General features: G+C 70.6%; 45 protein-coding genes (1 of these 45 running past the window's edge). 19 read left to right on the forward strand and 26 right to left on the reverse strand.

From position 1 onward, the window contains the following. Positions 1-321: 321 nt before the first annotated feature. The gene (locus tag ACWDA7_RS21135) at positions 322-1,950 is read left to right on the forward strand and encodes an esterase-like activity of phytase family protein (RefSeq protein WP_450605777.1); all 1,629 of its coding nucleotides are present in this window, start codon (positions 322-324) and stop codon (positions 1,948-1,950) included. Between the two features lie 161 nt (positions 1,951-2,111). On the opposite strand, the gene ku is transcribed toward ACWDA7_RS21135, so the two are convergent. Next, positions 2,112-3,230: a non-homologous end joining protein Ku gene (gene ku / locus ACWDA7_RS21140; RefSeq protein ID WP_450605778.1), complete on the reverse strand. Its 1,119-nt coding sequence runs from the start codon at positions 3,228-3,230 to the stop codon at positions 2,112-2,114. 53 nt (positions 3,231-3,283) lie between these two features. Between ku and ligD the strand changes: the two genes are divergently transcribed. Further along, on the forward strand, positions 3,284-4,165 hold the full coding sequence (ligD, locus tag ACWDA7_RS21145) for a non-homologous end-joining DNA ligase (protein WP_450605779.1): 882 nt from the start codon (positions 3,284-3,286) through the stop codon (positions 4,163-4,165). Between the two features lie 4 nt (positions 4,166-4,169). Here the strand turns inward: ligD and ACWDA7_RS21150 are convergent, their stop codons facing one another. Next, positions 4,170-4,973: a nuclease-related domain-containing protein gene (locus tag ACWDA7_RS21150; RefSeq protein WP_450605780.1), complete on the reverse strand. Its 804-nt coding sequence runs from the start codon at positions 4,971-4,973 to the stop codon at positions 4,170-4,172. A 97-nt stretch (positions 4,974-5,070) separates the two neighbouring features. On the opposite strand from ACWDA7_RS21150, the gene ACWDA7_RS21155 reads away from it, so the two are divergent. From ACWDA7_RS21155 to ACWDA7_RS21180, 6 genes are read left to right on the forward strand one after another with little or no spacing between them, the layout of a single operon-like run. Then, positions 5,071-5,577: a protein-tyrosine phosphatase family protein gene (locus ACWDA7_RS21155; protein ID WP_450605781.1), complete on the forward strand. Its 507-nt coding sequence runs from the start codon at positions 5,071-5,073 to the stop codon at positions 5,575-5,577. Between the two features lie 60 nt (positions 5,578-5,637). Beyond that, positions 5,638-6,351 (forward strand): hypothetical protein, encoded by a 714-nt coding sequence (locus ACWDA7_RS21160; RefSeq protein WP_450605782.1) that lies wholly within the window; start codon positions 5,638-5,640, stop codon positions 6,349-6,351. Next, the gene (locus ACWDA7_RS21165; RefSeq protein ID WP_450605783.1) at positions 6,348-7,634 is read left to right on the forward strand and encodes an ATP-binding protein; all 1,287 of its coding nucleotides are present in this window, start codon (positions 6,348-6,350) and stop codon (positions 7,632-7,634) included. Before ACWDA7_RS21160 ends, ACWDA7_RS21165 begins: the two co-directional genes overlap by 4 nt. 50 nt (positions 7,635-7,684) lie before the next feature. Further along, positions 7,685-9,061, forward strand: a complete 1,377-nt coding sequence (locus tag ACWDA7_RS21170) for an FtsW/RodA/SpoVE family cell cycle protein (RefSeq protein ID WP_450605784.1) — start codon at positions 7,685-7,687, stop codon at positions 9,059-9,061. Continuing rightward, entirely contained in the window at positions 9,058-10,572 is a 1,515-nt protein-coding gene (locus ACWDA7_RS21175; RefSeq protein WP_450605785.1) for a penicillin-binding transpeptidase domain-containing protein, read from the forward strand. The genes ACWDA7_RS21170 and ACWDA7_RS21175 overlap by 4 nt, the downstream gene beginning before the upstream one ends. A 60-nt stretch (positions 10,573-10,632) precedes the next feature. Beyond that, complete coding sequence (locus ACWDA7_RS21180; protein ID WP_450605786.1) at positions 10,633-11,151, forward strand: DUF3291 domain-containing protein; 519 nt, start codon at positions 10,633-10,635, stop codon at positions 11,149-11,151. On the opposite strand, the gene ACWDA7_RS21185 is transcribed toward ACWDA7_RS21180, so the two are convergent. Next, on the reverse strand, positions 11,148-11,747 hold the full coding sequence (locus tag ACWDA7_RS21185) for a Uma2 family endonuclease (RefSeq protein WP_450605787.1): 600 nt from the start codon (positions 11,745-11,747) through the stop codon (positions 11,148-11,150). The two genes, ACWDA7_RS21180 and ACWDA7_RS21185, sit on opposite strands and share 4 nt — an antisense overlap. Before the next feature lie 106 nt (positions 11,748-11,853). Beyond that, positions 11,854-12,960, reverse strand: a complete 1,107-nt coding sequence (locus ACWDA7_RS21190; protein WP_450605788.1) for a ferritin-like domain-containing protein — start codon at positions 12,958-12,960, stop codon at positions 11,854-11,856. Between the two features lie 135 nt (positions 12,961-13,095). Between ACWDA7_RS21190 and ACWDA7_RS21195 the strand changes: the two genes are divergently transcribed. From ACWDA7_RS21195 to ACWDA7_RS21210, 4 genes are all read left to right on the forward strand, one after another. After that, complete coding sequence (locus ACWDA7_RS21195; RefSeq protein WP_450605789.1) at positions 13,096-14,025, forward strand: AurF N-oxygenase family protein; 930 nt, start codon at positions 13,096-13,098, stop codon at positions 14,023-14,025. Positions 14,026-14,084: 59 nt separating this feature from the next. Next, complete coding sequence (locus ACWDA7_RS21200; RefSeq protein WP_450605790.1) at positions 14,085-14,810, forward strand: TetR/AcrR family transcriptional regulator; 726 nt, start codon at positions 14,085-14,087, stop codon at positions 14,808-14,810. A 61-nt stretch (positions 14,811-14,871) separates the two neighbouring features. Further along, positions 14,872-15,186, forward strand: coding sequence for a hypothetical protein (locus ACWDA7_RS21205; protein ID WP_450605791.1), 315 nt, complete (start codon positions 14,872-14,874; stop codon positions 15,184-15,186). A gap of 102 nt (positions 15,187-15,288) precedes the next feature. After that, positions 15,289-16,017 carry a coiled-coil domain-containing protein gene (locus ACWDA7_RS21210; protein ID WP_450605792.1) on the forward strand — a complete coding sequence of 243 codons (729 nt, stop codon included), beginning with the start codon at positions 15,289-15,291 and terminating at the stop codon, positions 16,015-16,017. Between the two features lie 116 nt (positions 16,018-16,133). On the opposite strand, the gene ACWDA7_RS21215 is transcribed toward ACWDA7_RS21210, so the two are convergent. From ACWDA7_RS21215 to ACWDA7_RS21245, 7 genes are all read right to left on the reverse strand, one after another. Beyond that, entirely contained in the window at positions 16,134-16,523 is a 390-nt protein-coding gene (locus ACWDA7_RS21215; RefSeq protein WP_450605793.1) for a MerR family transcriptional regulator, read from the reverse strand. Positions 16,524-16,816: 293 nt separating this feature from the next. Then, positions 16,817-17,155 carry a hypothetical protein gene (locus ACWDA7_RS21220; RefSeq protein ID WP_450605794.1) on the reverse strand — a complete coding sequence of 113 codons (339 nt, stop codon included), beginning with the start codon at positions 17,153-17,155 and terminating at the stop codon, positions 16,817-16,819. Positions 17,156-17,362: 207 nt separating this feature from the next. Further along, positions 17,363-18,598: a styrene monooxygenase/indole monooxygenase family protein gene (locus ACWDA7_RS21225; protein WP_450605795.1), complete on the reverse strand. Its 1,236-nt coding sequence runs from the start codon at positions 18,596-18,598 to the stop codon at positions 17,363-17,365. A gap of 22 nt (positions 18,599-18,620) precedes the next feature. Then, entirely contained in the window at positions 18,621-19,259 is a 639-nt protein-coding gene (locus ACWDA7_RS21230; RefSeq protein ID WP_450605796.1) for a GTP-binding protein, read from the reverse strand. Next, positions 19,240-19,644 (reverse strand): DUF742 domain-containing protein, encoded by a 405-nt coding sequence (locus tag ACWDA7_RS21235; RefSeq protein ID WP_359400993.1) that lies wholly within the window; start codon positions 19,642-19,644, stop codon positions 19,240-19,242. The genes ACWDA7_RS21230 and ACWDA7_RS21235 overlap by 20 nt, the downstream gene beginning before the upstream one ends. Then, positions 19,641-20,144, reverse strand: a complete 504-nt coding sequence (locus tag ACWDA7_RS21240; RefSeq protein WP_450605797.1) for a roadblock/LC7 domain-containing protein — start codon at positions 20,142-20,144, stop codon at positions 19,641-19,643. The genes ACWDA7_RS21235 and ACWDA7_RS21240 overlap by 4 nt, the downstream gene beginning before the upstream one ends. Beyond that, on the reverse strand, positions 20,141-23,026 hold the full coding sequence (locus ACWDA7_RS21245; protein WP_450605798.1) for a nitrate- and nitrite sensing domain-containing protein: 2,886 nt from the start codon (positions 23,024-23,026) through the stop codon (positions 20,141-20,143). The genes ACWDA7_RS21240 and ACWDA7_RS21245 overlap by 4 nt, the downstream gene beginning before the upstream one ends. A gap of 359 nt (positions 23,027-23,385) precedes the next feature. Between ACWDA7_RS21245 and ACWDA7_RS21250 the strand changes: the two genes are divergently transcribed. After that, positions 23,386-24,174 carry a protein phosphatase 2C domain-containing protein gene (locus tag ACWDA7_RS21250; RefSeq protein WP_450605799.1) on the forward strand — a complete coding sequence of 263 codons (789 nt, stop codon included), beginning with the start codon at positions 23,386-23,388 and terminating at the stop codon, positions 24,172-24,174. A gap of 45 nt (positions 24,175-24,219) precedes the next feature. Here the strand turns inward: ACWDA7_RS21250 and ACWDA7_RS21255 are convergent, their stop codons facing one another. Continuing rightward, a complete protein-coding gene (locus ACWDA7_RS21255; protein WP_432932386.1) occupies positions 24,220-24,726 on the reverse strand; it encodes a MarR family transcriptional regulator in 507 nt (168 codons plus the stop codon). A gap of 252 nt (positions 24,727-24,978) precedes the next feature. On the opposite strand from ACWDA7_RS21255, the gene ACWDA7_RS21260 reads away from it, so the two are divergent. Then, the gene (locus ACWDA7_RS21260) at positions 24,979-25,797 is read left to right on the forward strand and encodes a lysozyme (protein ID WP_450605800.1); all 819 of its coding nucleotides are present in this window, start codon (positions 24,979-24,981) and stop codon (positions 25,795-25,797) included. Between the two features lie 170 nt (positions 25,798-25,967). On the opposite strand, the gene lon is transcribed toward ACWDA7_RS21260, so the two are convergent. Beyond that, on the reverse strand, positions 25,968-28,394 hold the full coding sequence (gene lon / locus ACWDA7_RS21265) for an endopeptidase La (RefSeq protein ID WP_450605801.1): 2,427 nt from the start codon (positions 28,392-28,394) through the stop codon (positions 25,968-25,970). Positions 28,395-28,664: 270 nt separating this feature from the next. On the opposite strand from lon, the gene ACWDA7_RS21270 reads away from it, so the two are divergent. Beyond that, on the forward strand, positions 28,665-29,459 hold the full coding sequence (locus ACWDA7_RS21270; protein WP_450605802.1) for a GNAT family N-acetyltransferase: 795 nt from the start codon (positions 28,665-28,667) through the stop codon (positions 29,457-29,459). Positions 29,460-29,493: 34 nt separating this feature from the next. On the opposite strand, the gene ACWDA7_RS21275 is transcribed toward ACWDA7_RS21270, so the two are convergent. Next, a complete protein-coding gene (locus ACWDA7_RS21275; protein WP_450605803.1) occupies positions 29,494-30,267 on the reverse strand; it encodes a rhomboid-like protein in 774 nt (257 codons plus the stop codon). A 272-nt stretch (positions 30,268-30,539) separates the two neighbouring features. Between ACWDA7_RS21275 and ACWDA7_RS21280 the strand changes: the two genes are divergently transcribed. The 4 genes from ACWDA7_RS21280 to ACWDA7_RS21295 all read left to right on the forward strand — a co-directional run bounded on the left by ACWDA7_RS21280 (position 30,540) and on the right by ACWDA7_RS21295 (position 37,270). Continuing rightward, positions 30,540-31,226: a spermine/spermidine synthase domain-containing protein gene (locus tag ACWDA7_RS21280; protein WP_450605804.1), complete on the forward strand. Its 687-nt coding sequence runs from the start codon at positions 30,540-30,542 to the stop codon at positions 31,224-31,226. Between the two features lie 112 nt (positions 31,227-31,338). Next, positions 31,339-32,076: a response regulator transcription factor gene (locus ACWDA7_RS21285; RefSeq protein ID WP_450605805.1), complete on the forward strand. Its 738-nt coding sequence runs from the start codon at positions 31,339-31,341 to the stop codon at positions 32,074-32,076. Next, positions 32,073-33,179 carry a HAMP domain-containing sensor histidine kinase gene (locus ACWDA7_RS21290; protein ID WP_450605806.1) on the forward strand — a complete coding sequence of 369 codons (1,107 nt, stop codon included), beginning with the start codon at positions 32,073-32,075 and terminating at the stop codon, positions 33,177-33,179. Before ACWDA7_RS21285 ends, ACWDA7_RS21290 begins: the two co-directional genes overlap by 4 nt. A gap of 281 nt (positions 33,180-33,460) precedes the next feature. After that, the gene (locus ACWDA7_RS21295) at positions 33,461-37,270 is read left to right on the forward strand and encodes a multifunctional oxoglutarate decarboxylase/oxoglutarate dehydrogenase thiamine pyrophosphate-binding subunit/dihydrolipoyllysine-residue succinyltransferase subunit (protein ID WP_450605807.1); all 3,810 of its coding nucleotides are present in this window, start codon (positions 33,461-33,463) and stop codon (positions 37,268-37,270) included. A 107-nt stretch (positions 37,271-37,377) separates the two neighbouring features. Here the strand turns inward: ACWDA7_RS21295 and fxsT (ACWDA7_RS21300) are convergent, their stop codons facing one another. The 12 genes from fxsT (ACWDA7_RS21300) to ACWDA7_RS21355 all read right to left on the reverse strand — a co-directional run. Then, positions 37,378-40,305, reverse strand: a complete 2,928-nt coding sequence (fxsT, locus tag ACWDA7_RS21300; RefSeq protein ID WP_450605820.1) for an FxSxx-COOH system tetratricopeptide repeat protein — start codon at positions 40,303-40,305, stop codon at positions 37,378-37,380. Between the two features lie 578 nt (positions 40,306-40,883). Continuing rightward, positions 40,884-42,200 (reverse strand): CHAT domain-containing protein, encoded by a 1,317-nt coding sequence (locus ACWDA7_RS21305; RefSeq protein ID WP_450605808.1) that lies wholly within the window; start codon positions 42,198-42,200, stop codon positions 40,884-40,886. Continuing rightward, a complete protein-coding gene (locus ACWDA7_RS21310; RefSeq protein ID WP_450605809.1) occupies positions 42,190-44,076 on the reverse strand; it encodes a magnesium chelatase in 1,887 nt (628 codons plus the stop codon). The genes ACWDA7_RS21305 and ACWDA7_RS21310 overlap by 11 nt, the downstream gene beginning before the upstream one ends. A 38-nt stretch (positions 44,077-44,114) precedes the next feature. Continuing rightward, complete coding sequence (locus ACWDA7_RS21315; protein ID WP_450605810.1) at positions 44,115-45,059, reverse strand: AAA family ATPase; 945 nt, start codon at positions 45,057-45,059, stop codon at positions 44,115-44,117. Further along, on the reverse strand, positions 45,056-45,451 hold the full coding sequence (locus ACWDA7_RS21320; protein WP_450605811.1) for a CU044_2847 family protein: 396 nt from the start codon (positions 45,449-45,451) through the stop codon (positions 45,056-45,058). The genes ACWDA7_RS21315 and ACWDA7_RS21320 overlap by 4 nt, the downstream gene beginning before the upstream one ends. Positions 45,452-45,571: 120 nt before the next feature. Continuing rightward, positions 45,572-48,583: an FxSxx-COOH system tetratricopeptide repeat protein gene (fxsT, locus tag ACWDA7_RS21325; protein ID WP_450605812.1), complete on the reverse strand. Its 3,012-nt coding sequence runs from the start codon at positions 48,581-48,583 to the stop codon at positions 45,572-45,574. Positions 48,584-48,723: 140 nt separating this feature from the next. After that, positions 48,724-50,256: an aKG-HExxH-type peptide beta-hydroxylase gene (locus ACWDA7_RS21330; protein ID WP_450605821.1), complete on the reverse strand. Its 1,533-nt coding sequence runs from the start codon at positions 50,254-50,256 to the stop codon at positions 48,724-48,726. After that, positions 50,256-51,464 (reverse strand): FxsB family cyclophane-forming radical SAM/SPASM peptide maturase, encoded by a 1,209-nt coding sequence (locus tag ACWDA7_RS21335; RefSeq protein ID WP_450605822.1) that lies wholly within the window; start codon positions 51,462-51,464, stop codon positions 50,256-50,258. Before ACWDA7_RS21335 ends, ACWDA7_RS21330 begins: the two co-directional genes overlap by 1 nt. A gap of 236 nt (positions 51,465-51,700) precedes the next feature. After that, positions 51,701-51,910, reverse strand: a complete 210-nt coding sequence (fxsA, locus tag ACWDA7_RS21340; RefSeq protein ID WP_450605813.1) for an FxSxx-COOH cyclophane-containing RiPP peptide — start codon at positions 51,908-51,910, stop codon at positions 51,701-51,703. A 26-nt stretch (positions 51,911-51,936) separates the two neighbouring features. Continuing rightward, positions 51,937-55,311 (reverse strand): SAV_2336 N-terminal domain-related protein, encoded by a 3,375-nt coding sequence (locus tag ACWDA7_RS21345; RefSeq protein WP_450605814.1) that lies wholly within the window; start codon positions 55,309-55,311, stop codon positions 51,937-51,939. Positions 55,312-55,316: 5 nt separating this feature from the next. Next, positions 55,317-56,348: an AAA family ATPase gene (locus ACWDA7_RS21350; RefSeq protein ID WP_450605815.1), complete on the reverse strand. Its 1,032-nt coding sequence runs from the start codon at positions 56,346-56,348 to the stop codon at positions 55,317-55,319. Positions 56,349-56,456: 108 nt separating this feature from the next. Next, positions 56,457-57,671, reverse strand: the 3' portion of a protein-coding gene (locus ACWDA7_RS21355; RefSeq protein WP_450605816.1) for a VMAP-C domain-containing protein. The gene runs 1,050 nt beyond the window's last position; only the last 1,215 of its 2,265 coding nucleotides appear in the window; its start codon lies off the right edge, out of view; its stop codon occupies positions 56,457-56,459.

A 57,671-nucleotide genomic window follows, 5' to 3' on the forward strand; every position in this document is an offset into this window, starting at 1 on the left:
ACGCGGGAGACCAGTGCATCCACCACCGTTCGGGATGCGCCAGTTGACCAGGATTGGGTACAAGACTCACTCCTGCTCACTGACTAGGAACGGTATGAAGCCGGGACGTCGGATACGGGACGTGCACTCCTGCGCCGCGCATCCGGGCTCTCGTCGCCCCTGATGCTCTTTCAGGTGTGGTGTTGGTTATGCCAGTTGGTCAACTTCCCGTCACTCGATCACTGTCTCCCCGCAAGTCTTCCTTGTTGCGCCGGACATGTGCCCTTACGAAGCTCGCCATTCGTGCATCCCGCAAGGAGAGGCACGGACTAGGAGGAACAGATGTCTCGTCTGAGGATGGCGACCGCCGCAGCGACCGCTCTGGTGCTGTCGCTGGCCGGCAGCAGCCTGGCGAGCGCCGCACAGGCGGCTCACGGCGGCCAGGGGCCGGTGCTCAAGGCACGCTCCGACCGTTACACGGCCCACGCGGGCCGGACGTTGACCGTGCACGGACGCGGCTTTCTGGCCAACGACAGCGGCAAGCCGGCGACCCTCGTCTCGCACACCAGGACCGCTCACGGCACCCTGACGGTCGATCAGGGCGGTTCGTTCAGCTACACCCCGGACCCCGGATTCACGGGCACCGACAGCTTCGACTACACGGTCAGCGACGCAGTCCGGCTGTACCGGACCCACCTGCCGGCGCTCGCCACCGTCGGCGGGGTGAAGATCTCGGGCGGCGCCTACGGCTCGTCGCTCTACCAGGTGCCCGGCTCGAAGAACGAGTTCTACGGGATCACCGACCGCGGCCCGAACGTGGACACCCCCGACGGCCGCAAGGCGCTCCCGCTCCCGGACTTCGTCCCGACGCTCGCCAAGATCCGTCTCGTCGGCACCAAGGCCGAGGTCCTCAAGACGATCCCGCTGCGTGCCGCCGACGGCACCCCGTACAACGGGCACGTGAACACCCAGGCGAACACCGGTGAGTCGCTGATCGACCTGGCTGGCAACGCGCTGCCCGCCTCGCCGTACGGCTACGACCCCGAGGGCCTGGTCGTCATGCGGGACGGCACCTTCTGGGTGTCCGACGAGTACGGGCCGTTCATCACGCACTTCTCCCGCGACGGCCGGGCGATCGAGCGCCTCTCCCCGTTCGACGGCTCGCTTCCCGCCGAACTGGCGGCCCGGGTGCCGAACAAGGGCATGGAGGGACTGACCATCACGCCCGACGGCAGCACGCTCGTCGGCATGATGCAGTCCGCGCTCCAGCAGCCCGACCTGCCGGCCGGCGTCAAGACCAAGAACGTCACCGCGCTGCGCATCGTGACGTACAACCTGCGCACCCACGCGACGCACGAGTACGTCTACCTTCTCGACGACCCGAAGGTGAACAGCGGCGCGGTCAGTGAGATCACCGCGCTCAGCAACACCACCTTCGCCGTGGACGAGCGGGACGGCAACATGGAGCCCGGCGCGTTCAAGAAGCTCTTCAAGATCGACATCAGCGGTGCGACCGACGTCGGTCCCTCCGCCAGGGTGCCGGGCGCCACGTACGACGCGGCCAAGGGCGGACTGCTCGTCGGCCCGAAACACCAGACCATCGACGCGTACGTCGGCGACGGCAACACCGCCACGGCCCAGGCCGCGCTGAAGGCGGCCGGTGTCACCCCGGTCACCAAGAGCTCGTACCTGGACCTGGGCGCACTGGTCACCCAGCTCGACCCGACCGGCGGCTTCTTCGGTCACGACAAGGTCGAGGGCGTCGCTACCACCGACGGCGGCCGCACGCTCGTCATCAGCAACGACAGCGACTTCGGCGTCGACGGCGTCTCCAACACCGCCGCGCCGTACACCCTGCACTCCAAGATCCTCCCCGACGGACAGCAGGACGACGGCGAGTACCTGGCCGTCGACACCACCAAGCTGCCCGCCGGGACCAGCACGGCCACGGTCACCTTCACCGTTCGGTGACGGCACCCCGTAACAGCGGCTGAGGGCTACAGCCCCGGTCGCGCCCCGGCACCGCCACCGGAGCCGCACGACCGTCCGCGCCCGTCGCACACGGGCGCCGGGACCGTGCGGCTCCGGGCCGCGGGCGGTCACCGCTGGCGCGCGCAGATGCAGGCAGCGCATCAGGCGGTGCGCTTGCGTGCCGCTGTCTTCTTCGCCGGCGCCTTCTTCGCCGTCGTCTTCTTCTGCGCGGTCTTCTTCGCCGTCGACTTGGCGGACGTCGTCTCCTTCGACGCCGTGGTCTTCGACGCTGCCGTCGTCTTCGCCGGAGCCGTCTTCTTCCCCGTGGACGCCGACTTCGCCGTGGTCCTCCCGGTCGTGCTCTTCTTCTGCTCCGTCTTCCCCGCCGCGGCCTTCTTCGTCGTCGTCGTCGACTTCTTGCCGCCGACCTCCTTCGGCGCCGTACGCGCCGCCTTCCGGGTCGGCAGGCGTCTGACTTCGGCCTCCTCGGCTTCCCCCGCCTCCTCGCCCCGTGACCGCCGCGCCGCGTGCACGCTCTTCTCCAGGGCCGCCATCAGGTCCAGGACCTTGCCGCCCTCCGGTTCGGGCGCGGACGGGAGCTCCTTGCCCTCCGCCTTCGCGGTGATCAGCTCCTCGAGTGCCGCGCGGTACTGGTCGTGCAGTTCGTCCACGTCGACCTCACCCAGCGCGTCCATCAACGCGTCCGCCAGGTCCAGCTCCTTGTCCCGGACGGTGACGCCGCTGTCCGGAGCCACCTCTTCCGGCGCCCGGATCTCGTCCGGCCACAGCAGCCCGTGCATGCCGAGCACGTCGTCGACCGCGCGCACCATACCCAGGCGTTCCCGTCCCCGCAGCGCGTACTTGGCGACGGCCACCTTCCCGCTGCGCCGCAGCGCCTCCCGCAGCAGCGCGTACGGCTTGGTGGCCGGAGCGCCGTTCGCGGAGAGGTAGTACGCCGTGCCCAGTTGGAGCGGATCGATCCGGTCCTCCGGCACGAAGGCCATGATCTCGATCGTCTTGGCGGTCAGGAGGGGGAGCTTCGCCAGGTCCTCGTCCGTGATCGGGATGACCGTGCCGTCCGCGTCCTCGTACCCCTTGGCGATCTCCGACGACGGGACCTCGCGGTCCTCCAGCTCGCAGAACTTGCGGTAGCGGATCCGGCCGTCGTCCGCCAGATGGATCTGGCGGAAGGAGATCGAACGGTTCTCGGTGGCGTTCATCAGCTTGACGGGGATGCTGACCAGGCCGAACGAGATGGTGCCGTTCCAGATGGATCGCACGTGCCGCACCCCTTCTCCGTGGATATCAGCCGATTTCATGGGATTCTCATCGTATGACGCCGATCACAGAGGTGGAGGGGCGACGGCTGGCCGTGAGCAATCTGGAGAAGGTGGTCCATCCGGCGACCGGCTTCACCAAGGGCGAACTGCTGCACTACTACGCGACCACCGCGGACGTGCTGCTGCCCCACCTCCACGATCGTGCGGTCTCCTTCCTGCGCTATCCGGACGGGCCGGACGGCCAGGTGTTCTTCACCAAGAACGTGCCGCCGGGTACGCCCGACTGGGTCACCAGGGCCGAGGTGCCGCGCTCGGAGGGCCCGGCCCGCATGGTGGTGATCCAGGACCTGCCCAGCCTGATGTGGGCGGCCAACCTCGTCGCCGAACTCCACACCCCGCAGTGGCGTGTCCAGGCGCCCGACGAGGCGGACCGGCTGGTCTTCGACCTCGACCCGGGGGCACCCGCCACCGTCGTCGAGTGCTGCGAGGTCGCCCTGTGGCTGCGCGAGCGGCTCGCGGCGGACGGGATCGAGGCGTACGCGAAGACCTCGGGTTCGAAGGGGCTGCACCTGCTGGCGGCGGTGGAGCCGACGCCGTCGCGGCAGACGACGGAGTACGCCAAGCGGCTCGCCGTGGAGGCGGAGAAGGCGATGTCCCGGCTGGTCGTCCATCGGATGACCCGCAGCCTGCGGCCCGGGAAGGTCTTCGTGGACTGGAGCCAGAACGCGGCGCGCAAGACGACGGCGGCGCCCTACACGCTGCGCGCCCGTGCGGAACCCACCGTGTCGGCCCCGGTGACATGGGAGGAGGTGGCGGACTGCGGGTCCCCCCGCAGCCTCGTCTACCGCGCGCGGGACCTCGCCCCGCGCCTCCAGGCGTACGGCGACCTCCTGGCCCCGCTCCTCGACCCCACCCGTGCCGCGCCGGTGCCCTGATCCGTCACACCCTCGACCAGATGCGCCGGTCCCGGGCCATCGCGTGCAGGGCCTCGACGTCCGCGGGCTTCAGCATGCCGCCCAGACGGGCGAGGCCGGTGAGGTCGGTGACGTTCAGGACGCGGACCTCGCGCAGCAGGTCGGCGACCTCCAGACGGGCGGGCTCCACGAGGACCAGGACCGGATGGACCTCGGCGGTCAGCGCGTAGGACGCACGATACGCGTCGGCACGCACCCTCCGCAGCAGCGGCAGCGGCTCGTGGCGGCCGACCGTCACCAGCGGATCGGCGACGTGGACGCGCTGTCTGCGGGCGTGCAGCGCGCGCACCGCGAAGATGCCGCCGGGCCCGATCGCCAGGTGGTGGATGCGGTCCCCGCCCGGCAGCGGCACCGAGTGCAGGGTGTGCCAGCCCGCGCCCTCCAGCGCGTCGAGGGTCTCGCCGACCGTCTGCTCCGCGGCGAGGGCCCGGCGCCTCGGGTCGGGGCGCAGCCGGTGCGCGGGCCCCGGGTCGCGGTCCAGGGCGACCAGCAGGGCCTCGCCCGGACGGTTGGGTGCGAGGTCGTCGTCCGGGTGGAGGGTGAGCCGTGCCAGCTCCGCGGGGGTGGGGACAGGGGGCGGTCCCACCGTCACAGGTCCGGTCAGGAACGGGCCCAGCGCGTCGAGCACGTCCTGCCGCAGATCCTCGCTGAGCAGGTTGACACGGCCCGCGTCCCGGTCGTACCAGGCGACGTTCCGCCCGTCGGCGCCGCACACGTACAGGCGTTCCTGTCCGTGGCGCCAGGTCGGTACGACGCGCAGTCCACTCATGCACCATCACCCCTCGACCATGGGAACAGGCGGGGTGCTCCAGGGGCAAGAACCCGGCTACCTTTGTGAGCAGTTGGGGAGTCGGTGGGAGGCACTGTTGCGGACCCGCAGGAAGCAACCCGATGTTCCCGCTCCGGACAGCCCGTGGAGCGAGATCGTGCCCGGCCTGTGGATGGGCGGCCACGAGTACGCGGGACGGTCCGGGCGGCTGGAATTCGCGGTCGTACGCGATGAATTCGATCTGGTGCTGACCTTGCTGCGGCTGCCCGGGCACGGGCCGGACGAGGGGGTCGAGCACCATGTGTGGCCGATTCCCGACGGGCCGCTCGACGGGACCCAGATCGCGGGAGTGATACGGCTCGCACAGACGGCCGACGATGCTTTGGAGGACGGCCGGCGGGTCCTCGTCCGCTGTTACCACGGGTACAACCGCTCGGGCCTGGTCGTCGCGCAGGCGCTGGTCCGCGCTGGTCACAGCGCCGACGAGGCGATCGGGATGATCCGCGCCCGCCGAGGGCCCTGGGCGCTGCACAACGAACTGTTCGTGGAGTACCTGCGGGCCGGTCTGGACACGGCCCGTCTCCTGGAGGAACTCGCGGAGTGAAGTCGCCACCCGGCCATAGAGTGAGCAATCGGCCATCAGGCGACCAAAAGGACGTACTCCGTGTTCTCCAGCCGTCGTGTGCGCACAGCCCTGTGTCTCGCCGCCGGTGCTCTGCTCCTGGCGGGGTGCGGCGACTCCGGTGCCCTGCGCGGGGCGGGCCCCACCGCCACCGCCGTGGGCCCGGAGCGGCTGTGGCCCCGGCTGCCGCCCGCCTCCGCGCCGGCCCTCGACTACGGCGTCGCACAGACCCAGACCGTCAAAGGCGTCACCGTTCCGGGTGACGACGTCCATCGGGTCGACCCGCTGGCCGTCGTCCGCGCCGAGGTGGCCGCGCACCCGGAGGCGTACGCGGGACCGCACGCGGTGTACGCCACGACGCGCGAGCGGCTCCAGGAGTGCGGCACCAAGGACGGACAGGGACGGTGTCCGCTGCTCCGGGCCTACTACCGCGATCTCACCGGGGACGGAAGGGACGACATGGTGCTCGGCATCCGCTTCCCGGGCGAGCAGCTGGCGGTGCGTGTGGACACCGTGGAGAACCACCGGCTGGTGCAGGTCATGGGCACCTCGGACAGTGTGATCAGCGTGGAGCTGGCGGGCCGAGACGTGATCATCCGTTCGCCGTCGACCTTGCCGGGATACGCGTTCCGCACGGTGTGGTCCTGGGACCCGGCGCAGCGCGCCATGCTGGCGACCAGGGACGAGATCCTGCGGGTGGGCACCGCACCACCGCGGGGGCCCATTGCGGCCGGCCCGCCGAAGAGCGCCCGATGATCTCCGTGAGACGGCCCGTGGGGCGGCTGACCCGCTGGACGGCCACCCTCACCTGGAGGGCGGCGGCCTTCATCGCCGTGATGTGCTGTGGGCTCGCCGCGCTGCTCGGTGTCCTGGTCCACGCCCAGGTCACCGACCGGACCGTCGGCGAGGCCCGGGGCCGGGCGCTGGCCCGGCTCACCGATGCGGCACGGGCGTACGAGGCGGGCGACCGGCTGCCGCAGAGTGCGGGCCTCGATCTGCCGGGGCTGCCCGAGCAGCTGCGGAAGCTGGCGGCGGGCGGGCGGCGCGGCACGATGGTCGGCACCGCCGGCTCCCGGCCCACGATGTGGGCGGCGGGCCCGGCCGACGGCGGCCGGGTGATCGCGGTGCGGCGCGACTACGCGCAGGGAGCCCGCATCATCGCCGCGCTCGACCGGGCGATCCTGTGGTCCTCGGGCCTGGCGATCGGCGCCACGCTGCTCGTCGGGATGTTCGCTGTGACCCGGGTGACCCGGCGGCTGCAGACGACGGCGCAGGTGGCCCGGCGGATCAGCGCCGGCGATCTGGACGCGCGCGTGGACGACCCCCGTGCGAAGGACCCGACGCGCCCCAAGGACGAGGTGGCCGCGGTCGCTGGGGCCCTCGACACGATGGCGGCCACGCTGCAGGGCAAGCTGCTGAGCGAGCAGCGCTTCACCGCGGACGTGGCGCACGAGCTGCGCACCCCGCTGACCGGGCTGCACGCGGCCGCGGAGCTGCTGCCGCCCGGGCGGCCGACCGAGCTGGTGCGCGACCGGGTGGCCGCGCTGCGCTCGCTCACCGAGGACCTGCTGGAGATCTCCCGCCTGGAGGCGGGGAGCGAGCGTCTGGAACTGGACACCGAGCGGCTCGCACCGCTGGCCGAACGGGTGGTGCGGGCCTCCGGCACGAGGACCGAGGTACGGGTGGTGCGCGACACCCGTGTGGAGACCGACCGGCGCCGGCTGGAACGCGTCCTCGGCAATCTGGTGGTGAACGCGCACCGGCACGGGCGGGCACCGGTGGTGCTGACCGTCGACGGCCCGCGGGTCACCGTACGGGACCACGGAAGCGGATACCCCGACTATCTCCTGGCGCACGGGCCGCAGCGCTTCCGCACCGAGCGCGGCGGGAAGGGGCACGGTCTCGGGCTGACGATCGCGCTGGGACAGGCGGAGGTGCTGGGCGCCACGCTGGAGTTCTCCGACGCGCCGGACGGCGGGGCGGTGGCCACGCTGACGCTACCGGGGCCGGAAGCACAAGGATGTACTGGAACGAGCTGATTGGGCCGATATAACAGGACATCGCGGTCGCCGCTTGCTACGTTCCGCACATGATCGAGCCCGGAACGCCAGGACTGCCAGGCACAGGGACGGTGGCGGACACCCTCGCTCCCGCCCTGCGCCCGCCCCGGCGCCGCGGCACCGAGTTCGGCCTGATCCTGCTCGCGGTCCTGATCTCCATGTACGGCTACTGCGCCGTCGGTCTCGCGAAGAACGGCACCGTCCCGCCCGGCGCCACCCACTACGGCGCCGGTCTCGGCGTGCTCGCGCTGCTCGCCCACTGCGCGGTTCGGCTGCGCGCCCCGTACGCCGACCCGCTGCTGCTGCCCATCGCCGTCCTGCTCAACGGCGTGGGTCTGGTGCTGATCTACCGCCTCGACCTGGAGACCCCGGGCGACCGGGCCGCCCCCACCCAGCTGTACTGGTCGACGCTCGGCGTGGCCCTCTTCATCGCCGTGGTGATGCTGCTGCCGCACCACCGGGTGCTCCAGCGCTACAGCTATGTCTGCGTGGTCGCCGCCCTGGTCCTGCTCACCCTGCCGATCTTCTTCCCGGCGGTAAACGGCGCCCGGCTCTGGCTCAGGATCGCGGGCTTCTCCATCCAGCCGGGCGAGTTCGCGAAGGTCCTGCTCGCGATCTTCTTCGCCGGATACCTGGCCGCCAACCGCCATGCGCTGGCCTTCGCGGGCCGCCGGGTGTGGGGGTTGCAGTTGCCCACCGGACGGGTCCTCGGCCCGGTGGTGGCCATCTGGCTGCTGAGTGTCGGAGTGCTGGTCCTGGAGCGGGACCTCGGCACCTCGCTGCTGTTCTTCGGGCTGTTCGTGGTGCTGCTGTACGTGGCCACGGGCCGCACCGGTTGGATCGCCGTCGGTGTGCTGCTCGCCGTCCTCGGCGCGCTAGCCGTCGGCCGGCTGGAACCCCACGTCCACGCCAGGGTCACGGACTGGCTGCATCCCTTCGGCTCCATCGAGGCCGGGATCGGTCCCAACCAACTCGCGCAGTCCCTCTTCGCGTTCGCCGCCGGGGGCGCGCTCGGCACCGGCCTCGGGCGCGGCCACTCGATCCTCATCGGCTTCGCCGCCAAGTCGGACTTCATTCTGGCCACGGCGGGCGAGGAGCTGGGCCTCGCGGGCCTGTCCGCGCTGTTCCTGCTCTACGCCCTGCTGGTGGAGCGCGGCTACCGGGCGGGCCTGGCGTTGCGGGATCCGTTCGGACGTCTGCTCGCCATCGGCCTCGCCTCGATCGTCGCGCTCCAGGTGTTCGTGATCGCGGGCGGGGTGACCGGCCTGATCCCGCTGACCGGTATGGCGATGCCGTTCCTCGCCCAGGGCGGCTCGTCGGTCGTCACCAACTGGATCATCGTGGCGCTGCTCATCCGGATCAGCCACTCGGCACGCGGTCAGTACGACGGGACGGGGACGCGATGAGCCTCCCCCAGGACGTCGACCTGGCCCGCCCAGGGAGCAGCCCCACCATCCGCCGGGCCGCGGCACTGTGCGTGCTGCTCCTGGTCGCCCTGCTGGTGAACGCCACCCGGGTGCAGATCTTCGAGGCCTCCCGCTACACGGACAACCCCGCCAACCGCCGGCAGTCGATCGCCCGGTACGGCGAGCCGCGCGGCGACATCGTGGTCGACGGGCGCCCGGTGACCGGCTCGCGGGACAGCGGCGGGATGTTCCGTTACGAGCGCACCTACACGGACGGGCCACTGTACGCGCCCGTCACCGGCTTCGCCTCGCAGGTGTACGGGACGACGCTGCTGGAGAACACCCAGGACGCGGTGCTCTCGGGCACCGATCCGCTGCTGGCCCCGATTCCCCTGTGGAACGACGTCACCCGGACCCGCAGCCCGGGCGGCAACGTCGTCACCACCCTCAACGGGACGGCACAGCGTGCGGCGTACCAGAGTCTGGCCGGGCGCACCGGTGCGGTGGCCGCGATCGAGCCGTCCACCGGGCGGATCCTGGCGCTGGTCTCGGTGCCGTCGTACGACCCGGGAGAGCTGTCCGGGTCGGGGACGTCCGCGGTCCGGGCCTGGGAGCGGCTGAACGGGGACGCGGCCACACCGATGCTCAACCGGGCGATCCGGCAGACGTATCCGCCCGGTTCGACGTTCAAGGTGGTCACGGCGGCGGCGGCGCTGGACGCCGGGGTGGTACGGGACCTGGACGCGCCGACCGACTCCCCGGACCCCTATGTGCTGCCCGGTACGACGACGACGCTCACGAACGAGGCCGAGGGCTGCGTGGACGCGTCCTTGCGCTATGCCCTCGAGTGGTCGTGCAACACGGTGTTCGCGAAGCTGGGTGTGGAGGCCGGGCTGCGGAACATGGCGGACACGGCGGAGCGGTTCGGTTTCAACGACCAGAAGCTGAGGATCCCGTTCGCGGTGGCACCGAGCGCCTTCGACCGGAAGCTGGACGGACCGCAGCTGGCGCTGTCCTCGATCGGGCAGTTCGACACACGGGCGACGCCCCTGCAGATGGCGATGGTCGCGGCGGCGGTGGCGGGCGGGGGCTCGGTGAACGCCCCGTACGTGGTCGAGAGGACGACGACGAGGGCGGGACAGCAGGTCTCGAGCACGAAACCGCGCGCCCTGCACCAGGCGATGAGCCCGGCCACGGCGGCGCAGTTGCGGGAAATGATGACGGACGCCGTGGAGGAGGGCACGGGCCGCAACGCGGCGATCCCCGGCGCCACCGTGGGCGGCAAGACGGGCACGGCGCAGCACGGCGTCGGCAACGCGGGGCGGCCGTACGCCTGGTTCATCTCCTGGGCGCAGGCGTACGACACGATGGAGCCGGCGGTGGCGGTCGCCGTAGTGGTGGAGGACTCGGCGGGCGCGCGGGGAGAGATCAGCGGAGGCTCGGACGCCGCGCCGATCGCCCGGGCCGTGATGTTGGCGGTGCTGAACTCCGAGCAGAACAAGGGGCATTGACCGGTCCGCCTGCCGAGACGCGGGCTGGTGCGCCGCCGCGTACCGACCTACGTTCGGTCCATGACGGACACCGAGCGCCCCGAAGCCGGGTACGAACTCGCCCAGGTCAACATCGCACGCCTGAAGGCTCCGCTGGACTCACCGCAATTGAAGGACTTCGTGGACGCGCTGGACCCCGTGAACGCGGTGGCCGACGCATCGGACGGTTTCGCCTGGCGGCTGCAGAGCCCTTCCGGGAACGCGACGGGCGTGCCGGTCCTCGGCGACGACCAGCTGATCGTCAACATGTCGACATGGCGGGACGCGAACGCGCTGACGGCGTTCATGTACCAGGGACAGCACCGCGAACTGCTCGCGCGGCGCCGCGAGTTCTTCGAGCGCGTACAGGAGGCGGTCACGGTCCTGTGGTGGGTCCCTGCTGGCCACCGTCCCACGGTCGCGGAGGCGGAAGAGCGCCTGCTCCACCTGCGGGCCCACGGCCCCACGCCGTACGCGTTCAACCTGCGGACGTCGTTCCGACCGGGATCGTCGCAGCCGGTGCCCGGCGAGGTACCGGCCGAACTGGGCTGCTCGGTCTAACGACGGCGGCCGAGGGCGGTGAGGTCGATGTCGACCGGGAACGGCACGGTCAGCTCGAGCTTGTCGTGAAAGATTCCGGTCAGGCCGTAGGCCTGGGTGGCGGGGTCGATTTCGTAGGCGTAAACCAGCGGAAGCCCCTGGTTCTCCTCGACGCGCCAGTAGTGCGGGATGCCCGCCTGCGCGTACTTCCTGGGCTTCACCTCCCGGTCCCGGTCCTCCGAGTCCTCCGAGACGACCTCCACAGCGACGACGACGTCCTCCGGCCGGAACCAGGTCTGCTTCGGACCTGTATCGGCATCCGCACGGACCACCAGGACATCGGGTTCCGGCCGGTTGCGCTTGTTGTGCTTGACGGTCATCTCCCGGATGACGTCCAGTCGGTCCGGCACCTGATCCAGCAAGACGTTCTCCAGCAAGCGCATGGCCGGTGAGTGGGTACGCGTCTGCGGACTCACGAAGACGAGACCCCCGTCGAGCAGTTCCGTGTGCGGAGGAAGGTTGGAAAGCTCGTCGAGGTCGTCCGCCGTCCAGCCACCTTTCGGCGGACGCGGCCACCGATAGTCGTCGTCCAGCCCGTACCGACGTGCGGCGGTCATGATTGCTCCCACGCAGCCGAGCCTGCCTGGCACGATCAGCGTACCCAGAGGAATATGCCGATTCGCCCGTCGACCGAGTGATCGCTCCACGTGGCGTTGACCCGGCTCAGCCCTCCGCCCCCGCCTCGATGGCCTCCCCCACCTCCGCGACCCGCTCCCGCTCCTCCGCCGCGAAGCGTTCCGCGTCCAGTTGCTCGGCGATCTCCTCGTCCTGGGCCATCAGCAGGTCCAGATTGGAGTCGCCCATCTCGAAGACGCCCATGTCGACGTAGGCCTGCTGGAGGCGCTTGCCCCACAGGCCGATGTCCTTGACGCAGGGGACGATACGACTGAAGAGCAACTGGCGGAACAGGCGCAGGAATTCGGAGTTCTCGCTGTATTCGTCCGCCTCCGCCTTCGGGATTCCGAAGTTCTCCAGCACCTCCACCCCGCGCAGGCGGTCACGCATCAGATAGCAGCCCTCGATGACGAACTCCTCGCGTTCGCGCAGTTCCGCGTCCGTGAGCTGCTTGTAGTAGTCGCGCAACGCCATGCGGCCGAACGCCACGTGCCGGGCCTCGTCCTGCATGATGTACGCGAGGATCTGCTTGGGCAGCGGCTTGTCGGTGGTGTCGCGGATCATGCCGAAGGCCGCCAGCGCCAGGCCCTCGATGAGCACCTGCATGCCCAGGTACGGCATGTCCCAGCGGCTGTCCCGGAGCGTGTCGCCGAGCAGCGACTGGAGGTTGTCGTTGATCGGGTAGACCATCCCGACCTTCTCGTGCAGGAAGCGGGCGTAGATCTCCGCGTGGCGCGCCTCGTCCATCGTCTGGGTCGCCGAGTAGAACTTGGCGTCCAGGTCGGGCACGGACTCCACGATCCGCGCCGCGCACACCATGGCGCCCTGCTCGCCGTGCAGGAACTGGCTGAACTGCCAGGAGGCGTAGTGCTTGCGCAACTCGCCCTTGTCCTTGGCCGTCATCTTCGCCCAGTAGGGCGTCCCGTACAGGTTCAGTGCCTCGTCCGGCGCGCCGAGTGGATCGTACGGATCGACCTCGAGGTCCCAGTCGATCCGCTTCTGCCCGTCCCACTGCTTGTCCTTGCCCTTCTGGTACAGGGCGAGCAAGCGGTCACGTCCGTCGTCGTACTCCCAGCTGAACCGCGCGGCACCGCCGGCGGGCACCTGCCAGAGGGAGTCTCCAGGATCCATGGCGTACAGCTCATGCGTCGGCATACAGCCCACGCTCACACGCGGTAGACGCGGCGTCAACAAGTGGCGCACAAGGGATTGACGCGCTTGCTGACAAGCAGTCTCATAAGAGGTGACCGCCGGTAACGACGGCCCGTGCGACGAGTGGTGGGGACAGCGATGACGACCGTGACCGAAGCCGAAGTGCTGCGCGACGCGCTCGGCCTGCTCAAGGACCGGGAGCAGGTGGCCGAGCGGCTGCTCGACTCCTCCGCCAAGCACTCCTTCGACCCGGACCGCGAACTGGACTGGGACGCGCCCTTCGAGGACGGGAAGTGGTTCTGGCCGCCGGAGCTGGTGTCCCTGTACGGCACGCCGCTGTGGAAGAAGATGAGCGAGGAGCAGCGGATCCTGCTCTCCCAGCACGAGGCGGCCGCGCTCGCCTCGCTCGGCATCTGGTTCGAGATCATTCTGATGCAGCTGCTGGTACGGCACATCTACGACAAGCCGGCGACGAGCGCGCACGTCCGCTACGCACTCACCGAGATCGAGGACGAGTGCCGGCACTCCAAGATGTTCGCCCGGCTGATCGCGCACGGCGGGACGCCCTGGTACCCGGTGAGCCGGGCGCACCGCAATCTCGGCCGCGTCTTCAAGACGATCTCGACGACGCCCGGTTCCTTCACGGCCACGCTGCTCGGCGAGGAGGTCCTCGACTGGATGCAGCGGCTGACGTTCCCCGACGAGCGCGTGCAGCCGCTGATCCGCGGGGTCACCCGTATCCACGTGGTCGAGGAGGCCCGGCACGTCCGGTACGCGCGCGAGGAACTGCGCCGCCAGATGCTGACGGCTCCGCGGTGGTCGAAGGAGTTCACCCGGATCACCTCCGGTGAGTTCGCGAGGGTCTTCTCGGTCGCCTTCGTCAACCCCGAGGTCTACACGAACGTCGGCCTCGACAAGCGGGAGGCCGTGGCCCAGGTGAGGGCGAGCGGCCACCGCCGCGAGGTCATGCAGACGGGCGCGAAGAAGCTGACGACGTTCCTCGACGACATCGGGGTGCTCCAGGGCACCGGACGGCGGATGTGGAAGTCGTCGGGGCTGCTGGCCTGATAGCCCTTCGGCGCTCTTGCGCCACCGTCTCGCACGGCAACACGGTTACGCTGCGGAATATGACCTCCGAGGCCCCCCTCCGCGCGTACCGTCGGCTCAGCGTCGAGGAGCGGCGCAGCCAGCTGCTCGACGCCGCGCTGTCCCTGTTCGCGCACCGCGCACCGGAGGATGTCTCGCTGGACGACGTGGCGGAGGCCGCCGGGGTCTCGCGGCCCCTCGTCTACCGGTACTTCCCCGGCGGCAAGCAGCAGCTGTACGAGGCCGCCCTGCGCTCGGCCGCCGAGGAGCTCGAGCAGTGCTTCGCCGAGCCCCCGGAGGGACCGCTCACGCGGCGCCTGAACCGTGCCCTCGACCGCTACCTGGCCTTCGTCGACCAGCACGACGCCGGGTTCAGCGCGCTGCTCCAGGGCGGCAGCGTGGTCGAGACGTCCCGCACCACGGCCATCGTGGACGGGGTACGCAGGGACGCCGCGGAGCACATCCTCAGCCACCTCGGCGTCGAGGAACCCGGGACCCGGCTGCGGATGACCGTACGGACGTGGATCACCGCCGTGGAGGCCGCCTCCCTCATCTGGCTCGACGAGGACAAGCAGCCGCCGGTCGAGGAACTGCGGGACTGGCTCGTGGAGCAGTTCGTGGCGTGTCTGGTGGCCGGCGCGGGACGCGACCCGCAGACCGCCTCCGTGGTGCGCGCCGCGCTGGCGCTGGAGAGCACCGAGGGCCTGGTCGGCAGACTGGTCCGGAGCGTTCTGTCGGTGGTCGGCGACGCGTCTCATCTGCTGTGACAGGGGGCCGCGCGAAGGACCGTGCCGAGGGCGCCGTCCCGGCACGGAGGACACTGGTGCCGTGAAGAGCCAAGACACCCCGTTCGTGGGCGGCCCCCTGGACGGGCGCGTCCTTCCGATCCTGCTCGGCCCGACCGGCCACCCGCCGAAGACCTACCGCGTCCCGGTACCGGACGCGGCCGGCGGCCCGCCGACCGTCCTCGTCTACCGGCGTGTCCCGGCGGGCCCGCCGCGGAAGCTCGGTCTCCATCCGGGCTGGAAGTACGAGTACGACCCCGAGGGGGACCGCGGCCGCCGGCTCCGGTGGCCGTGGTCCAAGCCGCGCCGCACGCCAGACGCCACGCCGGGCGGCGGCGCGGGCACCGCCGACGGGTGACCTTCCTGCGCCGAACCGACCACCGGGCAGGCGCCCCGGTGGCACGCGTCTCATCCTGCCGGTGCGGGGTGGAGGGGCCACCCGCGACTCGGAGGTGATGACATGCCGGTAAGGCTGCTCCACCTGGTCTGTACGGTGGCGCTGGCCGCCTCGCCCCTGCTCGTCACCACCCCTGCGCAGGCCCTCATCCCGGACCCCGGCACCAACCCGGCGGGGCAGCCGGGGGCCCGGTCCATCTCGCGCCTCCTGATGGATCTTCAGCTCCGCTACCTGCAGTCCGAGCAGGCCAACAAGACCTACAACGCCACTACGGAGCGACTGAAGAAGCAGCAGGCCGAGGTCGCCCGGCTGGACGTGTCCCTCGCCAGGACCCGGCTCGCCCTGCAGAGCAGCCGGGCCGCGGTCGGCCGGCTCGCCCGCCAGCAGTACCAGAGCAGCACGGAGCTCTCCTTGTACGTACGCCTGTTGCTCGCCCGCGATCCTCAGTACGCGATCGACGTGGGCCGTGTGATCGTCCGGCTGGCGCGCGAGCGGGCCGAGAGCGTGCAGCGGCTGGCCAGGCTCGAACGGCAGGCCGACGAGCTGGCCCGTCAGGCGCGCAAGGCCCTCGACGAACAGCTCACCCTCTCCGACCGGCAGAAGACGGCGCGGGACGCCGTCGAGCGGCAGCTGAAGGACACCGAGGAACTGCTCGCCTCGCTCAGCCCCGAAGAACTGGCGGCACTGGCCGCGTTCGAGGAGGCCGGGACCGTCGCCGAACAGCCGAGTGCGACGGCCTCGGGCACCCCGGGCGACGACCGACCGCCCTCCGTGGCGGGCGACGGGCCCTGAAGTACGCCGCCGATCAGACCGGTGGGCCGTTTCAGCAGGGCGAGGAGGGACCGACGGCGCACGCCCCGTCCCCCGACGCCGGGCACAGCCGGACTCCGGGGAACCACCGTGCGCGTTCAGCGCCTCGGTCCCGTGCCGGCCGGAGTGAGCAGGCTCTCGCGATGGGCCCGGGCCGTGACCATCAGGCCGTCCAAGGCGTCCCGGGTCCGCACGAGTTCGTCGATGTACTCGGAGAGCCGGTCGCGCTCCTGCGCCATCCGCTCGAGAGCGGCATCGGAGTTGCGCTCGCTGGGCGTGTCGACGCACGGCAGCAGCTCGGAAATCGTACGGCTGGACAGGCCCGCCGTGTACAGGCGCTGGATGAATCGCACCCGCTCCACCTCGGCCTCCGTGTAGTGCCGCTGCCCACTGGCGCTCCGGCTGCTGGTCAGCAGCCCCCGCTCCTCGTAGTACCGCAGCGACCTGACGCTGACGTCGGTACGCGCCGCGAGCTCACCGATCCGCACGACCGCCTCCTGTGGTGAACCACGCCACACCGCTTGCCTCTGACATCCATGTCAGGTTTTAGCGTGGCGCCGTGCCCGACGTCCGGGCACGCGATGTACGGACGGAGAAGCCCGACGTGACGACGTCGTTCAGCAGCTACCGACTCGGCGACCTGACCCTGCCCAACCGGATGGTGATGGCACCCATGACCACCAGGGCCTGTCCGGCGGTTCAGGGGCCAACCGGGTGGCGGCGGACGGGGGATGAGCCGTCAGCCGGCCCCACCGCCGCGGGCGCAGGCTCTCTGCGCTCGTCACCAGGTGGTGGCGTAGTCGTACAGTTCCAGCGCGATCAGCAGGCAGACCATCAGCACACCGGTCAGACGCAGCGCGATGATGGCGCAACCGAGGACCCGTAGTGGCTTGCGGCCGCTCATCCACAGGAGCCGGCTGGCCACCAGTGACACGGCGACCAGGAAGCTTGCCGCAAGCGGCAGCTTGGGACCGTCCAGCAGGGCGGCCCAGGCCGCGTTGTCGTAGATCGTGGCCAGCACAATCCAGCAGCACATGGCTGCGAGAACGAAGCCGGCTTCCCACAACAGGGCCGTCCTGACGCCGGGCCGGTTCGGCATGGCACTGCTCGCTTGTCTCATGTCCGGCTGTCCTAGTGGTGCTGCTTGACCTTGACGATCCATCCGGACGCCTTGCGGTTGAGCGACCACCCCGCCCACAGGTCCCATCGAGGGCTCACATCCGGTGAATCGCCGACGGCCCCGGCAATACAACCGGGGCCGTCTGTGGGCCGTCCGAGGGCGACCAGCAGCGACAAAGCGACGGTCGCAGTGCTGGTCAGAAGCCCGTCAGGCTCCTGCGACCGAGGCCAGGTACGCCTCCGTCTTCGCCGGGTCGTAGAAGAAGTTCTCGAAGTCGGCCGGGTCGTTGAAGCCGTTGGCGAAGCGGTCCGCGACCGGCTGCATCGCACCTGCCGCGCCGATCAGGTTCAGGACGTGCTCCGGCGGCACGCCGAGCATCGCGTTCGTCCACTTGGTGACGTACTGGGCCACGTCCCAGTAGCGGTCGAAGGTCTGCTCCATCCAGGCCTCGTCGAACTCCTTCTCCCCGTGCTCCAGGATGGAAGCGAGGTAGGAGGCGGCGCACTTGGACGCCGAGTTGGAACCCTGGCCGGTGATCGGGTCGTTCGCCACGACCACGTCGGCCACACCCAGGACCAGCCCGCCGCCGGGCAGTCGACCGATCGGGTTGCGGACCGTGGGCGCGTAGCGTCCCGAGAGCGTGCCGTTCGCGTCGGTCAGCTCCACCTTGGTGGCCCGGGCGTACTCCCACGGCGTGAACCGCTCCATGAGCTCCAGGGTCAGGGAGAGGTGCTCCGCCGGGTCCTTGACACCGTTGAAGACGTCGAGCGGGCCGCCCGGGATGCCTTCCCAGAAGAGGATGTCCGCGCGGCCGGTGTTCGTGAAGGTCGGCATGACGAAGAGCTCGCCGACGCCCGGCACGAGGTTGCAGCGGACCGCGTCGTACTCCGGGTGCTCCGGGCGGGGGCCGAGCCCGTGGACGTAGGCGACCGCCAGGGCGCGCTGCGGCTCGCTGTAGGGCGAGCGCGAGGCGTCACGGCCGAACATCGACACCAGCTCGCCCTTGCCCGCCGAGACGAGCACGAGGTCGTAGGTACGGGAGAAGTAGTCGAGGTCGGAGACCGCCGCGCCGTGGATGACCAGCTGGCCGCCGCGCTGCGCGAACGTCTCCATCCAGCCGGCCATCTTCACGCGCTGGTCGACCGACTGCGCGTATCCGTCGAGCTTGCCCACCCAGTCGATCACGCGCTGCGACTCCGGACCGGCCACGGACACACCGAGTCCCTCGATCTTCGGGGCCTGGGACTCCCAGAAGTTCAGCTTCAGATCACGCTCGTGCTGCAGCGCCGTGTGGAACATGCACTGCGTCGACATGACCCGGCCGGTGCGGATCTCGTCCGCGGTCCGGTTGGACATCAGGGTGACCTCGTACCCGTGCGACTGGAGGCCGAGGGCGAGCTGGAGTCCGGACTGGCCGGCTCCGACGACGAGTATCTTCCGCATGCGGGTGGTGCTCCTATCGGGACTACTCGGGGGTGACGTCGAGCGCGTGGCCGACGAGGGCCAGGAGGATCTCGATCACCGAGATCCGGCGCCGCGCGTCCATGATCATGACAGGTATGTGTGCGGGGATCGTGAGGGCCTCGCGCACATCGTCGGGCTCGAACCGGTCGCTGCCGTCGAAGTGGTTGACCGCGACCATGTACGGCAGGCCGCTGCTCTCGAAGTAGTCGAGTGCCGGGAAGCAGTCCGCGAGCCGCCGGGTGTCGGCGAGCACCACCGCGCCGATCGCGCCGCGCACCAGGTCGTCCCACATGAACCAGAACCGCTGCTGGCCCGGCGTGCCGAACAGGTAGAGCACCAGGTCGTCGTCGAGCGTGATGCGGCCGAAGTCCATGGCCACCGTGGTGGTCAGCTTCTGGGGCGTCCCGGTGAGATCGTCGGTCTCCTCGCTGGCCTCGGTCATCAGCGCCTCCGTCTGGAGGGGCGTGATCTCCGATACGGCGGTCACGAGGGTGGTCTTGCCGACGCCGAAGCCGCCCGCGACCACGATCTTCGTGGCGATCGGTGCCCGCGTACGGTCCGTCTGCCAGGACTTCAGCTGCTCCTCGCCGTCGAGGAGGGGGGAGACGCCCGGGGAGGCGTCAGAGACGACGGAGTCCACTCAGCACCCTTTCCAGCAGAGCGCGGTCCGGCTGTCCAGGGCCGTGACCGGTTCCGTACACACGGATCTTTCCCTGGTCCGCGAGGTCGCTCAGGAGCACACGGACCACTCCGAGCGGCATCCTCAGCAGCGCGGCAATCTCGGCCACCGTGCGCATACGGCGGCAGAGTTCGACGATGGCCCGCATCTCGGGCATCACCCGGGTGGACAGTGAACCATTGGTCAGTTCACGCCGTTCCTCCGGGGCGTCCAGCGCGGCCACGAAGGTCTCGACCAGCAGGACGTGACCGAAGCGGGTCCGTCCGCCGGTGAGCGAGTAGGGGCGCACCCGGGCGGGCTTGCGGTCGCCGCCCCGCACGGGAAGTTTCTTCGGTGTGCTGCTCATCGGACGCTCCCCGCCGACTGGGCCTCGAGGGACTTGCGTAGCTCGCTGCGGAGTTCGGGTGTCAGCACATGTCCTGCGCGGCCGACGAAGAGCGCCATGTGGTAGGCCACCACGCTCATGTCGCAGTCCGCCGAGCCGTGCACGCCGAGCAGCGAGCCGTCGCTGATGGACATCACGAAGAGGCTGCCCTCGTCCATCGCGACCATGGTGTGTTTGACCTTGCCGGAGTCCATCAGCTTGGCGGCACCGATGGTGAGGCTGCCGATGCCGGAGACGATGGTGGCGAGGTCCGCGGAGGACCCCTTGGGGCCGCTGGTCTTGCCCTCCCGCCCGGCGCGGGCCTCCAGGTTGCGGCCGGGGTCGGAGGACAGGAGCAGCAGGCCGTCGGAGGAGACCACCGCGACCGACAGCAGTCCCGGCACCTCCTCGACGAGGTTCGTCAGCAGCCAGTGCAGGTTGCGGGCCTCACTGCTCAGACCGAAGGTACTGGGCGCGGTCAACTGCTTGCCTCCTCGACTGTACCCCCCGATGCTTCTACGTCCTGTGCCGTGCCGGGTGTAGCGGTGTGCTGTGGTGCCGTGGACCGGTGTGCGGGGGCCTGGGTCTCCGCCGTCTTCTCGGCGTTCTCCGCCTCGACGTGGCGGTAGCCCTCCGCGGCGCCGCGGTGGAAGCCGCCGAGCCTGCGGCGCAGCGCCTCGGCGTCCACACCACCGGAGCGCTGCCGGGGGGCCGGGGCGGGCGCGGAGATCTTCGGGGTGCGCTTGGGAAGGCCCTTGGCCGTGAGGCGGGGGACCTCGGACTCGTCCGGCTCTTCCCAGGACTCCTGCGGCGCGGGGGCGGGCCTCGACTCGCCCCCGTCGGCGATGCGTTCGTGGGTGTCGGGCCCTATGGCGTACGGGTCGGCGGGCGCCTGGATGGGGATGTCGGCGACGGGAGTGGGGGCCGGTGCGTCCGTCCGCGGCGAGGGAAGCAGCAGCTCCATCGTGGTCTCGGGGCCGGACTCGGGCACGAAGGCCACCGGCTCCCGTGCCGGCCCGCCGTTCCACGCCGTCCGTTCCCCGAGCAGGGCGTCCTCGTCCCGTACGGGCTCCTGCGGCCCCTCGGTCTCCGTGCGCTCCCTTACGGCCTGCGCCGCCGCCGCGATCAGCGGGTCCTCGTCGCCCTCGGGCTCCAGGACGGTCATCCGCGAACGGCTGCTGAGGACGTTGGAGTTGACCTCCGCGTCCGCGCCCGGCAGGGACATGGTGTGCGGGCCGCCCGCCGCGGGTCCCGAGGCGGGCACGGCGGCGGCCGGGGCGGCGGCGAGCAGCGGCTTGGGCAGGACGACGACCGCCGCGACACCGCCCTGCTTCTGCTCGCGGAGCTGGACGCGGACGCCGTGCCGGTGGGCGAGGCGGGCCACCACATAGAGTCCGAGACCGAGACCCTCGCCGCTCTCCTGGTCGTAGGGGTCGTCCGGGTCGAATTCGGCGAGGCGGGCGTTGAGCCGGCTCATCCGCTCGCCGCTCATGCCGATGCCCTCGTCCTGCACGGAGAGCATCACCTCGCCGCTCTCCAGCAGCCAGCCGGAGATTTCGACGGCGACGTCCGGCGGCGAGAACGAGGTGGCGTTCTCCAGGAGCTCGGCCACCAGGTGCGAGAGGTCGTCGGCGGCGAAACCCGCGAGGTTCGCGTGCGGCGGCAGCGCGGCGATCCGGACGCGCTCGTACCGCTCGATCTCGCTGACCGCCGCGCGGACCACGTCCACGAGCGGCACGGGTCCGGCGTGCTGCTGGACGTGCTCGGTGCCGGCCAGGACCAGGAGGTTCTCGCTGTGCCGGCGCATGACCGTCGCGAAGTGGTCGAGCTTGAAGAGCGTGGAGAGCCGATCCGGGTCCTGCTCGCGCTCCTCCATGCTCTCGATGACGCCGAGCTGCCGCTCGACCAGGCCGAGGGTGCGCAGGGCGAGGTTGACGAAGGTGGAGTGGATGCTGTGCCGGACCTGCTCCAGGTGCGCTGAGGCCTCGCTGAGTTCGTTGCGCAGCCGGGAGCGTTCGTCGGCCATGGTCTGGCGCTGGCCGACCAGGTGCTTGCGGTCGGCCTCCAGCGTGTTCACGCGCTCCTGCAGGGCGACGGCGTGCGCGTGCAGGGCGTTGACGGAGCGGACGACCTGGGCGAACTCGTCGTTGCGCCCCGTGAACTTGATCGGTTCCTCGGCGGCCGGGTCGGCGGCGACGCGGGCCGAGCCGATGCGGAGGACGGCGAGCGGGCGGGTGAGGCTGCGCGCCATGCCCGTGGCGATGCCGACGGCGACGAGCATGAGCGCGCCGAGGACGGCGATGCGGATCTCCAGCGCGGTGACATCGTCGTCGCGCAGATGGGCGAGGTCCTTGCTGCGGCCCTCGTAGAGCGAGGACTCGACGCCCCGCATGAGGTCGACGCGGGCGGAGAGCGCCGCCTCGACCTTCTTGGAGCTGAGACCGAGGTCGCTGTCGGAGAGGGTGGGCTGGTCGGTGAGGGCCTTGAGGTACTGCTCGGCGGAGGTGACCTCGGGGCCGTTGACCGTGGAGTCGTACGAGTTCCGGGCCGCGGTGGGTGCCGTGTCGTGGAAGTCGGCGACGGCCGCGTCGGAACGCACGGCGGCCTGCTGTGCGGCGGCGGTGAGCGCGTCGCGCTGCTTGGTGTCGGCGTCCGAGGAACTGGTGGTGGTCGTCGGCAGGCCGGTGATCGGGTCGATCGTGGTCTGGGTGGTGCGCGGGATGTTCAGGGCCGCGAGGAGCAGTCCTCGGGCGGCGGCCGCCTGCTGCACCGCGCTGTCGAGCTCGGCGAGCGCGTAGGCGCCGGAGCCCGCGCGCGGCGGGATCTTCCCGGCCAGCTGGTCGGCGAGGGCGTGCAGCTCGGTGATGGCGGCGGAGTACGCCTGGTGCGCCTCGAGGGCGCTGCTCTTGCCGACGAGCGCTGCCCTGCGTACGGAGCCCACGTCGTCGAGGTCCTTGCGCAGCGCCGCCGGGAGGTCCGGATCGGCGCGCAGGTCCTCGATCTCGCGGTCGACGCCGGCGCTGCGCTGCTCTGCGGGCGTCGTGGACTTGGGGCGCCCGGCGGCCACCCATGAGGTGACCGCGTCGCGCTCGTCGGCCAGCGAGTGGGCGAGGACGAGCGCGTCCTGCGTCTGCTCGGTGAGCGTCACGAGGCTCTGGGAGTCGCCCAGCTGTCCCGAGGCCGCGATGACGCTCGGCGCCCCGGCGCCGGCGATCGCCGCGGCGACCACGGCGACGGCGACAATCAGTCGGTTGCGCACATGGGCGGGACGGCCATTGCCCGTGGACCCGGACGAGGCGTTCCGTTCGGGGGTCGTCTGCTTGCCTGTGCGCCGAGGCCGCTTCATCTGCACCGGTGCTCGCATTCCTGACTCGTTAACCCATGGGCCCGGGTGACGGTCCGTCTACTGGGGCGTCGACCCGGTACGACGGTTTTCGACCCTCCCAGTGCCGGTGGGCAGAGGTCTCGCTTCGCCTGACCCGCCACCCGAAGGAGTGAACATCGGCGGGGAGTTGGCGGGCAAGTTCCCCGAGCCCGCCCGGGGGCCCCGTATGGCGGGCCGGTTGGACGTCGGCGGCGCACTTTGGCAGTATTCGCCACCACGCTCCACCGGAGCCGATCATTCCGTACCAAACCAGGCGCCTGACCAGGCCGGTCGCACCCTTTCGGCGACCGTTGCCAGCCTCTTGTGGACCTTGTGAAGGGCTCGTGCAGACTGGCCGAATGCGTACTGAACTGATTTCCGAGCCCGGCGACCCGGCCCGCCCCAACGAGGACTTCGCCGCACTCGCGCTTCCGGCTTCAGGACAGGGTGGGGCGCTGGTCGTCCTGGACGGCGTGACTCCGCCGCCGACCGACTACGGCTGTCTTCATTCCGTCCACTGGTTCAGCACACGACTCGGCGGGGCACTGACCGAACTGTCCGTTTCCCGCCGGGATCTGACCCTGGCGGAGATCCTGTCGGCCGCCGTCCGGCGCACCGCCGACACCCACGCCTCCACCTGTGACCTTTCTCACCCACGCACGCCTCAGGCGACCGTGGTCCTGGCCCGCTGGTCGGACGCCACGGTGGAGTATCTGGTCCTGTCGGACTCGGCCCTGCTGATCGAGGCCCCCGACGGCACGGTCACCGCTCTCCTGGACGACCGCCTCGCCCGCATACCGCGCGCCAGTCTGGCGACGGACGCGATCGCGGACGCGACGGTCCGCAACAAGGAGAGCGGTTTCTTCACGGCGGCCGCGGACCCCTCGGTCGCCGCCCGCGCGGTGACGGGCGAGCTGCCGCGTGCGGCGGTACGCACGCTCACGGCCCTGACGGACGGCGCGACCCGCTGGACGGAGAAGTTCCACAAGGGCGACTGGACGGATCTGTTCTCGCTCGTGCGCAAGGAGGGGGCGGCGGCATTGGTAGAGCGCGTACGGACCCTGGAGGCCGCCGACCACGAGGAGCGGGCGTACTTGGGCCGCAGCAAGACGCACGACGACGCGACGGTGGTGCACGTGGAGCTGTGAGCGGCTCGCGGGGAGCCGTGCGGGGTCCGCGCAGCCCCGAGCAGGCTATTTCTCCATGCTCTGGTTCAACTGGTTCAGCAGGCGGGCCAGTTCGGCCACTTCGCGCCGGTCCCAGTGGGACAGTTCCCGCACGTACAGCGCACGGCGCGCCTCACGCACGTTTCCGACCCGGGTGCGGCCCTCCTCGGTGAGGTGGACCAGCCACGCCCGGCCGTCCGCCGGGTCCGGCTCCCGGGCCACCAGGCCCAGGTCCTCCAGGGCGCGCAACTGGCGGGACATGGTGGCCTTGCCGACGCCGATGTAGGCCGCGAGCTCCGTCGCACGCTGCCGGCCGTACTCGTCCAGGCGCACGAGCAGGCCGTACGCCGCGGGCTCCAGGTCCGGGTGGACCTCTCGGGCCATCTCGCCCTGATTGGCCCTGGCCCGTCGCAGGAACACCGTCAGCTCACGCTCCAGGGAGAGGAATTCCCGGTCCGCGCCGCCGCATTCCAGACCGCTTTCCGGCACGCCGGAGTCGCCCCCGCGCTCCTCGCCGTTTCCATGCTCGTGCACGTCAGTACCCCTGCCCCGGTTTCCCGTTCCTGAAAGTTTCCGCCGAGCATCGCCATTGCCGCAGCTCCGCCAGTATTTCGCAGGCTTAGACCAACGGCGTTCTCCGACCCCTCTTCCCAGCCCGGGTCCACGTGCCTAGCTTCGTTGGCGTCTCTGGCATGCTCACGCCATTGTGCGGCGGCCGGGGACCGGCACTCCCCACGCGCCCGGCCCGCCCGGGCGTCTCCCCCACCGAGTCACCCGGAGGCTCGTATGCCCGTGCACAGACCCGGATCGTTCCGGCAGCCCGGCCTGCTCGCGGCCGGAATCCTGCTCGCCCTGCTGTCCCTGCTGACCGCCCTCCCGGCCCACGCCGCGGGCACACCCGCCCGTGGCACCGCGTACATGGGCATGGGCGTCCTGGCCCACGACGGCCGAGGCGGCACACCCGCACCCGGTCTCGTCGCCCAGACGGAAGGCGTCGACGTCTCCGGCTACCAGGGCAACGTCGCCTGGTCCACGCTGTGGAACAGCGGCGTGCGTTGGGCGTACTCAAAGGCGACGGAAGGGACTTACTACACGAACCCCTACTTCGCCCAGCAGTACAACGGCTCGTACACCATCGGCATGATCCGCGGCGCGTACCACTTCGCCACCCCGGACACCACGAGCGGCGCCACCCAGGCCAACTACTTCGTCGACCACGGCGGCGGCTGGTCCGGGGACGGAAAGACGCTGCCGGGCACGCTCGACATCGAGTGGAACCCGTACGGGGCGGCCTGCTACGGCAAGTCGGCGAGCGCGATGGTCAGCTGGATCGCCGACTTCCTGAACACCTACCGGGCCCGTACCGGCCGGAACGCCGTGATCTACACGGCCACCAACTGGTGGACCCAGTGCACCGGCAACTACGGCGGCTTCGCCTCGGCCGACCCGCTGTGGATCGCCCGCTACGCCGCCGACCCGGGCACGCTGCCGGCCGGCTGGGCGTACTACGCGATGTGGCAATACACGTCGTCCGGACCGACGGTCGGGGACCACGACAAGTTCAACGGCGCCCTCGACAGGGTCCAGGCACTCGCCAACGGCTAGCGCCACAGACCCCCGGCCGGGACCCGGGGATCGCTCCCCGGACCCGCACGGCACCAGCGCGCTCGACAGAGTGCGGGCACTCGCCGACGGCCTACGTCCCTGTGCGGTCGCACGGGAAGGCCCGGGCCTCCCTCACGGAGCCCGGGCCTTCTTTCATCCCGCGACGTCCGTCACGCCGCCACGGGAACCTCGGGCGCCGCGTCGTTCGTGGCCGGCGCGAGCGCCAGCTCGAGGACCTGGCGGACGTCGGTGACGGCGTGCACGTCGAGCTTGTCCAGCACCTCCGCCGGCACGTCGTCCAGGTCGGGCTCGTTGCGCTTCGGGATGACGACGGTCTTCACACCCGCCCGGTGGGCGGCGAGCAGCTTCTGCTTCACCCCTCCGATGGGCAGGACACGGCCGGTGAGCGAGACCTCGCCCGTCATCGCCACGTCCGTACGCACCAGGCGGCCGGACAGCAGCGAGGCGAGTGCGGTCGTCATCGTGACGCCCGCGCTCGGCCCGTCCTTGGGGACCGCGCCCGCCGGGAAGTGGATGTGCACACCCCGGTCCTTCAGGTCGCCGACCGGCAGCTCCAGTTCGGCACCGTGTGAGCGCAGGAAGCTCAGCGCGATCTGCGCCGACTCCTTCATCACGTCGCCGAGCTGGCCGGTCAGCGTCAGGCCTGCCGCACCCGTCTCCGGATCGGCCAGCGACGCCTCCACATAGAGGACGTCACCACCGGCGCCGGTGACCGCGAGTCCGGTCGCCACGCCGGGGACCGCCGTGCGCCGCTCGGCCGGGTCCTGGGCGGACTCGGGCACGTGGTGCGGACGCCCGATCAGGCCGCGCAGATCCTCGTCGCGGACGGTGAAGGGCAGCTCCTTCTCGCCCAGTTCGTGCTGGGCCGCGACCTTGCGCAGCAGCCGTGCGATCGACCGCTCCAGGTTCCGTACGCCCGCCTCCCGGGTGTACTCGCCGGCGAGCTTGCGCAGCGCGCCCTCGTCGAGCGCGACCTCGTCCTTGTTCAGACCTGCCCGCTCCAGCTGGCGCGGAAGCAGGTGGTCGCGGGCGATGACGACCTTCTCGTCCTCGGTGTAGCCGTCGAGGCGGACCAGCTCCATACGGTCGAGCAGGGCCTCCGGGATGGCTTCGAGGACGTTCGCCGTCGCGAGGAAGACCACGTCGGACAGGTCGAGTTCGACCTCGAGGTAGTGGTCGCGGAAAGTGTGGTTCTGGGCCGGGTCGAGGACCTCCAGCAGGGCGGCCGCCGGGTCGCCCCGGAAGTCCGAGCCCACCTTGTCGATCTCGTCGAGCAGGACGACCGGGTTCATCGAGCCGGCCTCCTTGATGGCGCGGACGATACGGCCGGGCAGGGCGCCGACGTAGGTACGCCGGTGACCGCGGATCTCGGCTTCGTCGCGTACGCCGCCGAGCGCGACCCGCACGAACTTGCGGCCCATGGCGTGCGCCACCGACTCGCCGAGGCTCGTCTTGCCCACACCGGGCGGCCCGACCAGAGCGAGAACGGCACCTCCGCGCCGCCCGCCCACGACCCCCAGGCCGCGGTCGGCGCGCCGCTTGCGCACCGCCAGGTACTCCGTGATCCGCTCCTTCACGTCCTCGAGGCCCGAGTGCTCGGCGTCCAGGACGGCCTTGGCGCCGAGGATGTCGTATGCGTCCTCGGTGCGCTCGTTCCACGGCAGCTCCAGCACCGTGTCCAGCCAGGTGCGGATCCACGACCCCTCGGGCGACTGGTCGCTGGACCGCTCCAGCTTGTCGACCTCCTTGAGCGCGGCCTCGCGGACCTTCTCCGGCAGGTCGGCGGCCTCGACCCGGGCCCGGTAGTCGTCGGACTCCTCGCCCTCCTTCGCGTCGCCGTTCAGCTCGCGCAGCTCCTTGCGGACGGCCTCCAGCTGACGGCGCAGCAGGAACTCGCGCTGCTGCTTGTCGACGCCCTCCTGGACGTCCTTGGCGATGGACTCGGCCACGTCCTGCTCGGCGAGGTGCTCGCGCAGTTGCTCAGTGGCGAGCTTGAGCCGGGCCACCGGGTCGGCGGTCTCCAGCAGCGCCACCTTCTGTTCGGTGGTCAGGAACGGCGAGTAGCCGGAGTTGTCGGCGAGCGCGGAGACGTCGTCGATCGCCTGGACACGGTCCACGACCTGCCAGGCACCGCGCTTCTTCAGCCAGCTGGTGGCGAGGGCCTTGTACTCCTTGACCAGTTCGGCGACGTGGCCGGGCAAGGGGTCGGGAACGGTCTCGTCGATCCTCGTGCCCTCGACCCACAGCGCCGCACCCGGCCCGGTGGTCCCGGCGCCGATCTGCACACGGCCGCGGCCGCGGATCAGGGCGCCCGGGTCGCCGTCGGCCAGCCGGCCGACCTGCTCGACCGTGCCGAGCACACCCGTGCCCGCGTACGTCCCGTCAATGCGAGGAACCAGCAGAACCCTGGGCTTTCCGGGCTCCGACCGGGCGGCGGCCTGGGCAGCCTCGACCGCAGCGCGCACCTCGGAATCACTCAGGTCCAGCGGAACCACCATGCCGGGCAGCACGACCTCGCCGTCGAGCGGCAGCACGGGCAAAGCGAGCGGTGTGAACGCCGTGGACTCAGCAGCCATGATCTCCCCTTCGGCAGTCAAGTTGAGCTACACGGACTCAATGTCCATGAGGATTCGATTGTTCCCCAGGAGACGTTCGCTCTGAGCGATCAGGCCTGCCGCCTTCGTTGACGGCACGTCAGGCCGGGTGGGAAGCGATTCCGATGTCGTCCCAACGCCCTCGGGAGCGCAAGGCTTCCCGGCCGAACGGCCGTCATGCCCGCGCGCCGACGGGCAGCACGACCGTCCGGCAGTCGCCCCGCCGCCTGCCGCCCGCCGTACGGTCTGCTCATGACGGAATCGGAGATCCTTCTCGCCGCCTACGACGACCAGATGCGCGGTGCCCCGCCGAGCCCGCCCGCCGGAGTCGCCCACGAGTACGACGGCCCGCTGCTGCGGATCGTCGGCCAGTTCCGTGGGCTCGTCAGCGGGCCTCGCGACCTCGGGGTGTACGGGGCCGAGCTCGACCGGCTGATCGTCCGGCAGCGCGACTACTTCGCCGCCCGCGGCGAGGCGGTGGAGTGGAAGACGCGCGGGCACGACACCCCGGCCGACCTCGTGGACCGGCTGCGCGCCGCCGGCTTCGTGCCCGAGGACCAGGAGACGGTGGTCATCGGGCCCACCGCGGACCTGGCGGTACGGCACCCGGTCCTCCCGGAGGGCGTCACGCTGCGCCGCGTCACGGCCATGGCGGACATGCGCCGCATCGCCGCCATGGAATCGGCCGTCTGGGGGGAGGACTGCGGCTGGCTCGCGGACGACCTGACCGGCCGGGTGGCCGCCGCGCCGGACGAGATCGCGGTTCATGTGGCCGAGGCGGACGGGGAGGTCGTCTCGGCTGCCTGGCTGGTGTTCCGCGAGGGGACCGAGTTCGCGAGCCTGTGGGGCGGCTCGACGCTGGCCCGGTGGCGGGGCAAGGGGATCTACCGGGCGCTGGTCGCGGTGCGTGCCGACGTCGCGGCGGAACGCGGCGTCCGCTACCTCCAGGTGGACGCCTCCGACGACAGCGCCCCGATCCTGCGCCGTCTGGGCTTTCGGGCGGTGACCACGACGACGCCCTACGTGTGGACACCGCCGGAGCGCTGACCGAACCGCCGAACCGCCGGACCGGCGGGAGCGGCTACCGGGCGGGGGCGGCCTCCTGGGGCCTCTTCCGCCACCGCCGCACCAGCGGCCACATGGCGATCCCGATGGCCAGGGACATCAGATGGCCCCAGTTGCTCAGGGGGTCCGTGAACGCGACGAGGTCCTGGAGCAGTATGCCGCCGAACACGATGAGCACCGCCCAGCGCAGCCATGGCCGCAGCAGGCCGGTCAGTGCGCCGAGGCTCGCCGCCACGCCGAAGCTGATGCCGTAGTCGAGGCGGTGCAGGGAGCTGTCGGGCAGTTCGCCGACCAGTACCCACAGACCGACCGGGAGCTCGGTGGCCAGGGTCGCGAGGACGTGCCCGAGCAGGAAGACGACGACCGTGCGCCGTCCTCCTATCCGCCGCTCGAGCGCGGTCAGCACGAGCAGGAAGATCAGCGTGTACGACGAGGTGATCCCGCCCGCGATCCACAGCGCGCTGGCGATGAGCACCGGCACCGGGGTCCGCACCAGATGGGCGACGTCGGTGCTGGACTGCTGGTACAGGGTGTGCACCAGGGCCGGGTCGGCGTACGCGGCGAAGAGCGAGGTGACGGCGAGGACGGCGGCGTACCCGAAGGTGAAGGGGGTGGCCACGGGGTTCGGCAGGAGCAGCCAGGGACGCGGGCCCGCCTTCGGCGCGGGCGGGCAGAGGGCCGGAAGGGCCGGCTGGCATGCCGTGCGCTGGCGCGGCATGCCGTCAAGGAATGGCGCGCCCGTCCCCGGGGCCGTGAACGTGGCGTCAGCCGCCGAGACCGTGCGTTCCAAGGCGCGGCGCTCCTTCCGTCACGCACCACCCTTGGCGTCGCAGGGGTCGCTGTCTATGACCGACGCCACCACCGTCCCGATTTCAAAGCAACTTCTCAGACGCCTCGCACGTCCGGCGCAACCGCGCGAACGGAGGTTCGCACCCTAACGGCGGTCGGGCCAGGTCACGACGCTGAGCGCGCGCCGGGTTCGGCGCACGGAGCCGCGGAAAGGCCTACCCGCCCGACCAAAATCAGTCGTCATCAGCAGATCACGTCACCAGAATGTGACCCATGGCTCATCCGTACGACACCTACGACGCCCCAGAAGTGCTCGACCGCCGCTCGGGCCCCTACGGCGAGGTGGTGCTGCGGCGCCAGGGCGGACTGCTGCAGATCATCGCCAACGGCTGCTTCCTGATGGACAACTCCGACGGGCGCTCGGAGCGACTGCTCGTCGACGCCGCCCGCGACGCCCTGGACTGCCGCCCCCACCCCCACGTGCTGATCGGCGGACTCGGCGTCGGCTTCTCGCTCGCGCACGCCGCGGCGGACACCCGCTGGGGAGGGATCACGGTCGTCGAACGGGACCGGGCCGTCATCGACTGGCACCGCGACGGCCCGCTGTCCGCCCTGACCGCGGACGCGCTGGCCGACCCGCGCACCCGCCTCCTCGCAACGGATCTCGTCGCTTACGTCAATGAGACGTCGGACACGTACGACGCACTATGCCTCGACATCGACAACGGGCCCGGCTGGACCGTCACGGAGGACAACGAAAGCCTGTACTCGACGGCAGGACTGGCAAGCTGCGCACGCCTGTTGAGGCCCGGAGGAGTACTGGCGGTATGGTCGGCACAGCCCTCTCCGGAATTTGAAGGAACCCTCTGGAATGCCGGGTTCCAGCAGGTCCGTACCGAAGAGGTCCCGGTTGCCCGGGGCGTTCCGGACGTCGTGCATCTTGCTGTCAGACCTGGATAGCCGACCGGCGGTAACTCCCCGTACGCTGCATCCCTGACGCGGATCATTCAAGCGTCAAACGCAGTCATGGGATCACCCCACGGATTCCGGAAAGCAACCCCAGGGGCGGGCGATGGAGCAGACACACACCGCACACAACGGCACGACGGCGACCCCGGGCGCGCAGCGGCGGGTTCTGGTGGTCGAGGACGACCAGACCATCCAGGACGCCATCGCCGCCCGCCTGCGCGCCGAGGGATTCCTCGTGCAAACGGCCGGCGACGGCCCGGCAGCGGTCGACACGGCCGAGGCCTGGCAGCCCGACCTGCTGATTCTCGACATCATGCTGCCGGGCTTCGACGGCCTGGAAGTCTGCCGCCGCGTGCAGGCACAGCGCCCGGTACCGGTGCTGATGCTCACCGCGCGCGACGACGAGACGGACATGCTGGTCGGGCTCGGCGTCGGCGCCGACGACTACATGACCAAGCCGTTCTCGATGCGGGAACTGGCGGCGCGCGTGCACGTGCTGCTGCGCCGGGTCGAGCGGGCCGCACTGGCCGCCGCCACCCCGCGCACCGGCATCCTGCGCCTCGGCGAACTGGAGATCGACCACGCACAGCGCCGGGTCCGGGTGCGCAGCGAGGACGTCCACCTCACGCCCACCGAGTTCGACCTGCTCGTGTGCCTGGCGAACACCCCGCGCGCGGTCCTGTCCCGCGAGCAGCTGCTCGCGGAGGTCTGGGACTGGGCCGACGCCTCCGGCACCCGCACCGTGGACAGCCACATCAAGGCCCTGCGGCGGAAGATCGGCGCGGAACGCATCCGTACCGTGCACGGCGTCGGCTACGCGCTGGAGACCCCGACGCCATGAGCGGCGAGCCGTCGCCACGGAGAGGCCCCGGGGAGCCCTGGGGCGGCGTTCGCCCGTTCTCGGTCAAGACCAAGCTGGGCGCACTGGTCGTCATCTCGGTGCTGATCACTACGGGTCTGCTGCTGATCGCGGTGCGCACCGAGACCGAGCTCCGCTTCATCACGGTGTTCTCGATGATCGCCACCCTGCTGATCACGCAGTTCGTGGCCCACTCGCTCACCGCTCCGCTCGACGAGATGAACACGGTGGCCCGGTCCATCTCGCACGGCGACTACACCCGCCGGGTGCGCGACACACGCCGGGACGAGCTGGGCGACCTGGCCCACACGATCAACCTGATGGCCGACGAGCTCGAGGCCCAGGACCGACAGCGCAAGGAACTCGTGGCGAATGTCTCCCACGAGCTGCGCACGCCCATCGCGGGACTGCGCGCGGTGCTGGAGAACATCGTCGACGGGATATCGGCCGCCGACCCGGAGACGATGCGCACGGCGCTGAAGCAGACGGAACGGCTCGGGCGCCTGGTGGAGACCCTGCTGGACCTCTCCCGCCTGGACAACGGTGTGGTTCCGCTGAAGAAGCGCCGCTTCGAGGTGTGGCCGTACCTCTCGGGCGTCCTCAAGGAGGCCCAGATGGTGTCCTCCGCCCGCGCGGGCATCGCCTCGGGCTCCGGAACCCACACCCGTACCGATGTCCATCTGCATCTGGACGTGACCCCGCCGGAGCTGACCGCGCACGCGGACCCCGAGCGCATCCACCAGGTCGTGGCCAACCTGATCGACAACGCGGTCAAGCACAGCCCGCCGCACGGGCGCGTGACCGTGAAGGCGCGGCGCGGGACGCACGCCGAGTCGCTGGAGCTCGAGGTCCTGGACGAGGGTCCCGGCATCCCCAAGTCGGAGTGGCACCGGGTCTTCGAGCGCTTCAACCGCGGAGCGGTGAACCGGCCGCACGGGCCGGGCAGCGACGGCGGCACGGGCCTCGGTCTGGCGATCGCCCGCTGGGCGGTCGAGCTGCACGGCGGCCGGATCGGGGTGGCCGAATCCCCCCGCGGCTGCCGGATCCAGGTCACCCTTCCGGGAGAGCCATCCGCGTCCGGTTGACGTAAAGTTCAAAGCGGAGCCACAAGATCCATACAGGTCCCCGCTGACGGACACGTGTGATCAGGCAGGGGCCCGCGCATCCCCCGCGCCGGGCCGGGTCCGCCGTACCCGCCGAGAACGGAACCCCCCTTGTTTCCCGCCATTTCCAGCGCCGAAACACGCTTTCCGGTGTGACTTACACGACGATGAACCGGCCTGGCCTGACCTTCGCGGCCGGGGAGGCGTAGCCTTTATTCCCGCTGTCCAATCACCTTGTGAAGCGGAAGAGGGCGGTTGCCGCCGTGTCGCCACAGTCCCCCAGTAACTCGAGCATCTCCACCGACGACCAAGCCGGGAAGAACCCCGCGGCCGCGTTCGGTCCGAACGAGTGGCTCGTCGATGAGATCTATCAGCAGTACCTCCAGGACCCGAATTCGGTAGACCGTGCCTGGTGGGACTTCTTCGCCGACTACAAGCCGGGAGCCCCCGCCTCCGCGGCCGGTACCGCGGCCGCGGGGGCCGCGGAGACCACCGCGTCGGCCCAGGCCGCGCCCGCCGCCCAGGCTGCCGCTCCCACGGCTCCGGCCGCGCCGCCGGCCCCGGCCGCTCCTGCGCAGCCGGCCGCCGCGCCTGCCCCGGCGAAGGCCGCCGCGCCCGCCGCGAAGCCCGCCGCCGCACCCGCCGCCAAGCCCGCCGCGGCGCCCGCACAGCCCAAGAAGGACGAGGCCGTGGCCCAGGCGCCCCAGGGTCCTGAGCTGGTGACCCTGCGCGGCCCCTCAGCCGCCGTCGTGAAGAACATGAACGCCTCGCTGGAGCTGCCCACGGCCACGTCCGTGCGCGCGGTGCCGGTGAAGCTGCTCTTCGACAACCGCATCGTCATCAACAACCACCTCAAGCGCGCCCGGGGCGGGAAGATCTCCTTCACGCACCTGATCGGCTACGCGATGGTCCAGGCCATCAAGGCCATGCCGTCGATGAACTGGTCCTTCGCGGAGAAGGACGGCAAGCCGACCCTGGTCAAGCCGGAGCACGTCAACCTCGGCCTCGCCATCGACCTGGTGAAGCCGAACGGTGACCGCCAACTCGTCGTCGCGGCGATCAAGAAGGCCGAGACGCTCAACTTCTTCGAGTTCTGGCAGGGCTACGAGGACATCGTCCGCCGCGCCCGCGACGGCAAGCTGACGATGGACGACTTCACCGGCGTGACGGTCTCTCTCACCAACCCCGGCGGCCTCGGCACCGTCCACTCGGTGCCGCGTCTGATGCCCGGCCAGTCGGTGATCATGGGCGTCGGCTCGATGGACTACCCGGCGGAGTTCCAGGGCACCTCCCAGGACACCCTGAACAAGCTCGGCATCTCCAAGGTCATGACGCTCACGTCGACCTACGACCACCGGGTGATCCAGGGCGCCGCCTCCGGCGAGTTCCTGCGCGTCGTCGCCAACCTCCTGCTCGGCGAGAACGGCTTCTACGACGAGATCTTCGAGGCCCTGCGCATCCCCTACGAGCCGGTCCGCTGGCTCAAGGACATCGACGCCTCGCACGACGACGACGTCACCAAGGCCGCCCGCGTCTTCGAGCTGATCCACTCCTACCGGGTCCGCGGCCACGTCATGGCCGACACCGACCCGCTGGAGTACCGCCAGCGCAAGCACCCCGACCTGGACATCGTCGAGCACGGGCTCACCCTGTGGGACCTGGAGCGCGAGTTCGCCGTCGGCGGCTTCGCCGGCAAGTCGATGATGAAGCTGCGCGACATCCTCGGCGTGCTGCGCGACTCGTACTGCCGCACCACCGGCATCGAGTACATGCACATCCAGGACCCCAAGCAGCGCAAGTGGATCCAGGACCGCGTGGAGCGCCCGCACACCAAGCCGGAGCGCGAGGAGCAGCTGCGCATCCTGCGCCGGCTGAACGCGGCGGAGGCCTTCGAGACCTTCCTGCAGACCAAGTACGTCGGCCAGAAGCGCTTCTCCCTGGAGGGCGGCGAATCGGTCATCCCGCTGCTCGACGCGGTGATCGACAGCGCGGCCGAGTCCCGCCTGGACGAGGTCGTCATCGGCATGGCCCACCGCGGCCGCCTGAACGTCCTCGCGAACATCGTCGGCAAGTCCTACGCGCAGATCTTCCGCGAGTTCGAGGGCAACCTCGACCCGAAGTCGATGCACGGCTCCGGCGACGTGAAGTACCACCTGGGCGCCGAGGGCACCTTCACCGGTCTCGACGGCGAGCAGATCAAGGTCTCCCTCGCCGCCAACCCGTCCCACCTGGAGACGGTCGACCCGGTCATCGAGGGCATCACCCGGGCCAAGCAGGACATCATCAACAAGGGCGGTACGGACTTCACGGTCCTGCCGGTGGCGATCCACGGCGACGCGGCCTTCGCGGGCCAGGGCGTGGTGGCCGAGACCCTGAACATGTCGCAGCTGCGGGGCTACCGCACGGGCGGCACGGTCCACATCGTCATCAACAACCAGGTCGGCTTCACCGCGGCCCCCGAGTCCTCGCGTTCCTCCATGTACGCGACGGACGTGGCCCGCATGATCGAGGCCCCGATCTTCCACGTGAACGGCGACGACCCCGAGGCGGTCGTGCGCGTCGCGCGTCTGGCCTTCGAGTTCCGCCAGGCGTTCAACAAGGACGTGGTGATCGACCTCATCTGCTACCGCCGCCGCGGTCACAACGAGTCGGACAACCCGGCCTTCACCCAGCCGCTGATGTACGACCTGATCGACAAGAAGCGTTCGGTGCGCAAGCTGTACACCGAGTCGCTGATCGGCCGGGGCGACATCACGCTGGAAGAGGCCGAGCAGGCGCTGCAGGACTACCAGGGCCAGCTGGAGAAGGTCTTCACCGAGGTCCGCGAGGCCACGTCGCAGCCGGTTTCGGCCGCGACGCCGGAGCCGCAGGACGGCTTCCCGGTGGCGGTCGACACGGCCGTGTCCGCCGAGGTCGTCAAGCGGATCGCCGAGTCCCAGGTCAACATCCCCGACTACTTCACCGTCCACCCGCGCCTGCTGCCGCAGCTTCAGCGCCGGGCGGCCATGGTCGAGGACGGCACGATCGACTGGGGCATGGGCGAGACCCTGGCCATCGGCTCGCTGCTCCTCGAGGGCACGCCGGTCCGCCTCTCCGGCCAGGACTCCCGCCGCGGCACCTTCGGCCAGCGCCACGCGGTACTGATCGACCGCGAGACGGGCGAGGACTACACCCCGCTGCAGTACCTGTCGGAGGACCAGGCGCGCTACAACGTCTACGACTCCCTGCTGTCCGAGTACGCGGTCATGGGCTTCGAGTACGGCTACTCGCTGGCCCGCCCCGACGCGCTCGTGATGTGGGAGGCGCAGTTCGGCGACTTCGTCAACGGCGCGCAGAGCGTCGTCGACGAGTACATCTCGGCGGCGGAGCAGAAGTGGGGCCAGACGTCCGGCGTCACCCTGCTCCTCCCGCACGGCTACGAGGGCCAGGGCCCGGACCACTCCTCGGCCCGCCCGGAGCGGTTCCTGCAGCTCTGCGCCCAGAACAACATGACGGTCGCGATGCCGACCCTGCCGTCGAACTACTTCCACCTCCTGCGGTGGCAGGTGCACAACCCGCACCACAAACCGCTGGTGGTCTTCACGCCGAAGTCGATGCTGCGCCTCAAGGCCGCCGCGTCGAAGGCGGAGGAGTTCACGACGGGCCAGTTCCGCCCGGTCATCGGCGACTCCTCGGTGGACCCGGCCGGGGTCCGCAAGGTCGTCTTCACGGCGGGCAAGGTCTACTACGACCTCGAGGCCGAGCGCCGGAAGCGCGGTGTGACGGACACGGCGATCATCCGTCTCGAGCGCCTGTACCCGCTGCCGGGTGCCGAGCTCCAGGCCGAGATCAAGAAGTACCCGAACACCGAGAAGTACCTGTGGGTCCAGGAGGAGCCGGCGAACCAGGGCGCCTGGCCGTTCATCGCCCTGAACCTCATCGACCACCTGGACCTGGCGGTCGGCGCGGACATCCCGGCCGGCGAGCGCCTGCGCCGCATCTCGCGCCCGCACAGCTCGTCCCCGGCCGTGGGCTCGGCGAAGCGGCACCAGGCGGAGCAGGAGCAGCTGGTGCGTGAGGTGTTCGAGGCGTGAGCCTCTGAGCGCTGCTGACGAGAGGGCCCGGCCCCGGGATTTTCCCGGGGCCGGGCCCTTCGTCGTACGTCCTCGGTGGCCCGGCGACAGCCCGGCTGTCGCCGGGCTCAGGGAATCTCAGGCTCGAAGTCCCAGTGGGGGCGGACTCGGTTACGGGCCGACACGCTCTGGGGGTGCCGCGCGCCAAGAGTCGCCGCCAGCGCGCTCAAAGTTTCCGCCTCCACTCGGTCGGCCTCCTGCCGTTGTCCGAGTGTCCGCAGGTCATAGGCGAGCGCGATGCGCGCACACAGCGTCAGCGGATGCCGGGCGCCGAGCCTGCCAGCGGCCCTCGTGGCTGCCTCCCGGCTCAAGACGACGGCGGATTCTGGGTCGCCCACGAGGTTGCGCAAGTCCGAGGTGTTGAGGGCACAGGCGAGTGTCCAGGGGTGGTCCTCCCCCACCGCGGAGCTCATGTTGGCAAGAGAGCGCTCGGCCAGAGCGTAAGCCTGCTCCCCTTCTCCGACATGACGAAGGATCAGGGCGTGGTTGGCCCAGGCTCCCGCGGTGTACGGGTGCGCCGGTCCGAGCAGCCGTTCGTAGCGGTCACCGACGGACTCACTGATGAGCCGGGCTGCGTCGATGTTGCCGTGCTCACGGGCATAGCAGCTCTGACTAGCGGCGAAAAGAAGCGTGAGCGGGTCCGTGTCGCCCAGGACTCTTTCTCCTTGCCGCAGCAGGTGACTGAAGAGCGGCCCCGCCCGTTCATGATCCGTGCCCCGATACAAGCACACGGCGAAGTTGTGCTCGGCTCTCAGGGTTTGGGGGCGGGTGCGGCCGAGAATCTCCTGGTGCAGGGTCACATTGTGGTCCTGCAACTGCAAGGCCTCGGCATATCGGCCCAGGAGCCGTAAATCCGTGGCGCACAGAATGCCCGAGAAGAGAGTCCACACATCGCCGGACCCCAGAATCCGCTGCCGCTCCCCCAGCGTCTGCTGATCGATCTCGAGAGCCTCGTGATAACGGCCGAGCAGACGCAGCGACACGGCTTTGTTGTTCAGTGCCGACAGCGTGCGCGGCTCGCTCGCTCCGAGGAGTGCTTCGTAGCCGTCCACGACCTCCTGGGAGAGGGCGAGAGCCTCGTCATAACGGGCCAGTGCGCGCAGGTCCGCGGCGAGACCGCCGACAGCCCGCAGGTATCCGAGATTTCGGCGGCCGCTCACCGCGAGGTACTGCTCGACCGCCGTGCGGCTCACGGCCTCACTGTGCTGGTAGTCCCCGCACGCCCGAAGCAGGTTGGCGTAGTGGTGGCCGAGGTCCCACAGCAGTTCGTTGTGACTGCCCGGAAGCTCCTGCCAGGCCGGCAGCACCTGCTCGGCGAACCAGACGCCCGTGCTGTACTCGCCCGAAACGTACATGTAGCGCAGGCAGTTGAGGATCAGCGTGTGAACGGTGGGGTCCGCGCTGTGGAGTACATCCGCGTACTCCAGATGCGGGACGATCCCGGCGTATCGCAGCCAGACGTCGGGGTCTGAGGGTCGCCGTGGATCGGCAGTGGCCAGGGCCCGGCGGACCACCCCCGCGAAGACCTGCCGGTCCTCGTCGGGCATGTCGTTGCGCACGACTTGGTGCACCATCCGGTGCAGATACAGGTACTCCGCCGACTGACCCGGCTCATGGGAGTCCAGGCGCACGACCGAGTACTGGCGCAGCTGGCCGATCGCCCTGTCCCACACCCGCGTCTCTTGCAGCAACTCTGCAATGGGTTGGGGAAGTTCGTCCGTCGGCATCTCCCTGAGCAGGCGTACGGGGACCGAGCCGGGCGCGAAGAAGGTGCACAGACGCAGCAGGACCACGGACTCCGGGCAACTCTCGCGCAGTCTTGTCAACAGGATGGACAGAGCCGAGCGGAAGGTGAGCGGGAAGTCGGCGGACACCTTCGCCGCGGTCCGACCAGGATCCCTTTGGAGGAGTTCGAGGTATTCGTCGACGGACATGCCGGAGTCCTCGAGCCAGGCCGCGTTCTGGTCCAGCAGGAGGGGCAGGTCTTCGAGGGCCTCCGCCAGCCGGTCGGCCTCCGCGTCCGTGAGCCGGGGCGCTCCGCGACGGATGAAGGCGACGGATTCACCCCGTTCGTAGACCGGTACTTCGAGCAGCGAGCTGCCGTGGTTGCGCCAGCCGGGGTTGCGGGAGGTGATCAGGACGTGCCCCGGTCCGGTCGGCACCAGGTCAGCGATCTGATCCGGCTCGTCGGCGCCGTCCAGGATCAGCAGCCAGCGCGCATAGGGGGCCCCGCGGCCGAGTGCCTCGCCCACCGCTCGCAGCCGCTCGCCGTACTCCGCCCCCGTCGCGAGCCCCAGAGCGGGAGCGAGCTCCGCGAGCCGCTGCCTCGCGAAAGTCCGGCTGTCTGCGCTCACCCACCACACCACGTCGTACTCGGACCCGAATCGGTACGCGTACTCGGTGGCGAGCTGGGTCTTCCCCACACCCGGCATGCCCTTGAGAGTCACCATCCCCCGGCCCTGCATGAGGAGATGGCAGGTGTCCCCCAGGAGCGACTCACGGCCCATGAACCGGGAATTGCGGCGCGGTACGCCGCCCCACACCCGGATGGCATCCATGGGGAAACGGGGGTGACCGCCTCCGGCGCCGTTCATGGACTCCTGCAGCGGGTCGGCCTGCAATCCGAGTACGCGCAGGACCTGTTGCTCGGCCTCGACCGCGGTCAGGTCGTACAGGCCGACCGGGTCGATGGCCTCGACAGCGGCCGGCAGGGAGGACGCCGTCACCGACACCGCTGCGAAGCGGTCCGCGTTGGGGACGACGACCTCGTACAAAGCCTCGTTCCACTCCTCGCGCGTCCTTCGGCCCGCCCCGAAGTACCCCTCGCTGAGGACCAGCAGGACCGGCCCGGGAGCGAGCAGCAAATCCCTGAGGGACTCCGCCAAGGGGGTCCCGCTCGGCGGATCCCAACGCTGGTGGACGACGCGATGGCCGTACCGCTCCAGGCAGTCGCCGATCCAGTCGGCCCAGGCGCGATGGAATCCGGCGCAGCTGATCGTGACAGTCTGCCGACCGGCACGTCGAGGGCGCCGCTCAGGTGTCCGGTCCGGAAGATCGCTCCGCTGGGGCTCGCCCGGGCCCGATCGCTCGTCCAGCCAGGTGCCCCGTCCGCGATCGAGGGGTGCCGACGGCCGCGTCGTCGAGGACGTCCGCTCCCTTACGACGTCCACCAGCTTCGCCGCCGGTTCCCGTCCCGGCTGTCGTTCCCGGATCTCGGAGCGCAACTCGGCCTTGCGGACGGGGACACCCCACTGGTTGCTGATGGTCAGCCACAGGGATGCCTCCCCCGTCTCACCGGTCGTCGAGACTCGGAAGCGCGCCGCCCCGTATGTTCCGCCGAAGCGGTGCAGAACGACGCTCGGTTCGTCGAGCGCCGTGCAGACGAAGGAAGGGGAGCCGTCGAGGGCGACAGTGAAGGTGAACTCCTCCACGGGGTAGGGCCATTCCGCAGGTGCGCCGTCCGGCTGCGGCAGGGGTCCGCGCAGATCGACGGTGACGAGGTAGTCGCACTCGGTCTCGGCCTGGCGGGGCCAGGCCACGACGGGTTCGATCACCAAGGGGTGCCGATCTCCACTCACCGCACGCCCCTTCCTGCAGCGCTCTGTCCGTCCTCTGCCGCCAGTCGCAGTGTGGTGAGCGGATGGCCGTAGTAGTGGAACATGAAGGCGTACAGGAGGCGCAGCACGCGTTTCTGGCCCACCCGATCGACCTGGCCGTCATCGTTGCGCGTGGTCGGGATGGCCCTCAGGGAGCCGAACTCCTCGATCGCGCGGGCCCGGAACGACCGCAGGGTCTCGGCAATCGGCTGCTGGGGGTGCGTGGCCACCTCGTGCACCAGGCGCCGCACCAGCTTGCGCGCCTCCTGGTCTCCTACCTTTCCCGCCGTGACGATGCACCCGCCCGCTCCTTTGCGCAAGAAGAGTTCGGCGAATCCACGCAGGGCGTACTCCCCCTGTGCCCGGTTGTGCACGAAACGTCCTGAGTGACAGGCGTTGAGGCAGACCAGGGAGCGGTCCATGTCCAGCACCCGCATGGGCTGGCCGTTGAACTCGGCCCAGGTGCGGTCGCCGAGCGACAGGCGCGGGACGGTCGAACCGTACGTGCCGTGGCAGCCCATGTAGACGAGCCCGGTGCGGTCGACGGGCGTGTCGAGCGCCTCCAGGAAGGGAGTCATCTCCATGTGCGACTGGTGTGCGTACCGGGCGAAGACATGGCCGTCGTCGGTCATGTCCTTGTGGAGGTAGCTGAGGACGCGCCCGTGGCACTCGCCCCTCTCCCGCGGCAGATCCTGGCCGACATCGTGCACGGTGGTCCAGCGGACCAGAACGAGCTGTGCCCCCAGCGGCCCGCCCTCCAAGCCGAGTTCCGCATCAGAGGGCAGCCAGAACAGTTCCCAGGGCAGTTCGTATCCCGTGTCGTCCCACACGACCAGCCGCAGCGTGTTGCCGTGCCGGTCCCGGATCCGGTTGATCCAGCGGGCGAGTTCCCCCTGGTTTCCGGACCAGAGCTGGATGCCCCGCAGGATCTCCGACGGGTACTCACCGTCGCCACTCACGTTGCCGAGACCGACGGCAGGCGCGGTGAGGCGGTCGGGCCCGGCCGAGCAGTTCAGCGTGAGGTCTCCGCACCAGCCCTGGAGCCGGTAGGACTCCTGCCCGTCCTCCGCCTCGGCCCTCGCCACGCGGAGCACCGCTGCCCCCTCGTCGAGGCGCTCCACCGGCCGCACCTCGCCGCCTCCGAGGCCGGAGGGCGGTTCATGCGAACGGCGCAGCTGCCGTACGGAAGCCGGTTCGCGGCGGGCTGCGGGACGCAGGCCGGACAGAGGCCCGCGACGCATCACGGTGTCCACCCCCACCAGCCAGCGCGCACCATGCCGCGGCTCAGTGTCCACCGGCGATCCCCTCGCCTGCGGTTCCGGTCCCGCGGCCGGGGCGTCCCTCGACGACGCTCCCGCCCAGCGTCTCGGCGAGTGCGAAGGGCAGGTCTCCGTAGGGCTCCCTGCCCGCGTCCACAACGGCCACGTGCATCCTCGTTCGGTCCATGGCTCCGACGCGTGCTGCCGCCTCGAGGGCGTCCTCGACGCCCGACGCGGCCACCGGCCCGCCGAGCCGACCGCTGTGGCTGGCCCGCAGCGGAACGTTGCCACGCCCGTCGGTGACGACGACCAACCAGGCCTCCGCCAGACTGCTCCCCTGCTGCTGAAAGGCGCGGCGCAAGGCCTGCGCTGCCTGCTCGATGCCGTGCGCGAGGGGTGTGGCACGGCCAGCCGGGCGGTAGAGCGCGGCAAGGACCCGAGGGTCGAGAACGTTGCGGGCGGCGAAGGCATGGGCTCGCAGCTCGTCGGCGGCCTCCGCACTGCCGACCTCGACCACCTGTGCGGCGGCCCGCCCGGTGTACGCCCACTGCAGGAAGGGAGCCAGCGCATCCTGCCAGTCCCATTCGTCGGGCCGGCAAGTGTGGTCCAGGACCAGCACCAGCATGCGTTCCGGGGCTTCGGCGCGGACGTAGCTGTGCAGGTCGACGGGCGACACCGTGAACCGCTCGGTCCCCCGGACGCGTTGGTGCACGGCGGCCTCCCGTACGGTGCGCACGTAAGCGAGGTCCCGCAGGTCCCTCGCCCGCCGGGTGCCGACCGCCACTCCGCGTGCGGAGGGCGATCCCGCCGTGCGCTGCCAGGGACTGCGTAGGGGCGCGAAGTCCCGGAGTGGCTCTGCCTCGTCCTCGGGGTACGGGGTGACCGCCGCTTGGGGCGTCCGGCCCTGACCGGTGCCGATCGCTTCCGGCGGCTCGGTCTCCAGGAGTCGCTCGCCCGTCCCGGAGCGCAGACGGTCTCCAACGGGTGTGCTTTTCCGGCGTCGTGGCACGGTGCGTGGCGCCGGGCGGGGGTGCTCGGCCGATGACAAAGGCTCCGCCGGGCCGGCATCCATGTCACCGTGGTGCGGCGCATCCGCCACTGTCAGGCCCATGAGCCGGGCGGCCTCGTCGCAGTGGCCGGCGGAGACCGCTTGTTCGCCGTTCAGTGCTGCCAAGGTGCGGGCCAGTCTCGCGAGGGCTAGTTCCCTGCGGGCTCCGGCGTCCGGCCCGAGGAGTTCCATCACACGGCCGAGAGCCTCGTCGGTGACGGTCACGGCCGGGATTCCTTGCACGGCGGCAGTGCGCCATGTGTGCGGCAGGCTTCCCAGCAGCCTGTCCGTCGGGGGCAATCGCAGAGCACCCGCGGGAAGCCGGAGGGCGAACCTGTCCAGCAGGTGCAGACTGAGCCGGCCCACGTCGGACGAACGGCAGGCTGCCAGCCAGCGCGTCCGGGGCCGGGCCGTCTGGCGCAGTCCCGTGTGCTCGACCACGGCGACATCCGCCCCGAGCAACTGCACGGCCGCGCGCATGCCGGCGACGCTCAGCCGGGTCAGGTCCGCGACGACGACCACCGGCGGCGGTCCGGGGCGGGTGTCGGCCCGGATGAGAGGGCCCGGCTCGATCCGGAACACGATGCCGTCGGATTCCTGCCGCAGCCCGGGCCGGACCCATAGGTCCTCGTCACGGCTGGTGGCCCCCAGCATGAGCGGGGGCCGGTCGGGTTCGGCACCGCCCAATGGCCCCGCACCTGTGACGATTCGTGTGAACAGACGTGCCACGGAGTCGACGAGCCGGGGTTCGAGGTCGAAGAGCAGCACCCCGGACAGCGCGGGTTCGGCAGCGGCACAGACGAGGGCGCGGGTCAGCCGCCGGGCGAGGTCGTCCGGCTCCTCCGGCGCGCTGAGTTCGGACACGGCGAAACCCTTCCGCAGGTCGGAGGCCATGAAGCGGATCAGTCGGACTCGAAGAGGTCCTTGACTCGGGCCTGCTCGTCGGAACCCCAGTCGAAGGTTCCGCCGTGGGCGGTCTCCGGCCGCCGGTGCCGAAGCGCCATGGGCAGCACACGCAGCAGATGAACGCGCTCCACTCGGTCCGCGCCGTCCAGTGCCGCGAGGGCGCGGGCCGCCAGCGTGGCCACGATCTCGCCGCGCTGTCCGACCGCGTCCACGCGCTCTGCCGCCTCGGCGCACAGCCGAACGATGTCGTCCGGCACCTGAACGTGCCGTACCCGGTCCCGCGCCGCCTCCAGCCGCCTACGGGTCTCCGCGCCCTCATGCCCAGCCGTGGCAAGCCAGCCGGACTCCTCCCCGGCCAGCTCCCTCTCAAAGTCCAGCACCGTACGGATCATCCGACGGCGCGCCTCCACGTCCAACTGCTCGGCGGTGACCATCAGCCCGAAACGGTCGAGCAACTGCGGCCGCAACCCGCCCTCTTCGGGGTTCATGGTGCCCACGAGCCCGAAGGACAGGTGCTTGGCGGTGGCGAGGCCTTCCCGCTGCACCGAGAGAACCCCGGTCGAGACGACGTCGAGGATGATGTTGACGAGGTGGTCGTCCAGGAGGTTCACCTCGTCGATGTAGAGAAGCCCCTTCTCGTGAGCATCCTCGAGAAGACCCGGCTGGGGGCGGGGCTCACCGCGCATGAGGGCGTCCAGTTCCCAGCCACCTAGCACGCGGTCGTCCGTGGCGTTGATGGGAAGGGTGACGGGCAGCTCGTCATGCGCCATGAGAGCGAAGGCCCGTACCAGGGTGGATTTGGCGGTGCCACGCGCGCCGGCCATGAGAACTCCGCCTATGCGGGGCGCGACGTGGTTGAGTTCCAGCGCCAGCTTCAGATCGCCCTGCCCCACGACACGGCTGTACGGCAGTATGTGCACGTCACCCGTCGTACGGCTCACGATGTAGTCCCTTCCGGATCCGGCGACGGTTCCTGCGGCGCACCGGACGTCCGCCACCGGAAGGTGATCTGGAGCTGCGCCTCCGCCCCGCTCTTGACCAGCGCGGCCACCCCGGCGTCGACCTTGATCGAGAGCTGCATCTCTATCTCGTCCGGCCGCACCTCTTCCCTGAGCTCCCCGAAGCGCCTCACTGCCTGGGCCGCGCAACGCCGTGCAAGATCCAGTCCGTCGGTGTAGGCGTCCCGTGCGATCTGGACGACACGCTGGGCGGCGCCGTCCCGGGTCTCCTCGTCGCCGTAGACAAGGTCAAGGCCGTCCGAGGAGGCGGGTCGGAGGTCGGTGTCTACTTCGATGGCGATGGGCCCGTCCGCTCCCGCCGGGACAGGTCCCACTAAGATCACCACACCGTCCCCCTGGTTCAACTCTCCTGCTGTGCCCGGCTGTTGAGAGTGAGACCTTCGTACTTCCCCGGCGTGCGGGCCGTTATGCGCACCGGGGTGGTTGGACTGGGTTCAGATGATCTGGGCCTCGAAGTCCCAGAAGGGCCGGGTACGGGCACGGGCCGAGACAGTGTGGACGTGCTGCGGACCGAGGGTGGCGACGAGGTCCGCCAGAGCCTCCTGTTCCAGCTTCTCCGCCTCCTGTCGGTCCCTCAGGCCACGGAGGTCGGCAGCGTGGGCGATCCGGGCCGAGAGGGTCAGCGGGTGCGTACGGCCAAGGACCTCTGCGGCCCGGGCAGCGGTGACCTTGCTCAACTCCGCAGCCGTCTCCGTGTCGCCGACGAGATTACGGAGGGCGGAGGCGTTGATGGCGCACCCCAGGGTCCACGGGTGGTTCTCGCCCACGGCCGCGGTCATGTCCGTCAGCGCCTGTTCGACGAGGACGTGGGCTTGGTCGCGCTCGCCCACGCTCCGCAGGATCAGCGCGTGGTTGGCACGCGCTCCAGCGACGAAGGGATGTCCTTCGGCGAGCATCACTTCGTAACGGGCGATGGTTGCCTCGCTGAGCTCGCGGGCCCGGTCGATGTCGCCGTGCTCGCGTGTGAAGCAGCTCTGGCTGGTGGCATACCGGAGGGTCTCCGGATCCGTCTCACCCAGAACGCGCTCAGACCGCTCCAACACGTCGGCGAAGAGTTTCCCCGCCACCTCACGGTCGCCCCTGCGGTAGTGGCAAAAGGCGAGGTTGTGCTGAGCTTTCAACGTGTAGGGGTTGTTCGCGCCCAGCACATGGAGCTGTTCCTCGACGTTCTTCGCCTGGATCGACTCCGCCTCGGTGTAGCGCCCCAGAAGGCGCAGGTCGATGGCGTAGGACATCTCCGAGTAGAAAGTCCATGGATGCCGAGGCTTCAGCAACAGGCGCCGCGCGTCGAGGGTTCGGCGATCGATGTCCAGAGCCTCTTCATAGCGGCCCAGCAGTACCAGCGTTACGGCAACGTTGTTCTGGGCGTTCAGGGTGCGGGAGTCCTGCTCGCCCAGGAGCTCCCGGTACGCCGCGAGGATCCACTGGGAGAGTTCGAGCGCCTCGTCGTAGCGGGCCAGACCACGCAGGTCGGCGCCAAGACCACCTGCCGCGCGGAGATGTTCCAGGTCCTGCGGTCCGCGCTCGTGCCGAAGGTGATCGACTGCGACGCGCTCAATGGCCTCCGTACGCGTGTAGTCGCCGACCGCGCGCAAGAGATTGGCGTAGTGGTAGGTGAGCTCCCAGATTCTGGGGTGTGTCTCCCCGAGCAGCGATCGCCAGGTCTCCAGGGCACGTTCGCCGAGTTTGATCCCAGCCTGGTACTCGCCCGAGAAGAACATGTAGCGAAGGCAGTTGAAAACCAGGCGCTGAATGGCCGGGTCCGTGCTGTTGAGGATGTCCGCGTACTTCAGATGCGGGACGATTTCCGCGTACACGGGCCACAGGTCCGGATCCGTCGGCCTGCGGGGGTCCGCTGCCGCCAATGACTGGCGTACCACCTCGATGAACTCCTCGCGGTCCTCGTCCGGCATGTCCTTGCCGACGATCTGGTGCACCATGCGGTGCAGATACAACGACTCGCCGGAGGCCGCCGCATCGTCGGAGGTCGTGTCGTGGGACTCCAGGCGGACCACAGAGTACTGGCGCAGCTGGTTGATCGCCTTGTTCCACAGGAGCGGGTCGTTGAGGAGTCCCGCGACCTGTTCGGGCAGCTCGTCGTGCGGCATCTCCTTGAGCAGGCGCACGGGGATGAATCCTGGCGCGAAGAACGTGCACAGGCGCAACAGGTCCACCGACTCCGGGACCGTCTCACGCAGCTTGTTCAGCAGTATCGACCACGCCGTCTGGAACGCGAGCGGGAAGTCCGCTGACACCTTGACCACGTCCTGGTCGATACCGCCCTCCAGGAGGGCGATGTAGTCCTCGACCGACAGGTCGGAGTCGTTCAGCCAGCCGGCCGTCTGGTCCAGCAGGAGCGGAAGATCCTCGAGGGCCTCGGCCAGCTGGTCGGCCTCGGCCTCGGTCAGCCGCGGTGCACGGCGGCGGATGAAGGCCACGGACTCGTAGCGCTCGTACACGGGCACCCCCAGCAGCTTGCTGTTGTGCTCGGTCCACTCCGGGTTCCGTGAAGTGATCAGGACATGCCCGGGGCCGGTCGGCACCAGGTCCCAGATCTGGTCCGGCTCGTCGGCCCCGTCCAGGACCAGCAGCCAGCGGGCGTACGGGTCGCCCCGGCGCAGCGAGTCGCGGACGGCGCGCAGGCGCTCACCGTATTCCTGCCCGGTCGTCAGCCCCAGTTTCGGAGCCAGTTCCGCGAGGACGCGGCGGTAGCTGACTCTCTTCTCGGCGTTGACCCACCACACCACGTCGTACTCGGAGCCGAACCGGTACACGTACTCGGCGGCCAACTGCGTCTTGCCGACGCCCGACATGCCGTGCAGCGCCACCACGCCCGCACCGGGCTCCGCGCCCTGGAGCAGGTGGTAGGCGTCGTTCAGCAGCGACTCCCGGCCGGTGAAGCGCGTGTTGCGGCGCGGAACACCGCCCCAGACCTCGGGCATGGCCGCGGGGAAGCGGGGGCCGCGCCGGGGGCCGTTCGTGGAGCCGGGCAGCGGAGCGGTCGGCAGGTCCAGCCGGTCCAGCATGCGGCGCTCGGCCTCGTCGGCACCCATGTTCGTCAGGTCGACGGCGGCGAGCGCGGCGGTGGCCGTGGGCACGGGGCTCGTGGTCACCGAGACGGCGGCGAAACGGGAGGGGTCGGGGCCCACAACCGCACGGAGCGCCGCGTTCCACTCGTCGTGGGTACGCGGACCCAGCTGGAAGTACCACTCGCTGACGACGATGAGGATGCGGCCCTCGGCGAGCTTCAGGTCGCGGAGGCAGTCCTCGAGGGCGATCTCGGCCGGGGAGTCCCAACGCAGATACACGACACGGAGACCACGACGCTCGAGTCGGTCACCGATCCAGGCCGCCCAGGCCCGGTTGAACCCGGCGAAGCTGATCGTGACCGTCTGCTTCCCGGCTCCCCTCTCGGTTGATCCAACCTGCGTGTGAGCTCCAGACATGCAGCGGCCTCCCCGTGCGTCATAGTAGAACCTGGGCGCGGCGCCGCATAGGCACGGACGGATATACGCCGTACTCGCGCTCCACGGTGGGCATCCCTTCCCGCAAGCGCAATGACCATCACCTCATCCGGCACGGTAATTCACGCTTGCGGCGCATCGGATTCCTGGCGTGCAACGCGTCCATGCCTCTGCAGCCACAGCGTGCGGGCCGCACTCACATAGGCTGCCGCGCGGGCCGTGTGACCACGAGGAGCGGGGCACTCGGCCATCCGTTCGTATCCCGCAACCATCTCGTCCACGAACTGACGCCCCCGTTGAGTGAGATCGGGTGAGGCGACCAGCGCAGGCAGCACCGCGCGCACCTGCTCCCGGTATCGCGCATGCAGACTCCAGGCCGTCTCCCTGTCGGCCTGTTCGGGGGCAGTGTGCGCGCAGCGCTGGAAGTAGTCAGCGAGCGCCAGATGCGAATAGGAACCCTGAAGAAGACCGTCGTAGGGGCGGGGATCGGGCCGCCATGGGGCGAAGTACCGCTCATCGGGACCAGCATGATGCAAAGGCATCATGTCGCTCACAGCAGCGAGTTTTGCGTGCTGAAGTTCGTGGACCAGAGTGGCGGCAAAGGTGGACGGTGTGGGCGGGATGCTGCTGAGCACGGTTCCGAACGCCTCACGCCTGGTGGCGCTGCAGCTTCCCGCGCTATGGCTCCCGGAGGGCGATACCGGTGGCTCAGCCAGCGGTACGAGGCAGCGCAGGAGAACGACAGCTTCCGTGACCCGTTGCGCTCCCCCGAGCCGCAAGGCCTCGGCCGTCCCTGCCCAGGCCTGCACCCATCGCTTGCGCTCCGCGTCGTCCAGCGTCGCCGGTCCGCTCAGCTCCTGGCGGCGCGGTCCGCCCCGCACCGCACGGTAGGGGTCGAGGTCATCCAGGGGCATGGGTTCAGCACCCGGCACCAGACCCGGCAACGCATACGCAGGTGTCCACGCAGGTGATCCCGACCAGGCGCCGACCCCGTCCTCCAGATGCACGACGATGTCGACAGCTCCTGATTGACGCATGATCAGACGCCTGTCCCGGCAGAGGACGTCTGCCACCGCGTCCCCGGACTGCACCGTGTACAACGCCCCCAGCGACGGCAGCGCAAGCACCCCGTCCCGCCCCCTCAGCCGCACGCTGAAGGAGATCCCGGCGCGAGCCGCGGCCACCGCGGCGACGGCGCTGAAGTGGGCCAGGTCCCGTGCGAGTTCCCGAGCACCCTCCTCCGTCGGCGGTCCCGGCTCCGTGTCCAGGCCGCGCAGGCAGCGCCTGGCCCAGGGGCCGATCAGCGGATGCAGGAGCCGGTCGCGGGCGGGCGAGCGGCGGGGGACGGACACGCCGTGCGGGAGGCTCACGGGTCCCGGGGCAGGCACCGACCCTGCCTCTTCCGGCGCCGGTCCGTAGCCCCCCGGCGGCTCCGTCCGGTCCGCCTCCACCAGCAACGCCCAGTCCTCCCGCATGCGTGCTCGCGCCCGGGGCGGACACACCGCGTCGTCCGCCCCCTCCACCGCGTCGAGCACCGCTCGCACCATCAGCAGTCGCCGGGTGTCCTGGTCGCGCACCAGGAGTGCGAGGGTGTCGGGGCCGCCCTCGGTGCGGCCGAGTTCGGTGAGCGCACGGTCGGGGATCGCCGGAAGTATCACGGGGTGCTCCCTTCGCAGGAGACGGCGGGGACGGACGCCCGGGGTGCCCGTGTCGCGCCGTCTGCGAGCCGCTTCGCCACATGGCGGATGAAACGCTGCAGGTCGGCGCAGTACACGGACGGGTTGGCGAAGCCGTTTCCGGCTCGATAGCGGTGGGCGTAGTGGCCGCCGCCGCAGACGGTGAGCAGGGGGCACGCCCGGCATTGGGCCGCCAGCGGGGCCGCGCCCGACTGCCGGGCCGCCACGCCGGGATGGCCCAGCGCGTCGTCGAAGCCGTGCCGGAAGACGTCCAGGCCCGTCTCCGCCGCGCCCTCGTACGCGGATTTCAGCGAGTCCACCTGTTCGATGGACCCGTCCGTCTCGACCACCACCGCGTCGAAGGGCGACAGGCCGAGCGACTCCGTTGCGGCCGGCAGGCCCATGAGCAGCGCCAGGCACGCCTCGAAGAGGCGCACCCGGGTCTCCCGCCGCGCGGCGTCCCACCATCGGTCGAACACGGCACACAGCCAGTCGCCATAGGGTGTGCCCGCGCCGTCCAGGTGCGGCGGCGGGGCCGACCAGTTCCCGTGCGGCAGGAGAAGGTCCAGGGCCGGCGGGCGCAGGGCGAGCAGGGATTCGTACGTCTCCAGCGGGTCCAGCGCGGGGTCCACCACCGTGAGGATTCCGGCGTACGACTCGGGGAACCGGTCAGCGACCAGGCGCGCCCCGCGTGATGCGGCCGGCCACGACGGGCGGCCCGAGTGGTCGACCCGTCGCGCGTTGTGGGCCGCGAGGCCACCGTCGAGGCTGATGCCGATGCGGATGCCGTGCTGGGACAGGGTGGCGACGCGGCGCTCGGTGAGGAGCGTGGCGTTGGTCTGGACGACCGGGTGGACGGCACAGGCGGCCGGGACGCGGTCGCGGACGAGGTCGGTGAAGCGCGCGAGCGCCTCAGCGCCGGCGAGCAAGGGTTCGCCCCCGTGCAGGACCAGCGATATCGCAGCCAGATCGTGGACGCGGGCGTGCTCCGCGATGCGGTGTGCGGTGCGGTCCAGGACCTCCGCCGACGCGGCGGCCGGCCGGTCGCGCCAGGTGTGGTCGGGGCCCTCGTACAGATAGCAGTACTTGCAGGCCAGATTGCACCGGCCGTTGACCTTCACTATGAACTGCCGAAAGGGTTGGCGCCCTTCACCGGCGACACTCGGAGATCCGGGTTCCTCCGGGATGTGCTCGGGAGCGGCGTTCGGCGACACTCCAGCACCCCCATGCCGTACGGCTCGTGCTGTGGCGGTTCGCCCCTCCGCGGCACGGCCCCCTACCCGTACAGGGGCTATGCCTACCCACGGGCTGGCGCAAACGCACTACGTTCGAAAGTGACTGATTGGGCAATACATTCGACCGAAAGTGATGCGTCGCAGCGCCAGTCGGACCGTTCCCGATGGCGCCTCGGCCTCCGCTCCTCTCAGAAGGAGTTGTTGAAGCCCCACAGCATCTCGCTCGGCTGCGCCGCCCGCTCCCGCAACTCCTCCAGCACCTCGCTCAGCACCGGATGCCGAAGCGTCCTCAGCTCGTCCAGGTCGAGCCCGAGCAGATCCGGAAGCGGCTCCTGCGTGACCGTCGAGCCCGCTCCCTCATCCAGCGCCCCGGAAGACGCTTCCTCGCGTATGTCCATCGTCTGTTCCTCTCCCCTCGCCGCGCTCACTCCAGCTCAGCCAGTCGCTGGGCCGTCTGACGTGCCGTCGGCTCGCCCGTGCCCACGTGGTCCTCCGGCAGCCTCGACCACTCCGTACGGGCGGCTCGGTATGCCTCGCGGGCCGCGCGCGGACGGGCCGCCGCCTCGTAGGACATACCCCGCCAGTGGCGTGCCTGCGCGCCGAGTTCCACGGCTTCCCGGCGTCGGCGGTCCGTCTCCGCCCTCTCCTCCGCATCGCGGGCCGACTCGGCGGCTGCCCGGAACGCGTCGACCGCCTCGTCCAGGCGCGCAGGGCGGCCGAGACTCTGGTACGCCTCGAACTGCACCTGGCCGACCTCCAGCCAGCAGCGGGCGGCCAGCAGCGGTTCGTTCGCCTCCACCGCCGCGAGCCCGAAGAGGTGTTCGGCCTCACGCAGATCGACCCGGTCGCCCCTGGCGCGGTAGCGGAGCATCAGTGCCTTGCCCAGCAGCAGCAGGCGGTGCCCGAGGTGCGGGCTGCCCGTAGGGGTCTCCGTGCGGCAGTCCCGCAGCACCCTGATCGCCCGGGACAGCGGCTCGGACGAGCGGCGGCCGGTGTCCAGCCCGGCCCGGCGCAGCAGCACCTCGCCCCACTCGGCCAGCACATCGGCGTGCGCGGGCGCGTCCCGCGACATGCGCTGCGCCGCCTGCTCGAAGCAGTCCGCGGCCTGCACGAGTTCGCGCGGATCCCCCGTCTCGCCGTGGCGGGCCGCCCTGATGCGTCCGGCGCGCACCAGAAGGGCGGCGCGCAGGCCTTGGTCCCTGGTGAGGCTCAGCGCCTCGTCCACGCGCGCCTGCGCGTCGTCCAGGGCTCCGCCGGACCTCAGCAGGGCATCGACCAGGTCGAGGAGGATGCGGACCCGCTCCCGGGGGCGCTCCCCGTGGGTCCCGCCGTCCGCCTCGGGAACGGTCTCCAGGGCGTTGCGCAGCGACTGCGCACCCTGTTCGGCATAGCGGCGGGCCTGCTCGGGATCGAGGGTGGCGTCCGACAGGCGCAGCAGGACCCGGCCGTGGGCGAGGGGCAGTTCGGGCGGCCTTCGGCTGAGGTCCGGCCAGGCGTCGGCGAACGCCTCCAGCATGCCGACGGCGCCCTGCAGAAGCGCACTGTCGCCACCGAGACTCCACTGCGCCTCCAGTGCGCCCACGCGCTCCAGCGTGAGCCTCAGCGCCTCGTCCTCGTTCAGTTCCGGGGCCGCGCAGGCCACCGCGTACTCGCGGTCCGCCCTGCGCAGCAGTTCGAGCGCGCCCCGCTCGTCGCCGCGTCGCCTGCGGTCGGTGGCGGCGGCGCGCAGCACCCGCGCGAGTACGGCCCGTTCGCGCAGGGCACGGGGGTGGGCCACGGCGCGGTCCGCGGCCGTCTCCGCCTCCCGCAGCAAGTCCGCGCCGCCCAGCACCTCCCACAACCGCAGGACGCAGTGCGCGTACTCGGCCCACAGCTCGGGGTCGGTGCCGATGGCCCGCTCGTGCTCCGTGGCGCCCCGCAGCAGCTGGACGGCGTCGATCAGGTCCTGGACCATGCCTTCCTGGTCGAACTGCTCGACCAGTGCACGGGCCCGTACGACGGCCTGGTGTGTCGGGCGCTCCGTGGCCGGCCCCGGGCGGCCCCGGCTGCCGTAGAGCGCCAGTTGCTCCGGCAGGGGCATGAAGCGCTCCAGCACGCGGGCGGCCACCTCCGCGAAGGGCTGGGGGACGAGGGTCGCGCCGCCGTTGTCGCCGTTCTCCTCCGGGTAGGGGGCGCCGGGCGCGTACGGGCGCCCCGAACCGCCGTTGCCCAGTTGCGCGAGGGCGAGGGCGGGGAAGTTGGGACCGCCCCTTCCGAAGCGCTGTTCGATGTACTCCGAGCAGTGCTTGAGCACCAGCATGGCCTCGTCCCGGCCGAGCGGTGGCAGCAGGGACTCCTGGACGCCGGGGGCGAACTCGTACCACTGGACGCCGTCGGCGCCGTGGTCCTCCTTGGCACGTGAGAGCAGGCCGCTGAGCATGACCTCGGCCAGTTCGGACGGCCCGGAGCCGGGAAGCATGGTCCGCTGCACCAACTGCATCACCGGCAGGCACAGCGGGGCCGCGGCGAGATAGACGGCCAGCCGGCCCGCGGCCGGGGATGCGGTGGAGCGGAAGCGGCTGACCAGTTCCAGCGCGGACGGACGGCGGCCTGGGCGTGCCGCCGGGGCAGACGGCTGGTCGGCGTGTACCCAGCCCACGGCGCCGGCCACCGGTCCGGCGCCCGCACCGGACAGCAGCCGCGCCCACGCCCCCAGGGCCACCGGCTCGGGCGGCAGCACCGGAACCGGGAGCGCACCGCGCCGGGTATCAGGGGACGGCCCGGCCGGAGTGCGCACTCGGAGCGCGGCGGCGCCGCCCAGCGTCTCTCCCCGGGTCAGTTCCCCATAGGTGACGGGAAGCCGGGTGCGGTTCCACATGCGCTGCGGAAGCGGCTGGAGTACGGCGGCGGGGGCCTGGCGGGCCAGGTGGTGCAGCAGACGGTGCGCACGGCCGCTGCGCCAGAGCGGACCCGCGCAGTCGCTGACCAGGAGGGTGATACGGCGTCCGGTCGGGTCGCTGAGCCGGTCGGCGGAGTGCAGCGGTGCGGCGTCCGGTTCGGGACTGAAGCTGACTCCGGACTCGCCGTCCGGACCCTCGTGCAGATAGCTGACCTGGATGTCCCAGAAGGCACCCAACTGGGCGAAGACCTGCTTCAGTTCGGCGAACATCTGGTCCCACACCCGCATCGACGACGATGCGTCCATCACCAGCTGAAGCCGTGCGTCGGCCCGGGTCACCGCCCGGAAGACGGGCAGCACCAGGCCGCCCGCTCGGGCGCTCCGCTCCGCCGTCGCCGTCTCGTCGAGCACCGACCTCAGCGGTGGCGCTGCGCTCCTGTACCCCTGCAACGGCCGTAATGCGCGCTGGAGTTCAAGCGGGGCGGGGAAGGCGGGGGCGACGGGCACACCGACGGGCAGCGCGGTGGCCCGTCCCTGCCCCCGGAACCGTTCCCCGCCTTGCTGGGGCACCGGATACAGCGCGATGCGCCGGTCGCCTTCCGGCTCGTGCGGCAACGGCTCGGGCGGGAGCGGGTCGGCCTGGCGCAGGTCCGCGGCTGGGAGGCCCCCCGACGGTTGTTCGCCGGGCCGAACGGCGGGTACGGCCGGCTGCTCCGGCGCCGCGTCCCCGGAATGCGCCGGACGCGTCCAGCGGGCCAGCCAGAGGGCGTCGCACAGCTGCTCGCCATCGGGATCGAGCCCGATCTCCCGCAGCACGGCCACGAGTTCGGTGATCGGGTCGGCCGGAGGTACGACGGGGCGTCCGGCGCCGGGTCCTTCGCCGGGGCGGACAGGACCGTGGCGCGCCGCTGCGTCGGGCATCACTCTCACCTCGGCCGGTCGAGTCGCTGGATGAGCAGGTCGGCCAGGCGTTCACGGCTCGGCGGAGCGGCCGCGTCGGTGAGGTAGATGGCGTTCAGCAGCTGGTCGGCCGCGAGGAGTTCGCTGCGCGAACGCTCGAGGAAATGGCTGATCAGGTCGTCGCCCGAACGGGCCGCCTCGTCGCCCAGGTGCGCGCGGACGAAGGTGGCGAGCCTCGTGTGGTCGGGCCGGCCGAGCTGCAGGTGGATGCAGCGGCGCATCAGCGGAGCCGGGAAGTCGCGCTCCCCGTTGCTCGTCAGGACGACGAAGGGGAAGGCGCGGCAGCGGACCCTGCCGTCACGCACGCGCACCTTCGTGCCGTCGGCGGTGAGCACCTCGGCCTCGCCGTCGGGCAACCGGTCGGCGATGCGCTCCAGTTCGGGGATGGCGAACTCGCCTTCCTCCAGGACGTTGAGCAGGTCGTTGGGCAGGTCGATGTCGCTCTTGTCCAGCTCGTCGATGAGCAGCACGCGCGGGACGTCGGACGGCAGCAGGGCGGTGCCGAGGGCCCCGAGGCGGATGTAGCTGCCGATGCTCTCCGCCGATCCGGGGGAACCGGCCGCGGTCCCGAATCCTCCCTGCGCCGCGATCTGCACATCCTGCAGCCGGGCGATGGCGTCGTAGTGGTAGAGGCCGTCCTGGAGCGTGGAGCGGCTGACGATGGACCAGCGCAGGACGTTGCCGAGACCCAGTTCGTAGGCGACGGAGTGCGCGAGGGTGCTCTTGCCCGCCCCGGGGCTGCCGGTGACGAGGAGGGGACGGCGCAGATAGAGCGCCGCGTTGATCATCTCCAGTTCCTCGGCGCCGGGCCGGTGCAGTTCGGCGAGGTGCCGGTACGCACCGAGCCTGCGGTCCTCGGACCCGTCGCCGTCGACGCCCGCGGCCGCCGCCTCCCGGCCCCTGAAGTCTCGCCACGGCGGAGGGTCGGGCAGCCGTTCGATCCCGTCGTGGGGTTCCCCGGCGCCTCGGTAGATGAGCCACTCACTGGATTCGGTCATGATCCGGTCCTCGTCGTCACTCGTCCGCCATGGCCGCCGAACGTCCTTCACCGTATCCATCCACAGGAAGCCTGGTAAGAGCGCGGTACTGCCTTCGGGGCGATCGCTTCACGGTGCCTCCAGCAGGTCGTCGCTCCCCGGCAGCGGCCGGTGCGGGTCGTCGTAGAACAGGGCGATGCCGTCGGCCCAGTACGTCTCCGTCCGGCCGGCCCGGAGCCCCGCCCGCAACGTGTGGACCAGCTCCGGAAGCCGTTCGGCGCCGCCCGCCCCGGCGACCGTGTCGCCCGCCCGGCGGTGGAACTCCCCGCACACCGCGTCCCGTCGGCCGCGCCAGCGGCGCCACAGCGCGACGCCGAAGCCGCCGTGCACGATCCGCGTGAGCGCTACCGTGTCGTCCTCGAACCGCTGATCGCCGTAGCGGCACAGGATCGGGATCGCGCCGTGCGGCAGGCCCCGCAGCCGGTTCAGTGGCGGTACGGGTATCCGCAATCCGTCGTCGCAGTCCAGGACTTCGGGCCGGGCATCGTGCGAATGGACCCAGTGCCAACGGGCCTCCCGCTCCCGCTGTTCCTCGTCGTCGGCGAGCGGGTCCTTCTCGTACGGTACGAACTCCGCCCCGTCGGGCAACTGGTCACGGTCGGCCGAGCGCACCACGACAGGGCGTTCGGCGCCGAGCGGAGTGCCGTCCGGACCCAACTGCCAGGTGTCGACCGGCAGTCCGAGCAGCGTCTGGGGCAGCGCGACCTGCAGCAGGGCGGGCCGACCGGGCCGGTCGCAGTGACGGAAGGCTTCCGCGAGGGGGCCGACGAGCGGTCCTGGCAGCGCGTCCAGCGGCAGCCGCTCGGCCTCTTCGAGGCGGACGACCTCGCCGTCGGGCCGGGCCACCGAGATCCGCCAGTCGCAGCGGTCCGGCTCCCAGCCCCGCTGGACGAGTTCGAGCAGTGCGCACGGGCGTGGCGCGCGATCGGCCGTGTGCGCCTCGATCCGCTCCCCGCGCGCGGGGTCGTGAACCAAGGACCCTTCGAGTCCGGGCGCAAGGTCGTTCGAGGGCGCGAACACTGTGGGCCCGGTCGACGCCGCCGGTGTTCCGTAGGGGGTGGCAGGGACGAGGTCCAGCGGATCGCGCCTTCCGCGCTGCGGGGGCAGCGGGGCGGACCCCGGGCTGTGCCGTGGCCGGAGGAGATCGATCCGCCGCTGCGCCAGAATGTGCCGGTACCGCGTGCCGAGGCCCTCCGCGCTCTGCCGCAGCCACTCCCACAGGGCCTGTTCCGCGTCCCGGGTGCCGGGCGTCTCGAAGGGCCGGTCGGCGGACATGACCCGCAT

It is taken from the genome of Streptomyces sp. NPDC001156, from assembly GCF_053598275.1.

Bases quoted from the DNA above. Each gene is read 5' to 3' on its own strand.
- ACWDA7_RS21190 (WP_450605788.1), bottom strand. From the start codon at position 12,960: ATGCCGACGCATGAGCTGTACGCCATGGATCCTGGAGACTCCCTCTGG.
- ACWDA7_RS21175 (WP_450605785.1), top strand. From the start codon at position 9,058: ATGAGCCTCCCCCAGGACGTCGACCTGGCCCGCCCAGGGAGCAGCCCC.
- ACWDA7_RS21225 (WP_450605795.1), bottom strand. From the start codon at position 18,598: ATGCGGAAGATACTCGTCGTCGGAGCCGGCCAGTCCGGACTCCAGCTC.
- ACWDA7_RS21235 (WP_359400993.1), bottom strand. From the start codon at position 19,644: ATGAGCAGCACACCGAAGAAACTTCCCGTGCGGGGCGGCGACCGCAAG.
- ACWDA7_RS21250 (WP_450605799.1), top strand. From the start codon at position 23,386: ATGCGTACTGAACTGATTTCCGAGCCCGGCGACCCGGCCCGCCCCAAC.
- ACWDA7_RS21260 (WP_450605800.1), top strand. From the start codon at position 24,979: ATGCCCGTGCACAGACCCGGATCGTTCCGGCAGCCCGGCCTGCTCGCG.
- ACWDA7_RS21270 (WP_450605802.1), top strand. From the start codon at position 28,665: ATGACGGAATCGGAGATCCTTCTCGCCGCCTACGACGACCAGATGCGC.
- fxsA (WP_450605813.1), bottom strand. From the start codon at position 51,910: ATGGACATACGCGAGGAAGCGTCTTCCGGGGCGCTGGATGAGGGAGCG.
- ACWDA7_RS21180 (WP_450605786.1), top strand. From the start codon at position 10,633: ATGACGGACACCGAGCGCCCCGAAGCCGGGTACGAACTCGCCCAGGTC.
- ACWDA7_RS21285 (WP_450605805.1), top strand. From the start codon at position 31,339: ATGGAGCAGACACACACCGCACACAACGGCACGACGGCGACCCCGGGC.
- fxsT (WP_450605812.1), bottom strand. From the start codon at position 48,583: ATGTCTGGAGCTCACACGCAGGTTGGATCAACCGAGAGGGGAGCCGGG.
- lon (WP_450605801.1), bottom strand. From the start codon at position 28,394: ATGGCTGCTGAGTCCACGGCGTTCACACCGCTCGCTTTGCCCGTGCTG.
- ligD (WP_450605779.1), top strand. From the start codon at position 3,284: ATGACGCCGATCACAGAGGTGGAGGGGCGACGGCTGGCCGTGAGCAAT.
- ACWDA7_RS21185 (WP_450605787.1), bottom strand. From the start codon at position 11,747: ATGACCGCCGCACGTCGGTACGGGCTGGACGACGACTATCGGTGGCCG.
- ACWDA7_RS21170 (WP_450605784.1), top strand. From the start codon at position 7,685: ATGATCGAGCCCGGAACGCCAGGACTGCCAGGCACAGGGACGGTGGCG.
- ACWDA7_RS21195 (WP_450605789.1), top strand. From the start codon at position 13,096: ATGACGACCGTGACCGAAGCCGAAGTGCTGCGCGACGCGCTCGGCCTG.
- ACWDA7_RS21165 (WP_450605783.1), top strand. From the start codon at position 6,348: ATGATCTCCGTGAGACGGCCCGTGGGGCGGCTGACCCGCTGGACGGCC.
- ACWDA7_RS21280 (WP_450605804.1), top strand. From the start codon at position 30,540: ATGGCTCATCCGTACGACACCTACGACGCCCCAGAAGTGCTCGACCGC.
- ACWDA7_RS21350 (WP_450605815.1), bottom strand. From the start codon at position 56,348: ATGACCGAATCCAGTGAGTGGCTCATCTACCGAGGCGCCGGGGAACCC.
- ACWDA7_RS21150 (WP_450605780.1), bottom strand. From the start codon at position 4,973: ATGAGTGGACTGCGCGTCGTACCGACCTGGCGCCACGGACAGGAACGC.
- ACWDA7_RS21220 (WP_450605794.1), bottom strand. From the start codon at position 17,155: ATGAGACAAGCGAGCAGTGCCATGCCGAACCGGCCCGGCGTCAGGACG.
- ACWDA7_RS21200 (WP_450605790.1), top strand. From the start codon at position 14,085: ATGACCTCCGAGGCCCCCCTCCGCGCGTACCGTCGGCTCAGCGTCGAG.
- ACWDA7_RS21245 (WP_450605798.1), bottom strand. From the start codon at position 23,026: ATGCGAGCACCGGTGCAGATGAAGCGGCCTCGGCGCACAGGCAAGCAG.
- ACWDA7_RS21290 (WP_450605806.1), top strand. From the start codon at position 32,073: ATGAGCGGCGAGCCGTCGCCACGGAGAGGCCCCGGGGAGCCCTGGGGC.
- ACWDA7_RS21345 (WP_450605814.1), bottom strand. From the start codon at position 55,311: ATGCCCGACGCAGCGGCGCGCCACGGTCCTGTCCGCCCCGGCGAAGGA.
- ACWDA7_RS21135 (WP_450605777.1), top strand. From the start codon at position 322: ATGTCTCGTCTGAGGATGGCGACCGCCGCAGCGACCGCTCTGGTGCTG.
- ACWDA7_RS21210 (WP_450605792.1), top strand. From the start codon at position 15,289: ATGCCGGTAAGGCTGCTCCACCTGGTCTGTACGGTGGCGCTGGCCGCC.